The following is a 57671-nucleotide window of genomic DNA, read 5'->3' as shown; positions in this document are numbered from 1 at the left end:
GGGGCTGACAACAGTTACTGAACCCTATCAAACTCCGAATGCCATATACTTTTATTTCGGCAGTCAGACTGCGAATGATAAGATCCGTAGTCAAAAGGGAAACAGCCCAGACCATCAGCTAAGGTCCCAAAGTGTAAGTTAAGTGGAAAAGGATGTGGGATTTCTAAGACAACTAGGATGTTGGCTCAGAAGCAGCCACTCATTTAAAGAGTGCGTAATAGCTCACTAGTCAAGAGATCCTGCGCCGAAGATGTCCGGGGCTAAAACTTACCACCGAAGCTATGGGTGTACACAATTGTGTACGCGGTAGAGGAGCTTTCTGTACTGGCTGAAGTCATACCGTAAGGAGTGGTGGACGGTACAGAAGTGAGAATGTTGGCATGAGTAGCGAGAGTTAAGTGAGAATCTTAACGGTCGAAAACCTAAGGTTTCCTGAGGAAGGCTCGTCCTCTCAGGGTTAGTCGGGACCTAAGCCGAGGCCGAAAGGCGTAGGTGATGGACAATCGGTTGATATTCCGATACCACCAATGGACGTTATTAGAAATGGGATGACGCAGGAGGATAAGATGTGCACACTATTGGATGTGTGTCTAAGCATTTAGGCGGAGCAAGCAGGCAAATCCGTTTGCTCTTAACGCTGAGATGTGATGGGGAAGGGAATTTATTCCCGAAGTATCTGATTCCACGCTGCCAAGAAAAGTCTCTATCGAGGATATTGGTGCCCGTACCGCAAACCGACACAGGTAGGTGAGGAGAGAATCCTAAGACCATCGGAAGAATTGTTGTTAAGGAACTCGGCAAATTGACCCCGTAACTTCGGGAGAAGGGGTGCCTACGTAAGTAGGTCGCAGAGAATAGGCCCAAGCAACTGTTTAGCAAAAACACAGGTCTCTGCTAAAGCGAAAGCTGATGTATAGGGGCTGACGCCTGCCCGGTGCTGGAAGGTTAAGGGGATTACTTAGCGCAAGCGAAGGTATGAACTTAAGCCCCAGTAAACGGCGGCCGTAACTATAACGGTCCTAAGGTAGCGAAATTCCTTGTCGGGTAAGTTCCGACCCGCACGAATGGCGTAATGATTTGGGCACTGTCTCAACAACACATCCGGCGAAATTGTAGTGCAAGTGAAGATGCTTGCTACCCGCGATTGGACGGAAAGACCCCGTAGAGCTTTACTGTAGCTTAGCATTGAATTTCGGTATTGTCTGTACAGGATAGGTGGGAGACTGAGAAACATGGGCGTCAGCCTGTGTGGAGTCATCCTTGGGATACCACCCTGACAGTACTGAGGTTCTAACTGGAGGCCATGAATCTGGTCACAGGACATTGTTAGGTGGGCAGTTTGACTGGGGCGGTCGCCTCCAAAAAAGTAACGGAGGCGCCCAAAGGTTCCCTCAGCGCGGTTGGAAATCGCGCGAAGAGTGCAAAGGCAGAAGGGAGCCTGACTGCGACACTTACAAGTGGAGCAGGGACGAAAGTCGGGCTTAGTGATCCGGTGGTACCTCGTGGGAGGGCCATCGCTCAACGGATAAAAGCTACCTCGGGGATAACAGGCTGATCTCCCCCAAGAGTCCACATCGACGGGGAGGTTTGGCACCTCGATGTCGGCTCGTCGCATCCTGGGGCTGAAGTAGGTCCCAAGGGTTGGGCTGTTCGCCCATTAAAGCGGCACGCGAGCTGGGTTCAGAACGTCGTGAGACAGTTCGGTCCCTATCCGTCGCGGGCGTAGGAAATTTGAAGGGAGCTGTCCTTAGTACGAGAGGACCGGGATGGACAAACCTCTGGTGCACCAGTTGTCACGCCAGTGGCATCGCTGGGTAGCTATGTTTGGAAGGGATAAACGCTGAAAGCATCTAAGCGTGAAGCCCACCCTGAGATGAGATTTCCCATAACTCGCACGTAAGTGCGGTGTTAGTAAGACTCCTGGAAGACCACCAGGTTGATAGGTTAGAGGTGTAAGCATGGTAACATGTTCAGCTGACTAATACTAATAAGTCGAGGGCTTGACCTAAATAATTAGAAATAACGCGAAGCTTCGGACGTAAGGAAGAAGACTAATTCACTGTGCAATTTTCAGAGAATATTTATATTCTCAATCTGGTGATTATGGCATGAAGGTAACACCCGTTCCCATACCGAACACGAAGGTTAAGCTTCAATGCGCCGATGGTACTGCAGGGGTGACCTTGTGGAAGAGTAGGTTGTCGCCAGGTAAACATGGTTTACTAGCTCAGTTGGTAGAGCACATGACTTTTAATCATGGTGTCCGGGGTTCGATTCCCCGGTAAGCCACCAAAAAAGTACTTCTTTATGAAGTGCTTTTTTTTTATTTCCATTGTTCCGACATATTATGAAATATTTTCGATTTTTTTAATTCTCCTTGTCTACTATATACTATAGACATTAATTCATAAATCTCCGGAATACTTGGATCGGTGGATAAAACCACTTTTAAAGTATCTAATGCTTTTTCTAAGTTATTTTCATTTATTAAATATTTTATAGTAATTATTTGGTGTTCAATATTTTTATCATAGGTATCATCTTTTGTAGTCAATTCAGCAAGAATAGTTTTAATCTTATCTGTAGTAAAAGGCTTCTGTAAATAAGTAATTGCCCCAAGTTTAGTACAATCCACTGCATTTTTAACTGTGGCAAAAGCTGTCATAATTACTACTGGAGCGGTTATTCCTTTAGTTCTAATTCGTTTTAGAACTTCTGTGCCACTTATTTCGGGCATTTTAATATCTAAAAATATTAAATCTACGGGCACAGTATCAATTAATGATAAAGCTTCATGGCCATTAGTAGCCATCAAAACTTCAAAATTGTTTAGTTTAAGGTAAATGCCTAGCAACGTACGAATATTTTTTGTATCATCTACAACTAAAGCTCTTTTCATAGCAGTCCTTCTTTCCCAAGTGAAAAATTGTATTATTAAATCATCTCCTGCGGAGCTGAAACATTAACGACTTCAGAAGGAGATTTATACTCCCGCTGAAGTTTTCTATTTGTTAGAGTATGTAACTCCCACTTATAGAAGTGGGAGACTTTCCTTCTGAAATGTCGTTAAACATATAGAGCTATAATTTTAACACTTAATGGTGTAGAATTATAGCTTAATTTTAGTTGAGTAAGGATTTTAAATAAAATAATAATCCTGATAATATTCTCATCTGTATTTTTAAGTTTATATATTACTTTTATTAATTATAATCAACTACAAGTGAATACTTTAACATGTAAAATATGTGTTATATGCAAATTATAGATAAAAACACACTGTACTTCTTTTAAGTAAGTTATATACTCAATTATGGAGTTAGTACTATGAGGAAAATGAACAAAAACGAATGTAAACAAAGAATAGAATTGCTAGATTTCTTAAACCACATATAACAGGTAGGAGAATGATTTTAAGGACAGTTATGCAAAGTTGCATTACTTCCTATAATTGCTTAAAATATGCATATGGTATTTAAATTTAATAGTAAATTCATATTAACTTACTAAAAGTAGTTTTAAATTCAGCTATGGTTTTTTTTAAAGAAATTTAAGTAAGGAGAACATACTATGTATATTGTAATAATAGGTTGTGGTAGATTAGGTAGCGGACTTGCTATGGAATTGTCTAATGACGGTCATGATGTGGTAATAGTGGATAAACATGCGGAAAATCTAGAGAGACTTAGAAGTGGATTTAATGGAATTAGAATTAAAGGAGTGGAGATAGATAATGATATATTAATAGACGCGGGAATAGATAAAGCAGATATATTTTTAGCTATGACTCCAGCAGATAATATAAATATTATGGCTAGTCAAATTGCAAAAGATATATTTAAGGTGCCTAAAGTAATAGCTAGAATTTTTGATCCATCAAGGGAATTTATTTATAGAAAACTAGGACTACAAACTATAAGTCCAACTGAAGTAAGTATAAATATAATTAAAAACAAAATAATAGATAAAAAATCAGATGCATTATTGATATTAAATAATGATATATCAATAGAGGAGATTACAATAAACAGACTTAGAATTAATAACATTTTAGAAATAGAAGATAAGTTTAATTGTAGGATATGTGCAGTTTCCAAAAAGGGGGAACTTATTATACCAAATGGAAATGAACTATTGGAAAAGGGTGACAAAATAATTTGTAGCATAAATAAGGAGAATAAAGAAAAGTTAGTAAAGGCAATAATGAAGGAGAAACTTAGATGAGAGCAATAGTAGTTGGCGGTGGGAAGGTAGGATACTATCTTGTTAAAGCATTAAAAGAAAAAAAACATCAGGTAGTGTTAATAGAAAAAAACACAAAAATTTGTGAAAAGGTTGCCGAAGAACTTGAAGTAGATGTAATATGTGGGGATGGCTCAGATGTTGAAGTATTAGAAGATGCGGATATAGAGCAAGCTGAAGTTGTAGCTGCAGTAACGGGAAAAGATGAGGAAAACCTGGTAATATGTCAGATGGCTAAAGTAAACTTTAATATTAATGAAACAATAGCTAGAATCAACAATCCTAAAAATACAGCAATTTTCGAAGCGTTAGGAGTGGATAAGACTGTATGTAGCACACAAGTAATTTGCAATTTGATAGAGGGTGAATTTAATAGCGAACCACTGAAAATTATAGAAAGCATTAATAAAGGAGAAATGACATTAGTAGAAGCAAAAATAGATAAAAGAAGCGCATGGAAAGATAAATCAGTAGAGCAGTTAAATATACCTAAGGAATGTGTAATACTATCAATAATAAGAAGTGGGGAAGTAATTTTTCCAAGAGGCTGCGTAGATATAAAAGAAGGTGATAAAGTACTTATTATCACAAATACAGATAAAAAAAATGATGTAGAAAAATCTATAATTGGAGGGTAAATATATTATGACTAATAAAAAAATTGTATGCGGAGTAATTACAGAGATAGGATATACATTAACATTTTTATTTATTTTATATGGCATTAATATGATTTTGGCAAGGTGATTATATGAAAAAAATAACAAAAAACTTTGATGATTTTAAAATAATAAATTTTTATGTAGGCTATGTAATAATGGGAACTGCAAGTTTAATGTTGATACCCATATTGATCTCATTGATATTTAAGGAATGGAGCGCGCTTTTAGATTTTATTATTAGTATAAATATAGCGATTAGTTTAGGTATAGTTCTTATGTTTACAGGTAAAGACAAGGTTGATAAAGTAAGGTTGCAATGGAAGCATGGGTTAATTATTGCATCTAGTTCATGGATTATATTAACTTTGTTATGTGCGGTGCCTTATGAACTCAGTGGAAATACAACATCTTTCTTAGATGCATGTTTTGATGTTATGAGTGGATTTACAACCACAGGAGTCCTACTTATTCAAAATCTTGACCATCTTTCTCTAGGATTAAATATGTGGAGACACATTCTTACCTTTGTTGGAGGCCAAGGCATGGTGGTACTAGCTTTAAGTTTTATGGTAAACCATACTTTAGGTGCTTACAAAATGTATGTTGGTGAAGGTAAGGATGCTGAACTCGTACCTAATGTAAAAAACACAGCAAGAATTATATGGAAAATAAGTATTGTGTATTTAATTGTAGGTACTATTATGCTTTGGATTAATGGAATGTTTATAGGCATGCAGCCTGTAAGTGCTTTCTTTCATGGATTATTTATTTTTATGTCTGCGTGGAGTACTGGTGGATTTGCACCAATGTCTCAAAACATTCTGTATTATCATAGTCTTTCCTATGAGTTATTAACAATGATTTTCTTTGTCATTGGTTCTTTAAATTTTGCATTACATTATGCAGTATGGCAAGGCAACAAAAAAGAGATATTCAAGAATATTGAAACACAGAGTTTTTTTATTACAGCTTTAATTATTTCTTTTTTTACAGCGTTAAAACTAACAAATTCAGGTGTATATAGTAATGGTATATCGGTTTTCAGAAAAGGTATTTATAATGTATTATCAGCGCATACAACTACAGGGTTTGGTAATCTTTATGCCAGACAGTTTGCAACTGAATGGGGCGATTTTCCTGTGGTTATGCTTATAATAGCCATGCTTATAGGTGGATCAGCATGTTCTACGGCAGGTGGGTTTAAAGGATTAAGGGTAGGATTGGTTTTTAAAAGTATAATTGCAGAGGTAAACAAATTATTAAATTCTGATAGAAAAATAAAGGTGTTTAAATTTCATCATATAAAGGAAATTATCTTAGAGGATGCAATGGTGAAATCTGCTTACCTAATAATAATATTATATATAATATTATTTTTTATAGGTACTGCGTTGGGAACCTATTATGGATACCCAGTGCTCAGTTCAGCTTTTGAAGCAGCTTCAGTTACAGGAAATGTAGGATTATCCATTGGGATTACGGCGCCTACAATGCCTACTGCAATGAAGGTATATTATATAATTGCAATGTATTTAGGAAGATTAGAATTCATATCTGTGTTTGCGCTAATAGGAGTCACATTTGGAGGCATAAAGAAATTATGGTTAAGACTTTTAAAACAATAATAGTAGTGTGTATTTTGGCTTTTTCTTTTTCAATAACATGTATGGCAAAGGAATATAGTAATTTTAATGAATTAATCGAAAATAGCAAAAATATTGATAATAGTAAAATTACATTAAAGGGTGAAGCTATTGGTGAATGTATGAATAGAGGTAAATACTCATGGGTAAATATCAATGATGGAAGCACAGCTATGGGAATATGGATTAAATCTGAACAAGTTCAAAGTATAAAAAAATTTGGTAAGTATGGTTATAGGGGAGATATAGTTAAGATAAATGGAACTTTTAATAGGGCTTGTAAGGATCATGGGGGGGATATGGATATCCATGCAAGCTCGGTTAAAATTATAGAGCCTGGGCACAAAGTAGCAATCCCTATAAGTAACAATAAAAAAGGTATAGCAATAATATTAACAGTCATCACACTTGCTTTAATTTTTTCATATATAAAATTTACTAAAAGCACTTCAAAGTGAAATGCTTTTTTTAGAACTTTAAAACTAAAACTATTTTGTCCATACTAAGCATAGTACTAGATATCCTTTTTAAGTAATGGATTATTCAAGATTAGCATTGCTAATTAAGAGGCATTTAGGATAGTCATAGTTTAAATAAACGATATTTAGATATATTAGGAAGGTGATGTGGAGTTTGAAGAAAGGTAAATTTGATGAGAAGTTTTTCAAAATTTCTAGTGAATATGAATATAGTGATTATGAAGAAATCAAACCTAAAACAATAATGATTACCAATGTGGTTAAAACTATAGTAATTATGAGTTTAGCCACTGTAATATCTCTGATATTTAGAAAAATTGGGTTACATGAATCAAATGTAATAATAGTATTTATTTTAGGTGTATTATTCGTATCAAGAAGTACTGATGGATATGGTTATGGTATACTGGCCGCGATAATTGGAGTGCTATCATTTAACTTTTTATTTACGGTGCCATATTATACCTTTCTAGCTTATAGAGCTGATTATCCAGTAACTTTTATTATAATGCTTATAGCAGCAATTATTACAAGCACTTTAACTTCAAGAGTTAAGTCGCAAGCTAAGATATCTTATATACGTGAAAATAGAATGCAAATTTTATATAAAATTAATAAATCATTGCTTACGGCAAGAAATAAAAAACAAGTAGTTGAGTTTTGTGGCGATAATTTAGTTGATATGTTTAACAGAAATATTATGATAGCTATAGTAGATGATAAAAATAATTTGCAACAGCCAAGTGAATATATGCTTAATGGAGAATATAGTAGGGGGATTTTTAAGTCAGATATAGAGGTTGGAGCAATTGAAAAATGCTTTAAAACAGGCAAATCAGTTGGCATTGAAGCTGAAATTTCCTTAAATAGTATTGGATATTACCATCCCATTAAAGGACAAAATAGGATTCTTGGAATTATTGGCATCGCATGTTTAGAAGAAAATGTGTTATCAAAAAATGAAAAGATCCTTCTAGAGTCCGTTTCTACACAAATCGCTTTAGCTATTGAAAGAGAAGAGTTATACGAAAAGAAAAGACAGATAAATTTAGAGACTGAGTCGGAAAGGCTTAGGGGCAATATTTTAAGGTCAATTTCGCATGATTTAAGAACTCCGCTAACAGGAATATTAGGGTCAGTTTCTACTATTAGTGATAATTATGATGTACTTGATAATGATACCAAGAAAGAACTTCTTGAAATAATTTATGAAGATACAAGCTGGCTTATACATTCAGTTGAAAATATATTAAGCATGACACGGATAGATGAAGGTAAGCTTGAAATTAAGAAAGAGGTAGAGATTGTTGAAGAACTTGTTGCTGAATCTATATCGAGAGTTACAAGGTTTTCGGGAAGTCATAATATTAAGATTGAACTACCAGAAAAAATGGTTATATTATTTGTAGATGGATTATTAATAGAACAAGTGTTTATTAATTTGATTGATAATGCCATCAAGTATTCACAGAGTGATTCTATTATAGAAGTTAAAGTTACAGAAAAGGAAGATAGTGTGGTTTTTGAGGTGTCAGATAATGGAAAAGGCATACCAGAAGAAGATATACCAACTATATTTGATAGGTTTTATACCAAGGCTAAGGGTAATTCCCTAGAAAAGCGAGGGATAGGATTGGGACTTGCTATTTGTAAGTCTATAATAGAAGCACATGGTGGATATATGGAAGCTTTAAATAACTCTTCTGGTGGGGCGACTTTTAGATTTAGTTTACCTGTAATAAGGAGTGATGGCAGTGGATATGAAGCCTTTGATTTTAATAGTTGAAGATGATAAGCCTATTAAAAAATTTATGAAAATTTCGCTTGAAGCACAGGGATATAAGTGCATTGAAACTGAATTTGGGAATGCGGCTATAACACTTATTTTTTCACATAATCCAGATATAATAATTTTGGACTTAGGGTTACCAGATATTGATGGACTTAATGTTATTGAGAAAGTAAGGGAGTCTACAAAAGCTAGGATTATAGTTGTTTCAGCTCGTGGACTTGAAAGGGAAAAAGTTGAAGCCTTAGATAAAGGTGCAGATGATTATTTGACCAAGCCTTTTAGTGTAGCAGAGCTTTTAGCTAGAACTAGAGTGGCACTTAGACATTTTAATGGAGAGAATAAGTCACAAAACGATGTGCAGTCAGTATTTAAGGTGAAGGATTTAAAGATAGATTTTGAAAAACGTAAAGTTATAATTTTAGATAAAGAGATACATTTAACACCAATGGAATATAAACTAATTGAGCTAATGTCAAGATATGCAGGACGCGTGTTAACTCATAAATATATAGTTGATGAGATTTGGGGAAGTTATTTTGAGAATGATACACAGTCTCTTAGGGTATTTATGGCTAATATAAGAAGAAAAATAGAGAAGGATCCTGCTAGGCCGCAGTATATCATAACGGAGGTTGGAGTAGGTTATCGTTTAGTAGATGAATAATGTTCCAAAAATGAAGCTTTTAGCTTCATTTTTTTTTGAAAAAAAATAAGACGTAACTTAAAATATTAACATAATCTTTATACATCAGGATTTATCTTTATACTTTCTTAATATCAAGTTCATGGTGATTTTGATAAGATATAATTATAATTATAATTATAATTATAAATATAAAGTGAAAGGATAACCTGGGGTGATTATATGTTAACAAATAGTAATGAAGAAAGTTCTTTTCAAAATAATATAGAAGAAGCTATTAATGAAATAAAGTCAAATAAATATGATCTAGCACATATGTATCTATATGCAGCTATGATTCAAAATGATCATTCGGCAGAAGTGTACAATTTACTAGGAGTTATTTCAGAATATAAAGGCGATGCAGCTATGGCGTGTAAATATTATAGAGCATCATATGTGTTTGATCCAACTTATAAACCAGCAGATAGAAATTTAGAGAAATTAACTTCATTTTTTTATATATTTAATGAAAAAAATATAGATTACGGAGATAATATGGAGAAAGAAAATCAAACAGCATATTTTAATAGTTATAAGGGGGTACGTGTTGGACATTTTAAAAATAATGAGACCGGTGCAAAGTCAAGGTGCTAAATAGTGTTTACAATTCAAGGAGTATCTAAGGTGATCGATTAACCACTTCAGAGGGAGAATTTAAATCCCCTGAAGTTTTTTTATGTCTTATAGAAATATAAATAGATGTTGAATAAGGGTGTTTAATTAATAATACCTTACAGGAAAATTAACTAAACTCATCTAGAGTATAATTTTAAAGGGTTGTATATTAATAAAAGTTGTTTCTTCCTATATAATCCATTGAGAAAATAACATTATTAGCTTAAAATGATTATATATATTAACATAAGAAAAAAAGGAGTGTGTTGTTTTGTTCCAATCCATAGTTGACTTTTTTGCTAAAGACAAAATACAAGAGGTTTTTAATGATTTAACATCCTATAAATTAAAATATGTAGGAATAGCTATCGCAGTTTTCGCATTATTTGTATTGTTAAAAAAGATATTCGCAAAATATGTATTCAAAATAATATTAAAACTTGTTAATAAAACGAAATTTGAAACAGATACAAAAATAGTAGCTGCTTTCCAAAAACCTGTAACTAACTTTTTTGAGGTATTAGGATTTTATTTTGCTTTTAAAATTTTAATTATCGCAGGAGTTCCAATTGACAGTTCATTTATAGAAAAGATTTTCAGTTCTGCTGTAATAATTTTAATTTGTTGGGGACTATATGATCTTACTGGAGAATCTTCTCTGCTGTTTGAGAGAATGCATAAAGCATATGATGTAAAAGTGGATAAAATATTATTCCCATTTATATCAAAAACGTTAAGAATGATGCTAGTAGCGTTAGTTATTACCATAATTGCTGAGAAGTGGGGATATAACATTCAAGGTTTTGTTACTGGGCTTGGGTTAGGAGGATTGGCTTTTGCATTAGCAGCTAAAGATGCGGCATCCAATGTTATTGCAGGTATGTTTATAATATTAGATAAGCCTTTTACTATTGGAGATTGGATTAATAGTGACACATTAGAAGGTAGCATAGAGGATATTTCGTTTAGGACTACTAAAATAAGAACTGTTGATCAAGCATTAATAATAGTGCCTAATTCAAAATTAACTAATGAGGCTGTAACCAATTTTAGCAGAAGGGGTAAACGAAGGGTTAATTTGAATTTAGAATTAACTTATAGCTCTAGGGAGAAATTAGAGATTTGTGTGGATAAGATTAGAAATATGTTAGAGAATTATTCACAGGTTAGTAAGGAAGGCATCCTTGTTACATTTGATAAATTTAATGCAACTAGTTTAGATATTTTAATATGTTTCTTTACTGATACACCAGATTTTGATGAATATTTTAAAATAAAAGAAAATGTTAATTTTAATATACTGGACATTTTACAGCAAGAGGGAATTTCAATGGCTTTTCCAAGCACAAGCGTTTACGTTGAAAAATTACCTAGTATAGATAAAGAAAAAAAAATTGAATTAGTTAATAAACTTCAAAAAAAACTTTAGGACTTTACCCTACAGCTTTTGCAGAGAATGCTATTTTAAACAATTAATTCTATAACATAACCATCAGCTATTATCGAATTTTTTACCTTGCTTTTATCAGAATAGCTATTTGTTCACCAAAAATATACAAAACAGTAAGTGATATTTAACTGGTAATCTAGTATTTAGTGGGGAATAATGTTATAATAGTAATGATGATAGTTGCTTTATTTTAGTTTAATTATATTATATAATTTAGACTAAAATAAAGTTTTTTTTATAAATGAACAGATAAGATGTTTATTGTCTGAATTTTTGGAAATGATTAATAATAAGCTTTTTATTTTTAATAAGTAAAATTAATTATTGAAGGACTATATATTATATAGTGGTTTCTGAGGAGGAATTTATTATGGCAATTAGTTTAAAAAAGGGTCAAAAGGTAGATTTAACGAAAGCTAATCCAGGCCTTAGTAATGTTATTGTTGGACTTGGATGGGATACTAATAAGTATGATGGTGGAGCTTCCTTCGATCTAGATGCAGCGGCTTTCTTAGTTGGAGCAAATGGGAAAGTAACATCTGATAATGATTTTATTTTTTATAATAACCCAAAGGACTCAGCAGGGTCTGTAACACATTTAGGAGATAACAAAACTGGTGATGGTGATGGTGATGATGAACAAATTAGAATTGAACTGAGTAAAGTGCCATCTTCTATTGAGAAGATTAACTTTACTGTAACTATTCACGAAGCTGTTCAAAGATGCCAAAATTTTGGACAAGTATCTAATGCATTTATAAGAATTCTCAATGAAAATAATGATAATGAATTAATAAGATATGATTTAAGTGAAGATTATAGTATTGAAACCGCAGTGGTAGTAGCAGAACTATATCGTAACAACGGAGAGTGGAAGTTCAGTGCAATAGGAAGTGGTTTTGAGGGTGGATTAACTGCGCTTTGTAGTAACTTTGGAATTAGTGTAGATTAAATGGCATTGAAAATGATGATAAACAGCATTAAAAATGATGATAAACAGCATTAAAAATGATGATTAATAAGGAGGAATAATTATGACAATTAACTTAAGTAAAGGTCAAAAAATAGATTTAACTAAAACTAACCCAAGTTTAGCTAAAGCAGTTATAGGACTAGGCTGGGATACAAATAAATATTCAGGTGGAGGAGATTTTGATTTAGATGCTTCAGCCTTTTTAGTAGGTTCAAATGGAAAAACCAATAATGACCTAGACTTTATATTCTATAACAATTTAGAGCATTCAACAGGAGCTGTTATACATACCGGTGATAATAGAACTGGAGAAGGCGAGGGAGACGATGAACAATTAATCATTGAATTTTCTAAAGTACCAACAGACATTGATAAAATTGCAATTACAGTAACTATACATGATGCAATAGCTCGTGCACAAAATTTCGGCCAAATTTCTAATGCGTTTGTTAGAGTGGTAAATGAAGAAACTAATGAAGAAATCCTAAGGTACGACTTATCAGAAGATTTTTCAGTAGAAACTGCATTAGTATTTTGTGAAATATATCGTAACAATGGAGAATGGAAATTTAGTGCGACAGGAAGTGGATTTCAAGGTGGATTAGCAGCCCTTTGTAAAAATTATGGTCTTGATGCATAGAAAGCAATATGATATTTAAATTAATCAGTGGATAAATATTCACTGAATATTTAAAGGGGATGACAAAATGGGTATAAATTTACAAAAAGGTCAAAAGATAAATCTTACAAAAGATAATCCTGGGTTAAAAAAGACAATGGTCGGACTTGGATGGGATCCAGTGGAGCGAGCATCTAAGGGATTGTTTGGAGGCTTATTTGGTGGAAAGCAAGCACAAATAGATTGTGATGCTTCTGTGCTAATGCTTGATGAAAATGATAAGCTAAGAGGAAAAGAAAATATGGTTTATTTCGGGAACTTAAAAAGTAAATGTGGTAGTATTCAGCATATGGGAGACAATCTTACTGGAGATGGTGATGGAGATGATGAGCAAATTATGGTTGATCTGTCAAGCATACCTCAAAATATAACTAAGTTAGTTTTTGTGGTTAATATCTATGCGGCAGTTCAGCGTAAACAACATTTTGGTATGATACAAAATGCTTTTATACGTTTAGTAAATCTAACGGACAATAAAGAGATGCTTCGTTTTAACTTAACAGAAGAATATTCTGGTAAAACTGGGTTATTCGTTGCAGAAATTTATCGCAATAATGGAGAATGGAAATTTACAGCCGTAGGAGAAACAGATGCTTCATCTGGCTTAGGTGAAATGATAAAAAGATACCAATAGACAAACTGGGTTTAAATAGATTATAGATAAATGTAGATATATTTATATACATTTATAGATATATAGATATATAGATATACTAGTGATGTAGAAAATGAGAGGGTTATCATTTTCTACATTTTAATTTAAAAGAAATTATGTAAATTACAGAAGGGTGGATAACATGAAATATTTTAATAAGCAGATCTCAGAAGTTTTAAAAAGTCTTAAAGTTGATAGTAGTAAGGGATTATCGGGTTCTGAGATTAAAGAAAGACTAGCAAAGTATGGTGCTAACGAATTTACTAAACAAGAAAAGGGATCGATGTGGGATAGTATTAAGGAGGCAATAACTGAGCCTATGATGATAATACTTTTAGTGGCAGCGGTAATTAGTGCATTAGTAGGAGAGTTTAGTGACGCCATTGGTATAGTATGTGCTGTAGCAATAGGAATTGGCATAGGAATTTTCACAGAAGGAAAATCACAAAAAGCTGCAGATGCGCTTTCAAAAATGACAGAAAATATAGAAGTAAAAGCATTGCGTAATGGGAAAATTGTTCAAGTGAATAAAAGTGATTTGGTACCTGGTGATATAGTTTCAATTGAGACGGGTGATATGGTACCAGCGGACGGAAGACTCATAAGTAGTATAGATTTAATGGTTAGAGAGGATATGCTTACAGGAGAATCAGAAGACGTGAGCAAGGATTTCGATGTTATTATAGAAATGGAAAATATACAAGCTAAAGATAAAAATATTGTGCAAGACCCTATTCCAGCAAAACAAACGAATATGGTTTTCGGGGGAACACTTATTGCGTATGGTAGAGCTAGCTTTGTAGTTACTTCCACTGGTGATAGCTCACAAATGGGCGAAATAGCTAAAAATCTTGAAGAAAGTGATTTAGAAACACCGCTTCAAGCAAAACTTGGAGATTTGGGTGCTAAGATTTCAAAAGTATCAAGCGCAATAGCTGCGATACTATTTATAATTATGATTATAAAAATGGTTCTAGCGAATACTATATCACCAGATACTACCGGTGTATTTGCCTTTTTAGAGTCTGTTGGACCAATAAAAACTGCGTTTGTTGTATGTGTTGCTTTAATTGTTGCAGCTGTTCCAGAAGGTCTTCCAACAATGATAAATATGACACTTGCAATAACTATGCAAAAGATGGCTAAGATAAATGCGCTTGTTACTAAAAAAGAAGCCTGTGAAACAATAGGTTCTGTAAGTGTAATATGCTCAGATAAAACAGGTACACTTACTCAAAATAGAATGACTGTAGAACAAGTTTACTTAAATGGCAAGTTCAAAGCAAGAGATGAATTAAGCGATAGAAATAACTATTTTATAGATAACTGTATCGTAAATTCAACAGCAGATATTGAGAAAGCTGATAAAGAAGTAAAATATTTAGGTAGTGCAACAGAATGTGCTCTTCTTTTATACAATGATGCTTGTGATTATGTACAAGAAAGACAAAGCGCAAAAATAGCTCATCAAATTCCATTTAGTTCAAAGCGTAAGAGAATGAGTACTGTTATAGAAGAGGATAAAGGTGCCACAGTATTAACAAAGGGAGCGCCAGAAATTATTTTAGAATTATGCAAGTATGAACATATTAATTGCATGGAAGTGGAGCTCGATCAAGCAAGACGAGAAGAAATATTAGATGAAATAGAGAAACTTCAGAGAAAATCTATGCGTGTACTTGGATTTGCATATAGAAATATAAGTGAAGAGGTAGCTATGGCATCCGAGCAAGGCACTTTAGAAAATGACTTAGTGTTTACAGGATTCGTAGGAATAAGAGATCCTCTAAGACTTGACGTTAAGGAAGCCGTAGAAACTGCTAAAAAAGCAGGAGTTTCTACAAAAATGCTTACAGGGGATAACATTAATACCGCCATTGCTATAGGAAAAGAATTAGGATTACTTAGTGGTAAAAATAGGGCAGTAGAGGCTACTTATATAGATACATTATCTGATGAGGAACTTAAAGATGAAATAACAACAATCTCAATAGTAGCACGTTCAAAGCCTGATACAAAAATGAGAATAGTTGAGGCTCTTCAAAGTAATGGAGAAGTAGTTGCAGTAACTGGAGATGGAATAAATGATGCTCCAGCCCTTACAAGAGCAGATGTGGGTATAGCTATGGGTATAGCTGGTACCGAAGTTAGTAAAAATGCAGCGGATATAATTTTAACAGATGATAGTTTTGGGACTATAGTAAAAGGAATTAAATGGGGAAGAGGTATTTATGAAAACTTCCAAAGATTTATTCAATTCCAGATAACTGTAAATATAATTGCATTCTTAACAGCAATTTTATCTGTAGTGTTTGACTTTCAAATGCCATTCACTACAATACAACTTCTATGGGTAAATATTATAATGGATGGCCCACCGGCACTATCCCTGGGACTAGAACCAGTAAGAGATGCTGTTTTAAACAGAAAACCTACAAATAGAAATGCTAGTATTATAACTAAACAAATGTTAAGAAGTATGATTGCTAATGCCTTATATATAACTTGTGTTATCATGATTCAGATGAAATTTGACATATTAGGAACTGGATTCCCTAAAGATGGGATTGCAGGACCAAACGAAATGCAAACAGCATTATTTGCATTATTTGCTTTCAGTGCATTATTTAATGCTTTTAATTGTAGAGAATTTGGGTCAGATAGCATATTTCCTAGCCTTACAAAGAACACTATATTTTTAAAGATAATTATGATTACAGCAGTAACACAAATATTTGTAACTGAAGTGTTTTCAAAATTCTTTAATGCAGTGTCTTTAAGCGCTACTATGTGGTTAAAGATAATCATTTTATCTTCACTTATAATAGTAGTAAATGAAATTGTGAAATTGATTGTGAAGCCTTTTGTAAAAAAAGAACAACAACAAATAGAAGAAGAATCAGAAGAAAAGAGAGTAGCTTAGAAGAGTAGGAATATGAAAATAAATAGACTGGAATACGTACTTATTATTTATTTTCATGTGGACAAAATGATAAATCCCCTATTATTGATTTTAATCAATAATGGGGGATTTAATTTGTTCTAAATAAGGTAAACGTAATATTATTCAATATAGGAACATACTTCATTACGAGAAATATCGTTAATTTCGTGGAATTTTTGATGTACTATATTTAAAATTTCCTCACCTGCAAATATACCAGATTTTTTTGTAATATAGACATTATTATGGAGTGTTTTCTCGAAAAGGTTACTTAGTAATTCTCCGTGAGACGGAACTAATCCATAATTTGAATGTTTAATTAGGGGGTAGTCTAGCAGAGAATCACCAGCAGCAAGGAATATATTTGTATTTTCTAGTTGCATTATATAATTTATAGGATCATATTTATTTATACAATTAGGTACTATATATACCTTTTTACCTTGCTTTGATACGCTGTAATTATAGCCTTTGCAAAATGAACGTAATACTTCAAAATAATCTAATTCCACTTTCCCATTTGTTATGTTATTAGCTAGTTTGTCCTCATCCACAATAGAGTATATGAATAAATCTTCACAAGTTTTATATGATTTTATAAAATCACTTTCTAAAAAGAAACTGCATAATACTATCATATTCCTAACAGATACAACTTTTTTAAGCTTATTAGAGCTTATATCTGTCCAAGATTTAAGTTCAATACCATTCTTAAGAATGATACCTCCATTGGCTACAACGGCATATTTAGGTTTTATTATATCATAAAAATATTTCATTCGCGTGTATTGCTCTGGGGAACGAGTGGTAACAGGTATAAAAAGCATAATTTCATTTATATGTTCAAGTTTATTGTGCATGGATTTAGTAATAAAACTGCACATATTGTTATTATAAAAGTCAACAGGAAAAAGGTTTTCTTCATTAATTAAGTTACAATGTCTTGAAGAATATATAAGCGTACTATCAAGGTCCGAGGCAAATATCATAAAAACACATCCTTATAGATCTTCTTTTTCCTTAGATTTAATAATGCCACAGCAGGAATAGCACATATCGGTATATATTTCTACAGGAATATCCTTTTCCGCGGCTAACGTAAATATATGCTTTAAATTTGGATTATCAAAGGAGTCAACTAGTATTTTAAAGGGAATTCTTCTTAGAAGTACTCGTGTGGTTTCCCCAATTCCTGGCTTTATAAGATTAATATTATTGATGCCAAATTTATGTCTGATGCTTTCGATGTCGCGAAGTCCTTTGCAGTTTAAAGAATTACCATCAAACTCAATATCTGCGGCAACTTCTGTAACGTTTGGGTCATTCAACAGTTCATATAGATAATTATTATCTAGCTCATCGAAACAGTTACATATTTCATCTATATAGAAATTGGAAACATCAGCGGGCGTTAATTCTTTATAAAATTTTGTGCCGTGAAAATCATCACTGCAAATAAACTTATCATTAAGAACAGTCCTACTTACAAGACCCGAAACTGTAGAATTAAGACAAGCGCTTGGAATTAAAAAATCTTCTCTTGTACCATAAATGAGGGTACAATGAGCGGGGTCCGATAGTACGGCTAGGTCCGAATTCAAGGTTATATTAAACTCCTGCGAATATTCTTTGCAAGCTTTTGTTAATGTATGTTGAATAACCCCTTTACCTGTCCACCCATCAATGAATTGTATTTCTGAGAAGGGGTGATTCTTTAATATATACATAAGTGCATTTTTATCTATGCCTTTATCACGTATTATAGAAATACTGTAATGAGGAGCGGTTATATTATACTTAAACTGTATATATCTTTTAATTAATATGCCAATAGGTGTACCGGCTCTTGCAAGAGAGACTAAAACAATATTTTTACCTCTTTTAGCTATAATTTTCACGCTTAATATAGAAACTAGAGAAGCTAGTTTGTTTTTTGAATGCTCAAGGGTACTATAGAAAATATCCATGTATCCTTTTGAGGGAGTATATTCTATTGGTAACATTTCTGAATAGTGGATTCCACTTTGTATAGCATTTTCTCTAAATTCATTATCTTGCTCCACTATAAGGTGTGATATGTCTTTAAGAAGAAATACAACATCTTCCGTGCAGTAGCTTCCTGAAAAAATACATTTATTCATTTAAATACACCTCTTTTTTATATTATTTAAGAAACTTAAAAATTATCTGCTGTAATCAATTTAAAAGGGATTATACATTAGCATTTCCAGCATACAAATATAATGGATTTAGCATGAAAATAAGAGAAAATGCTATTTAATTCATCTTTCTTTTCTTTGGTTAAAGGCTTTTCAGAGAAGAAAAATACCTGGGTATAGAAATTATCAGGAATATTATAAAGGTAGTTAGTTATAGTGTCATCCTCAGGGCTTTGAAAAGCAATCTTATTTTTATTTCCATAAGAAGCTATATTTCTAGCATGAACGGGACTTCTTGTAGTGGAATGAAAATAGACATTATCTCCGAGCATCGAGCTTATACTACAAGGTAAATATATAAACTCCCCAGTTCCTATGCAAAGACAATTTCCAGTAGTTCTTTCTTTTATCAAAAATTTAGATATTGAATTGATTTCTTCAGAAATTTTCAAATTATCGCGAGAGGTAATTCCAAATCTACCAGTAGATTTATTATAGCCCTCAATACTTTGCGCTATTTGAAAAACACACTCTTTACTTGGAATTAGTTTAGTAGAACTTGGAGGAATAGTTATCTCGTCGCTAATAATATCTTTTGATTTACTGCACTTAATATCACCTTTTAATAAGGAACATACCCTGACATCTATGTTTTTTTCATCAATGAACATTTTATAACTATTAGCATCTCGCCAGTCTAAAATGGATATTATCCCAAAATATTTCCCGGGAAGGCATTTTATTAAATTTAATGCAGATTTACCTGTAGTAAGTTCATCGTCTATTAAAACTATATCAGAAAATTTATTAAAAAAATCACTTTCATAAGGGAAAAGCGAATGCTCTACTGCATGAGAATGTTCTTCATTAAAAAACAATGCAGGTTCTATAGAAGTTATTTTCTCACGCGAAGTATGTATATAAGCCGCATTTGAGAAGTTTTGAAATACTGATTGAGCAAGACCTGTAGCTGTCTCTGCAAAACCTATAAAAAGGGTTTTGTTTGCAAGCCTTATGGGTGTGTTTAAAATATCGTGTAAACTGTGGAGATTAACAGAGGTATCCATGTTATGAGAGACATCTAATGAAATAAGCGTATCAACTAATTCAGTAGTAGGATAAAGCACTGTGTCCTCTCTTTCATTAATCCATAAACGAGCCAAAATTCCTCCAATAATTTTTAGAGTATCTGGAATCATTGGCATATGTTTTCCTATAACCTTACTTACAAATAAAAAATCCCTCTTTTTATTTTCTCTAGCGGACATTGTAAAAAGCTTTGAAGCTGGAATGTTACATTTATTTTCTTTTATATTAAGTGATATTTGTAGGCTATTATCTATATTGTAATGAAGTGATTGATTGTAATAATTCTCTGTGTGATTTTCCATCCTCTAATACCCCCATTATTTTAGCTTTTAGTAATGTTTCTTTAGCCCACATTTCATGGGGTTTTACCTCATTCATTTTATTGGAATAATTGCTCTTTATTACACCATCAAGTGATGAACTGATAATATTAAGTGCATCTGTATAGTCTTCTTTAGAAACTACCATAAGAGAATTTACTACATTTACTTGAGTTGGATGTATAACAGTTTTACCAGTTAAGCCATTGGTTCTATCTAAAAGGGTTTCTTTAATAAGAACATTATTATGAAAATCTAAAACGTTGCTATAATATTCATAAACTACCCCGGAAATAACATAATCATCTCGTTTAAAGACATTTATTATATCACTAATACAGTCCTTTATTACGGCTAAATCGTATATGGTGAAATCTTTACCTCGACGAAGACTATATAATCCAGAAAAATCTGTTCCGCCAATTCGAATGTTTAAAACATATTCTTTATAAGAATCTAAGATATGTTTTACGCGAGTAAGTTCTTCTATTCGAGTTTCTTTATGAATTATGCAGGGGGTTTCGAGTATTGGCATCCCGTACAGGGTTCTTTTATTAGATATATTGTATTCTTTTAGTATAGAAAAGTATTTTTCTCCAAGTGTAAAATCAAATTTAGGGAAAATAAAACCACAAAGACCAATTAAAGAAGATTCATTAATCAACTTTTGAAGTTGACTAACATTTCGGACTCTGATAAAAATAAGGGGTAGACTATCGATAAAAGAAGAGTTATCTTTTAAAAGAAGGCCGATACTCTTAAATAGATTAATAATGTTAGTTTCAGCTTGTACAACTTGGTCTGAAGATACGGAATCTTCAAGACAAAGACTGATGGTGTGAGTACCCATTTTGTTACTTAAAAGAATGTCCTTAAGTAAATGTTCTCGCGTTGCTGGCATGTATAAACATGCGCCTAATGAATAGGATAACTCTTCCTTTGAGGAAAATAATCCGTAAATTGAAGGGGCTTTAAAGAAAATATCTTGTGAATTATTAATATTATTAAAATATCGCATAATTGTTCTCCATTTATTATAATAAATTAATCAGTAATTTAAAGATTATAAATAGTACTGATTGTGATACAAATTATAGCATATTTCTATACACAATTACATATTACACACAGAAATTACTGAATATAGAATAAATATAATTGATCTATTCGTTAATAAATCATTAACAACATTATGATATACTTTACACATAGAATTTTAAAAAATGGAAGTTTGCAAAAATACATAGAGTACATAGTTAGAAATTCCGCTATATTTAAATTGAGAAAGGAGTCAACATACATGTTTAATTTTAGAAATCACCAAGAGCTTACTTGCATCGCCGAGGGAGATGGACATTTTTTTGCAAAAGTTGGTGCTATGGTGGCTTACACGGGTAATTTTACTCAAGAAAAAGTATTAGTAGATACAAATAACAATCAAAGCATATTCAAATCTGTTATGAATCTAGCTGCTAGAAAGCTGACAGGTGAGAATATTCCTATTATGAAAGTAAATGGACGGGGAAGTTATTATATGGCAGACAAAGCACAACATATTAGTATAATTACACTTCAGTCAGGTCAGAGTATAGGAGTTGAAGGAGAAAATTTACTTGCTTTTACGCAGGAGTGTAAATATGGAGTTAGATTTATGGGGTCAGGTGTAATATCTCAAAAGGGTATGTTTACATCAAATTTAACAGCTACTTCTAATAATGCGCAGGTAGTTATAACTACAAATGGAAACCCGATTATTCTAGAGTCTCCTTGCGTAGTAGATCCTGATGCAGTAGTATGCTGGACAGGCGCTGACCCTCATTTTAAAACGGATGTAAATTGGAAAACTTTTCTTGGGCAAACCTCTGGAGAATCCTATATGTTAGAATTTAATTCTCAGGGCGAAACTGTAATTATCCAGCCTTGTGAAAGAACTTCAGGATTAAATGTTGCAATAGATTAGGAGGTACGTGTTTGTGGCTATAATTATTGAAAGCAGTAATAAAAAAATAATATCTCAAAAGAGACAATATGGAAAATTAATTGTTGAGACCTCAATTATTCCCGAAAAAAAGGCAACTGTAGTAATGGCGCCAAATCAGAACACGAATAAGAATAATGCTGAAGGGTTAAACAATGTACATTCTAAAATTATTTCTGAGCCTAAAGTTAATGTCCCATTAAAGGTAAATAATATGAAAAAAAGAAAACTTGTGGATGTTACTAAAAGCATTAAATTAGCGAAAGGGCAGAAGTTAAGCTTAAATCAGAACGCTAAAAATCTTTCGAAATTAATAGTAACATTAGATTATAATATAATAAAAAATAGTTATAATGAGTTTGATTTAGATGTATCGGTATTTATGGTAGATATAAATGATAAAACAGCAGAGAAAGACTTTATTTTTTATGAAAACACTAAGAGCACTTGTGGCGGAATAGTAATTAAAAAGGATCATAATACTTCTCTTAAGGAAGCTTACAATGAGTGCATACAGCTAGATTTAAATCTAATACCACTTCGCATTCAAAAATTAGCGTTTACTGTAACCGTATATGAAGCAAATGAAAGGAAGCAAAACTTTGGGCAAGTATCAGATGGATATTTTAGAATTATAGCGGGTGACAATAAACAAGAAATTCTAAACTATAAATTTAATGAAAATTTATCTGTAGAAACAGCCATCGTAGTAGCTGAGATATATAGATATAAAAATGAATGGAAAATTAATTGCATAGGTAGTGGATTTAGAGGTGGGTTAGAAGCTTTGTGTAATAATTATGGGATCGATACGGTTTAGGAATTGATTGTTAGCTTTGAAATTCCTAAATATCAACATTATATAACTTATATTTAAAATAAATAAGGGACTTTACTCAATAAGTCCCTTATTTGTTTTTTGAAGAAAATCATTTGAAATTAAAGATGTTAGAAAAGAATTTTTTTGCTTTTTCTTTGGTATATTTTTTTTCGTTTTTAAAATCAGGTAAGGATAAATTGAAATTAACTTCTTCTAATCTATGAGTATCATAAAATTTTTCCTGGATTTTTCCTTCTATGTTATTATAGCCAGTAGGAGTTAATATAGTAATGTCAAATCCAAATATGTTTAAAAAACATAATACAATGGAATCTTCATCGCTAAAAATACTTTCATTATTATCATAAATAACAAGTTTAGGTATTTTTGAAGGGTAATCATACTGCTGAATTAGCTGTAGTATATTTTTATCAAGATTTAAGATGGTCATTAAAATCTTTAATTTGAATTCTTTATCTATAGTTTTTATTAGCATATCGGTTTTCATCAAATAATTTATTTTTTGCAAAATAGTATGTTGCAGGGAAGTTTTTAAATAAGAAAATTTGTAACAGCTATGATTTAGTAGTTTTTGTTTATCAATTAACCCGATATTATCAAGTACAAAGGCTAAGGAGTATAAATCGGTTTTGGAGTAGGTTACCTTAGTAAAAGGAAGTTCAGCTATAAATAATGTATTATCTGATGATTTTAACTTGAAGAAATCATTCCAATATAAATTTAAATCGCTGTGTACACCGCTTATTTTCGCGAATAAGTTTGGCATATATATGGTGCTATTCTCTACTTTAAATCCTGTGCGCAAACTAGAAGGTTCATCCCATAAAATTTTCAGCTCATAAAAGGTAGTTTTTAACGTAGTAGGGTGAGTTTCATATTTTTCAAATTGCCAAGGCTTATAAAAGCCATCATCATCGGTATATAGTGTAGCCTCTAATTCCCTTGAGGCTTTTAGAGCAATAGTTTCGTGTCTTATGAGTAATTCTTCTTTTGGAAATTCTTTTAAATGTGATTTATATGGGAGTTCAAAGCTTTTTGAAAATAGATCACTATATTCTGTAATCTCTAAAATCATATCACAGAAGGAATTTATATATATAATATCACAGCCTAATCTAGATAAAAAAATCAAGAATAAAAGCTCATGTTTTTTAATATCACCATAATATATTACTTTAGGATTAAAAATTTCATCGGACGAAGTATTTTGAAAGTCGAAATTTTTCATAAGGTTTGGAACAAATTCATAAACCCAAGAAAGTAATTTCAAAGAAAAATTTCTAACTTTGGACAGGTTTAAATTTTTTTCTTCCTTACAGTATAAATCTAATATATAGCTAAAACTATTTGCCATAGAGCAATTTAAAGTATGATTACTCGTGGGGAAAACCTTGTGTTCTAGAAATAGAGCCGCAAGCTTCCTTGTGAGTGATACATCAAAAGGATCTATATATTGCCATATGTTTAAAGTACTGGTGATTAATTTAGGATTAGAGCGTATGGGTATAGAGTCTGTGAATTTTAAATATAAACCATCGAAGATACTAAAGTTTTTGTCTAATCTAAATAGATCATTATAATAGTCATCTTCATTTTGCTTTATTCCTATATATCTATAAAAATATACTGGGATAAAAGCAGAAGATCCACCTAAAAATCCAATTCTTTTATTGGCAGGAAGGGTTAAATCATCAAATATATTTATACTGCATTTAAGGATAATATTAATAGAATCTTTAAAGGTTATGTCTAAAGATGAATTTCTGTTTTCTACAACATATTGTTTGTTTTGATTAATAGTTTTTTGAGATTCAATAGTACCCTCTCTTTTGGCTTTAGTATTAGTAAGGTTTGTTTTAAAATTAAGATCTATTAATGGTTCAGTCTTAGGTAAAATTATGAGTTTTGAATACATATTTTCTTTATCAATTTTGACGAAATCCATATCGGATAGTGAATTAACATAAAGCACATCACAACCTAGCTTCGATAAGAATATTAAAAAATATATTTCATGTTTTTTTATCTCACCATAAAAAAGGACTTTAGGATTAATAATATCTTTTTCAATTTTAGGGTTATAATCAGAGTTTTGGAATAATTTTGGAATAAATTCTCCAATCCATCCTAAAAATTTAACAGCAAAATTCTTGATTACAGTTTCAGTAACATTAGGTTTATTTGCTAAATAAAGATCTAAGGTTTCGTCAAAACTACTTTCAATATAATCATTGAGGAAGTTGTTTTTTATGTTCGGCAGTAGTCCTTTAGTTTTAAGAATACTAATTAAAGTATTTCTTTGGAGTGGATTGGAACTAAGAAGTCCATCCCAGGGTATTTGTAATATAGAGGTAGATAAAATTGTCATTGGTATTCCTGAGGTGAATTTTAAATATGAGCTTTGAAGTGAAGTCAGCTCATCGTTTAGTTTATGTAAATTCTCATAATAGAGTTCTTTATTTTCACAAGAGCCAATATATCTATAAAAATAAATAGGTATATTAGGTGATTTCGATCTAATAAACCCAGGACGTTTATTTACAGGAACAAATATATCTTTAAATAAATTTTGTGATTCTAAAATAGATGTACTTATCTGTTTTCTAGTATTAATCAAAGTTTAACCCCCAATCTTATTTCTAGATCTATAGTACCGACTGATATAGATTTAGAAAATAAAATTAAATTTATATAAAGAAATTTAATAATAAAATGAGATTTTATTTATTAAAAATAATATACAGTTATTATAACTAGTTTATCATTTAATGTATAAAAACACTATAAAACTCTAAGGCTAATAATAGAAATACGAAAGGAAATAAAGAATACTATAAACATACTAAGACAGAGAGGATGTTATAAATTGAAAATAAATGAATCACTAGTATGCCCAAAATGTAATAGTAAAAACTTCGAAATAAAACATGAGGCAACTTATCTCTATACATATAAAATAGATACAGTAAATATAAATATAGATGATGAAGGAGCAGAAAATCTTCCGTTTTTATTTGATAATAGAGAACAGACTTGTTTCAAGGAATTTATAGAATGTAATCAGTGTGGCACCAAATATCCTTGCTGCTTTGATAAAGACAATCAAACTGTAGATTTGACTATAATGAAAAAGGCAATAAGAGCAGACAATGTAAAAAAACCTGAGTTCCTTGGGTGAAGATCCAGGGTCAACTTTTATAATTTGTATATATAGGAACATATCATGTGAAATGCGCTTCAAATAATGTATATTTTTGGGGCACACTAATATAGCTATTGAAATATACATATAATAAATATAAAATATAAACTATTTAGGAAGTGAGGGTTATGATATATTTCAATAATGTTCCAAGATATTCTTATAATATTATAAACACTTATCCACATGATGTTAATGCTTTCACCGAGGGGCTAGTATATGAAGATGGGCTTCTTTATGAAAGCACCGGAAGAATTAATGAATCCACACTACGTAAAGTAGATTTGCAAACAGGAGAGATTTTAAAGTTACACAAATTAGATAGAAATTATTTTGGCGAAGGAATTACACTTTATAATGATAAAATTTTTCAGCTAACATGGAAATCTAATGTGGGATTTATTTATGATAAAGATACTTTTAATTTAATTAATAAATTTTACTATAATACAGAGGGGTGGGGAATCACTCACAACGATGAGCATTTAATTATGAGTGATGGTACAGATGAAATATATTTTTTAAATCCCCAAAATTTTAAAAAGGTGTATAGTATTAAAGTACATGATGAATTTAAGCCTATTAAAAAACTAAATGAATTGGAGTTTATTAAAGGGGAAATTTATGCGAATGTATGGAAATGTGATAAAATTGCTAGAATTTGTCCACATAGCGGGAAAATAACTGGATGGATAGAGCTTAAAGGACTGCTAAGTCCTAAAGAATGTAAAAGAGCAGGTACACTGAATGGAATAACGTATGATAAAAAAAATAATCGCACCTTTGTAACTGGAAAGATGTGGCCTAAAATATTTGAAATAAAATTAATTTAGAAATGTGTTAATTTGTTAATATAGCTGGAGATGGGGAAATTAAAAGTTACTCAGAGATGATGAATGAAGATCAGGCTATAGCAACAAAACGTATGGCAGAATAAACTGAAGGTTTGGGTGCTGATGGTGTTATTAACATAAGATATGCAACTAGCGCAGAGGTTATTGCTTATGGAACTGCGGTAAAATGTAAATAGTAATAAATTATAAATATTACAAAAATAACTTTAGAAAAACACTGTAATAGTTAGTTACAGTGTTTTTCTAAAGTTAATCTTTTTTGAACAATATTTAGTTTTCTCTTTGTTATAGTAAAACTATATTCTCTTCTATACAATCGGTTATCATTTCATCTGGCCATATTGAGGAGTGAACTTCACCAATATGAGCCTTGTTTAGGAAATACATACACATTCTAGATTGGCCTATGCCACCACCCATAGTATATGGGAGCTTACCTTCCAGTAACATCCTATGGAATTCTAATGTACAACGTTTCTCACAACCTGATAATGCAAGTTGCTCTTTTAGCGCTATTTCATCAACTCTTATTCCCATAGAGGAAAGTTCAAAGGCTTTTTCTAGTATTGGATACCAGAATACGATATCTCCATTAAGTGACCAATCGTCATAGTCGGGAGCTCTACCATCGTGCTTTTCGCCAGATTTTAGGTCGCCACCAATTTGCATTATAAATACTGCAAGTTTTTCTTTGCATATGGCATCTTCCCTTTCTTTTGGAGTAAGAGAAGGGTACATATCCTCTAGTTCTTGTGTAGTTATAAAGAATATTTTTTCAGGTAAAAATTGGTCTATTTCAGGATATAGTTTGTGGATATGATCCTCAGTATCTTTAAAAACTGCATAAATACTAGTTACAATTTCTTTTAACTTATCTAAAGTTCTTTCTTTTTTAAGAATGACCTTTTCCCAATCCCATTGGTCCACATATATGGAGTGAAGGTTATCTAAATCTTCATCGCGTCTTATAGCATTCATATCAGTATATAGACCTTCTCCGGACTCAAAATTATATCTATATAAAGCCATTCGTTTCCATTTAGCTAAAGAATGTACGATTTCAATAGGTGTATCATGCATGGCTTTCATATCAAAGGAAACAGCACGTTCAGTACCGCTTAGGTTATCATTTAAACCGGTGCTAGACTTTACGAAAAGAGGAGCTGAGACCCTGGTAAGAGCTAACTCTTTTGATAGCCTGTTTTCAAAATAATCTTTTAATTGTTTAATAGCAATTTCCGTATGCTTTAATCCGAGAAGTGGATTGTATCCATCGGGAATTGCAAGTCCTTTTTTGTAAGTTATCATAAATAAAACCTCCTAGTAATGTTGTGATTTTTTTTGTAATGATTATAATGGTCGTGCTAAATAATTTTGAAAATTTAAACAAAAAATAAAAAACCTTCATCCTAGTTTCTAGGACGAAAGGTTAGACTTCCGTGGTACCACCTAAATTAGCTGAAAAAGCTCACTCATAATCAGTACGGAAACAAATCTTCGATACTGCCCTATAAATAACGGTTAGGCTCCGTCCATACCTAATTTCACAAGGATTTCAGTTGGAAACTCAGAGATGTTATTCAACATAGGCTTTGTATGGAACTTACACTATAATCCACTCGCTTTAACTACTTCCTACATTTACTCTTCTCGTCACAGTTTTTAGATAAATAACTTTAAATCATTTTAACTTGCAAGATGAAATTTGTCAACCTGCAAAAATAAATGTTTGGTTTTACAGGGTACTTCTCTATGTTAAAGGACTGTAACCATTACGTGCTGTTACTAAAGTCTCTAGGTAAGTTGTATAATGAAATGACCGAAGAGTAACAAAAAATAAAGACTCAAGAGAAATACTCTTGTATAATGTTAAGTGACTAAACCAACATATACGGGAGGATTTCAAATGAGTCAATTAGATTTTATCACACAGAGCAGAAAAGGTAAACACATAACATACGAGGAACGCATAAAGTTAGAAGCTTTACACAAAATGGGACTTAATTCAACTCGTATTGCGGAGCAAATAGGTGGGCGTTCAGAACGTACAATAAGGCGTGAAATTGCTAAAGGAATTGTAGAACTATTGAATAGTGACTTAACCACTCGCATGGAATATAGCGCAGAAATTGGGCAGTCAGAGCATGACAAACAAGGTACCGCTAAAGGTCCTGCATTAAAAATAGGAAAAGATCATAAATTGGTGAAGTACTTAGAAAAAGCTATTGGTATAGATGGCGAATCTCCGTATGCAGCTATTCAAAATATCACAAATAAAGATCTACAATTTGAAACAACTATTTGCTTCAAAACTGTGTATAACTATTTGGATAATAATTTGTTTTTAAATATAAGTAACAAAGATCTGCCTGTTAAAAAGAATGCTAAAAAGAGAAACTATAAAAAAATAAGATCAGCGTATAACAATACCAAAGGAACTAGCATATCGGAGAGACCTGCAGCGGTAGCTGCACGTGATGAGATAGGCCACTGGGAAATGGACACTGTAGTTGGCAAACAGGGTACAAAAACTGTCTTGATGGTGTTAAGTGAAAGAGTAACTCGTAAGGAGTTAGTCTTTAAAATACCATCTAAATCACAGGCGGCTGTCGTGAAAGAATTGGACAAATTGGAGCGTAAAATGGGAATGTTATTCTCGAAAACATTTAAAACAATCACCTGTGATAACGGCTGTGAGAACCTTGATTTCGAGGGTATTGAGAACTCAGTAAGAAATAAACGAAAGAGAACTAAAGTGTATTATGCTCACCCATATAGTTCATGGGAGCGAGGCACAAACGAAAATATCAATAAAATGATACGACGATTTATCCCAAAAGGTGTGGATATTTCAGCATTCTCTAAAAAACAAATTATGCGAATACAGCACTGGGTCAACAATTATCCAAGAAGGATTTTCAACGGTTTATCTGCCAATATGATGGAACAGAAAACCATTACAACTTAACATTATATTTTTCTTGAAAATTTCGGACATTTTATATTGCAATCTACACTAAAGTCTCTAAAGATATTGTTATTGACAAGTATATTTAATTAAATCATAATTGAAGTGTTAATAAAGGGAAGTTAGTGAAATAATTGAGGGGTGTGTATATGAAGAAAAAACATATAGATTGGATTTTGGTTATAGGGTGGATGATATTAATATTTTTGTTTTCTAGCCAAGTTGGAGAAGTATCAAGTGGAAATAATAAATTAGTTGCATCTGTATTCAACTTACTTGGATTAGATTTAAATAGCATATTTGGGACTTTGAGTGATTTTATAGTTAGAAAAGCAGCTCATTTCACTGAATATTTTATTTTATATTTTCTGTTATATAGAGCTATAAATACAAAGAAGAATCTAGACATTAAAGTTTTTATTAAGGTTATATTGATTGTGTTTTTATATGCATGCTCAGATGAGTTTCATCAAGCTTTTGTTCCGGGAAGAGGACCTGCCTTTCGAGATGTGCTAATAGATACTTGTGGAGGCCTTGCCGCATTCTTGACGATGTATATTTGTGTCACATTTAAAGAAAAATTAGCTTCTTCGAAAAAAGACCTGACTAAATTTAAATAAAATTTTGCTCCGATAGCTAATCAACTGCCCGCTTGATTAGCTATCGGAGCTTTTACATTTAAGATATTCACTTAATACCAGACAAACCAACATTAATTGATGTGTTACAAAAATTATTTCTAAGGGGTAGGGTTAAGGTTAAGGTGAGAGTAAGAAGGTCTTTATTTATAAATTAAAAGGAGATATATATTTCATGGAATATAGTAAATATAGTTTAGTAAAAGAATTATCGTCCATTATAATTACTAAATATAAATTAACCAATGAAATAAGGTTATAATAGGGGGAGATGATAAACTTTGAGTTATCCATTTGATTGCATAACCGGGTTAACAAATGAATCTAAGTAAATAATATAATCTTATAGTTATGAGAAATCACAGAGAAAACATATATTAATAGTGCATTTATAAATCCAAATTGAAATAGGGCAGGTAAATAAAATGGAATTAATAAAAGAGATATATGAAAAGGATATTGGTTACAACTATGAGGATATAGGTATTAGTTATAAGCTCAGGAAAGCATCAAGATCGATAGTATTAAATGATTCACGGAAAATAGCTTTATTATATGTATCAAAGAATAACTACCACAAATTGCCGGGCGGAGGAATTGAAGCAGGCGAAGATCGAAATATTGCTTTAAATCGCGAGGTTAAGGAAGAAGCTGGGGTTAATATTGATATTTTAGGTGAAGTAGGTACAATAATAGAATATAAAAATATGCAAAAATTACTGCAAATATCATACTGCTTCTATTCTAAAGTTAAAGGATGTATTAAACAACCATCATTTACAGATGAGGAAATAGATAATGGATTTCAATTAAAATGGGTTGCATTAGATGAAGCTATACTTATTCTTGAGAATGATACACCGGATAATTACATTGGTAAATTCATTCAAATAAGAGATTTATTGTTTCTGAAAAGGGCAGAAGGTATTTTAAAGAGCAAAAATATATAATAATTGTTAGATATTTGGTATTATCTTATTATAGTAAGGGGGTGGGTTAAAATGAAAATATATATAACAAGACATGGGGAAACAGAATGGAATAGAGAAGGCAGAATGCAGGGATGGAAGGATTCTAATTTAACTGAAATGGGAATTGATAATGCTAAAAAGCTCGGCGTAAGTTTAAAAGATATAGATTTTGATTATATTTATTGTAGCCCGCTGGGAAGGGCTGTTGATACAGCGAAGTACATTAGAGGAAATAAGGATACAGAAATAATTAAAATTGAATCTTTAAAAGAAATGGGATTTGGTATATGGGAAGGCATGGATCAAGAAAAAGTAAAAGAACTATATCCCTTGCAGCAGTTTAATTTCTGGAATAAGCCTTATTTGTATCAACCTGTAGAGGGCGAAGGCTTTGATCAATTGATTAATAGAGTAAAAAAAGTATTGTATGACATTGCGAGTAATACTATTGGTGAAAACATTTTAATAATATCACATACACTTGTAATAAAGGCGATCTATTCAATAATCAAGAATTATTCTCTTGATGGATTTTGGAATAAACCATTTATGTATGATACATGTTTAACTGTATTAGAAGTTGAAGATGAGAAAATCGAAATTATTTTAGAGGCTGATATTTCACATTTAAATTAAGGATATGAATAAGAAAACAGCATATGTAGTGATATAATTTTTAATATAAGAATATAAATTATAGTTTAAGGGAGTGAAAATTATGAAAGTGTCTCAAATAATGACTCCAGGACCCACGGAGGTAAGAGAGAACGTCAGGATGGCCAGAACTCTAGCTACTACTAATCCAGATTTAGATTTACAGTTTTATGAATTTTACAAAGAAACTTGTGAGGAAATAGGTCGGTTCTTAAAAACTAATAACGAAGTTAGAATATTAAGTGGTGAGGGGATTTTAAGTCTTGAGGCTGCATGTGCATCTCTTACTGAAAATTATGATAGGGTATTGGTAATTGATAATGGAATATTTGGAGAAGGATTTGCTGATTTTGTTAAGATGTACGGTGGAGAAGCGGTTTTTTTTAAAGGGAATAGGAAATGTAAGATAGATATAACAGAACTTGAAAAATTTCTTGAAAAAGATCATGACTTTAAATATGCTACGGTAGTACATTGTGATACGCCTTCAGGAGTTTTAAATGACATAGATAAAATATGTAATTTATTAAAGAAAAAGGGTATATTAACGGTGGTAGATAGTGTAGCGGCTATGGGTGGAGAAGATATAAGAGTAGATGAATGGAAAATAGATATAGCATTAGGTGCTTCACAGAAATGCGTTTCTGCTCCAGCAGGGCTCACTTTTTTAAGTATCAGTGAAGATGCATTTAAATTAATGCAGCAGAGAAAAAAACCAATAGCTTCTTACTATTGTAATTTACTTCTATGGAAGGATTACTACGAAAACAAATGGTTTCCATATACACCACCAATAAGTGATATCGTTGGACTAAGACAGGCTATCGATAATATACTGGATGATGAAGAGATAATTTTTAGGCATAATTCTATTGGTAAAGCTACAAGAAAAGCTGTAATGGAAGCAGGCCTTAATTTATATATTGAAGAGGGATATTCTAATACGGTAACAGTTATAGAAATACCTGAGGCTATAAATGATAAACAACTATTAAAACATATGGTTGACGAATTTAATGTATTTATAGCTGGCTCATTCGGATATCTACAGGGGAAAGTAATAAGAATAGGACATATGGGAGAAAATGCGAAAAAGGATAAAGTAGCATATACTTTACTTGCATTACAATACTCATTAAAAGCACTAGGTTTTGAGTGTGAAAAAAATATGGCTGAAGTTTTTTTAAATGAAGTATAATTAAATAATCCATTTTTAAAACAAACATAATAATAGGTATAAGATGTAGAATAAATTATAAGCCGGTGAGGAATGACGGCTGAACTAAAGTCAAACCATAAAATTCTTATATCTATATTCTAGATTTAATCTAGATCTAATGATATTCCAAAACAGGGAGTAGATATTGAAAAGGGGGGATTAGCCTATATTAATTTGAATATGAAAATGATGCTGTTGTATATGGCTTAATGGCATTAAAAGATTAAATACAATGTAATTTGAGGACGTTATAGATAAGAACAAAGTATACTAATCCTAGTGTATCAGTGTGAAAAAGATTTGATAATTAGTAGTATAATGAAGGATATTGAGTATAATTGCCATATTTAGCGAATTGGCGTGAATGTGTAATAGGTGTACATGATAGAATACTCCTTGTCGTCGCGAATGAGTAACGATAAAGGTGAAGATTGATAAATTAACATTTAACACTTTAAAAATACAATTTAAAAATGTTTAAAAAGTTGTTGACAAAACAAACAATACCTAGTATAATAGTAAAAGTCGTCAGTTGATGGCAAGCAACAAATTGGTCTTTGAAAATTAAACAGAGAAATAGGTAAAGATAGCGAAATAATATTTCGTTAAACCAGTTAATTACTTTAGTATAAAGTAAAAATTAGTCGTAAGACTAAAAAGTATGTAATGAGCTTGCGTAACAACTTAACAGTTGTCGCAGATTAATCATTTCAACTAAAAAAGTGTAAACTTTTAAATTGAGAGTTTGATCCTGGCTCAGGACGAACGCTGGCGGCGTGCCTAACACATGCAAGTCGAGCGATGAAACCTTTCGGGGTGGATTAGCGGCGGACGGGTGAGTAACACGTGGGTAACCTGCCTCAAAGAGGGGAATAGCCTCCCGAAAGGGAGATTAATACCGCATAATATGTTTTGGTCGCATGATCGAAACATCAAAGGATTTTTCTTCGGAAAATTCCACTTTGAGATGGACCCGCGGCGCATTAGCTAGTTGGTGAGGTAACGGCTCACCAAGGCGACGATGCGTAGCCGACCTGAGAGGGTGATCGGCCACATTGGAACTGAGACACGGTCCAGACTCCTACGGGAGGCAGCAGTGGGGAATATTGCGCAATGGGGGAAACCCTGACGCAGCAACGCCGCGTGAATGATGAAGGCCTTCGGGTTGTAAAGTTCTGTCTTCTGGGACGATAATGACGGTACCAGAGGAGGAAGCCACGGCTAACTACGTGCCAGCAGCCGCGGTAATACGTAGGTGGCAAGCGTTGTCCGGATTTACTGGGCGTAAAGGATGCGTAGGCGGACATTTAAGTCAGATGTGAAATACCCGAGCTTAACTTGGGTGCTGCATTTGAAACTGGGTGTCTAGAGTGCAGGAGAGGTAAGTGGAATTCCTAGTGTAGCGGTGAAATGCGTAGAGATTAGGAAGAACACCAGTGGCGAAGGCGACTTACTGGACTGTAACTGACGCTGAGGCATGAAAGCGTGGGGAGCAAACAGGATTAGATACCCTGGTAGTCCACGCCGTAAACGATGAATACTAGGTGTCGGGGGTCGAACCTCGGTGCCGCCGTTAACACATTAAGTATTCCGCCTGGGGAGTACGATCGCAAGATTAAAACTCAAAGGAATTGACGGGGGCCCGCACAAGCAGCGGAGCATGTGGTTTAATTCGAAGCAACGCGAAGAACCTTACCTAGACTTGACATCCCCTGCATAACCCAGAGATGGGCGAAGTCCTTCGGGACAGGGTGACAGGTGGTGCATGGTTGTCGTCAGCTCGTGTCGTGAGATGTTGGGTTAAGTCCCGCAACGAGCGCAACCCTTATCATTAGTTGCTACCATTAAGTTGAGCACTCTAGTGAGACTGCCCGGGTTAACCGGGAGGAAGGTGGGGATGACGTCAAATCATCATGCCCCTTATGTCTAGGGCTACACACGTGCTACAATGGTGAGTACAAAGAGATGCAAGACCGCAAGGTGGAGCCAAACTCAAAAACTCATCCCAGTTCGGATTGTAGGCTGCAACTCGCCTACATGAAGCCGGAGTTGCTAGTAATCGCGAATCAGCATGTCGCGGTGAATACGTTCCCGGGCCTTGTACACACCGCCCGTCACACCATGAGAGTTGGTAACACCCGAAGTCCGTGAGGTAACCGTAAGGAGCCAGCGGCCGAAGGTGGGATTGATGATTGGGGTGAAGTCGTAACAAGGTAGCCGTAGGAGAACCTGCGGCTGGATCACCTCCTTTCTAGGGAGTAGATGTATTGACTTCGGTCGATGCAATAGAAGAATATTAATTTGTTCTTCAAAAATATCTATTGTAATTAATCGTACCTAGTTCTCTGTTTAATTTTGAGAGACTAATTTTATCTAACTCTTAGGAGTTAGATAATGAATAGTTTTTCTTAAAATGTTCTTTGAAAATTGCACAGTGAAAAAAGTTGTTTTAAAAAAATTAAAACTACGCAAGTAGTTTATAAATTGATTTAATACAATTTCGCAAAATTAATATAACCGTCTATGTAAATAGACAGAATCAAGGTCAAGCTACAAAGGGCGCATGGCGAATGCCTTGGCACTAGGAGCCGAAGAAGGACGCGTTAAGCTGCGATAAGCTTTGGGTAGGCGCAAATAGCCTGTGATCCAAAGATTTCCGAATGGGGGAACCCACATAGTAACAACTATGTACTGCATACTGAATAAATAGGTATGCAGAGGTAGACCCGGGGAACTGAAACATCTAAGTACCCGGAGGAAGAGAAAGAAACATCGATTTCCTAAGTAGCGGCGAGCGAAAGGGAAAGAGCCCAAACCCAGGTCTTTGATCTGGGGGTTGAGGATAGATCATAAATACTGCAATTCCTTAATTGAAGATAGCTGGAAAGCTGCTCCGCAGAAGGTAATAGGCCTGTAAATGAAAAGGAAAAACAGTCAGATCTAATCCAGAGTACCACGAGACACGTGAAACCTTGTGGGAAGCTGGGAGGACCACCTCCCAAGGCTAAATACTACCTAGTGACCGATAGTGAAGAAGTACCGTGAGGGAAAGGTGAAAAGAACCCCGGAAGGGGAGTGAAATAGAACCTGAAACCGTGTGCCTACAACCGGTCGAAGCACTTTATATGTGTGACGGCGTGCTTTTTGTAGAACGAGCCAACGAGTTACGATATGTAGCAAGGTTAAGTACTTAAGGTACGGAGCCGAAGGGAAACCAAGTCTGAATAGGGCGCATAGTTGCATGTCGTAGACCCGAAACCGGGTGACCTATCCATGGCCAGGATGAAGCGGAAGTAAAATTCCGTGGAGGTCCGAACCACGTTGGTGTTGAAAAACCATGGGATGAGCTGTGGATAGCGGAGAAATTCCAATCGAACTCGGAGATAGCTGGTTCTCCTCGAAATAGCTTTAGGGCTAGCGTCGATTAATTGAGTAATGGAGGTAGAGCACTGAATGGGCTAGGGGCTGACAACAGTTACTGAACCCTATCAAACTCCGAATGCCATATACTTTTATTTCGGCAGTCAGACTGCGAATGATAAGATCCGTAGTCAAAAGGGAAACAGCCCAGACCATCAGCTAAGGTCCCAAAGTGTAAGTTAAGTGGAAAAGGATGTGGGATTTCTAAGACAACTAGGATGTTGGCTCAGAAGCAGCCACTCATTTAAAGAGTGCGTAATAGCTCACTAGTCAAGAGATCCTGCGCCGAAGATGTCCGGGGCTAAAACTTACCACCGAAGCTATGGGTGTACACAATTGTGTACGCGGTAGAGGAGCTTTCTGTACTGGCTGAAGTCATACCGTAAGGAGTGGTGGACGGTACAGAAGTGAGAATGTTGGCATGAGTAGCGAGAGTTAAGTGAGAATCTTAACGGTCGAAAACCTAAGGTTTCCTGAGGAAGGCTCGTCCTCTCAGGGTTAGTCGGGACCTAAGCCGAGGCCGAAAGGCGTAGGTGATGGACAATCGGTTGATATTCCGATACCACCAATGGACGTTATTAGAAATGGGATGACGCAGGAGGATAAGATGTGCACACTATTGGATGTGTGTCTAAGCATTTAGGCGGAGCAAGCAGGCAAATCCGTTTGCTCTTAACGCTGAGATGTGATGGGGAAGGGAATTTATTCCCGAAGTATCTGATTCCACGCTGCCAAGAAAAGTCTCTATCGAGGATATTGGTGCCCGTACCGCAAACCGACACAGGTAGGTGAGGAGAGAATCCTAAGACCATCGGAAGAATTGTTGTTAAGGAACTCGGCAAATTGACCCCGTAACTTCGGGAGAAGGGGTGCCTACGTAAGTAGGTCGCAGAGAATAGGCCCAAGCAACTGTTTAGCAAAAACACAGGTCTCTGCTAAAGCGAAAGCTGATGTATAGGGGCTGACGCCTGCCCGGTGCTGGAAGGTTAAGGGGATTACTTAGCGCAAGCGAAGGTATGAACTTAAGCCCCAGTAAACGGCGGCCGTAACTATAACGGTCCTAAGGTAGCGAAATTCCTTGTCGGGTAAGTTCCGACCCGCACGAATGGCGTAATGATTTGGGCACTGTCTCAACAACACATCCGGCGAAATTGTAGTGCAAGTGAAGATGCTTGCTACCCGCGATTGGACGGAAAGACCCCGTAGAGCTTTACTGTAGCTTAGCATTGAATTTCGGTATTGTCTGTACAGGATAGGTGGGAGACTGAGAAACATGGGCGTCAGCCTGTGTGGAGTCATCCTTGGGATACCACCCTGACAGTACTGAGGTTCTAACTGGAGGCCATGAATCTGGTCACAGGACATTGTTAGGTGGGCAGTTTGACTGGGGCGGTCGCCTCCAAAAAAGTAACGGAGGCGCCCAAAGGTTCCCTCAGCGCGGTTGGAAATCGCGCGAAGAGTGCAAAGGCAGAAGGGAGCCTGACTGCGACACTTACAAGTGGAGCAGGGACGAAAGTCGGGCTTAGTGATCCGGTGGTACCTCGTGGGAGGGCCATCGCTCAACGGATAAAAGCTACCTCGGGGATAACAGGCTGATCTCCCCCAAGAGTCCACATCGACGGGGAGGTTTGGCACCTCGATGTCGGCTCGTCGCATCCTGGGGCTGAAGTAGGTCCCAAGGGTTGGGCTGTTCGCCCATTAAAGCGGCACGCGAGCTGGGTTCAGAACGTCGTGAGACAGTTCGGTCCCTATCCGTCGCGGGCGTAGGAAATTTGAAGGGAGCTGTCCTTAGTACGAGAGGACCGGGATGGACAAACCTCTGGTGCACCAGTTGTCACGCCAGTGGCATCGCTGGGTAGCTATGTTTGGAAGGGATAAACGCTGAAAGCATCTAAGCGTGAAGCCCACCCTGAGATGAGATTTCCCATAACTCGCACGTAAGTGCGATGTTAGTAAGACTCCTGGAAGACCACCAGGTTGATAGGTTAGAGGTGTAAGCATGGTAACATGTTCAGCTGACTAATACTAATAAGTCGAGGGCTTGACCTAAATATATAATTAAAAGTAATGCGATATACTTCTTTCGTAAGAAAGAAGCGAGGCTTTGAGCGTGAGCGAAAAGACTAATTCACTGTGCAATTTTCAGAGAATATTTATATTCTCAATCTGGTGATTATGGCATGAAGGTAACACCCGTTCCCATACCGAACACGAAGGTTAAGCTTCAATGCGCCGATGGTACTGCAGGGGTGACCTTGTGGAAGAGTAGGTTGTCGCCAGGTAAGAAAAAACCGCTAAGTTATACGAGGCCGCTGAAAAAAGCACTCTTTATTTAGTAGAGTTTTCAAGCTTGAATAGAAAAAGCATGAGATATCCATATTTGGGATATCTCATGCTTTTTATTTTATAATTAAGTTTTAAAAGCCCTATTTCATGCTTTTCAACTTAATTATTCTCTTTAGATTCACAGTGAAGATTGATAATGCACCTTGCATTTGCATGCTAATTAAGCCTGACGATATTGCTACATCATAGCTATGTTGGTGCTTAAGTTCACTGTTTTTAGCCTCTATCATATAACGTTCCCTAGCTCGTTTTTTAAAATATTCACTTTTTTCGAACTCTATTTGATCTTTGTGAGTATTTGACTTTATTGAAACTGAATAAGTTTTAGATTTAGCGCCTTCTTTATAACACCCATCTTTATGAACACAATTTTTACACTTTTCTACATTAAAATAGTAGGTTAGCACTTGATTTTTACCAACATTCTTCTTTCCCTGTTTTGCTTTTTTAATAGCCATATGACCTGCCGGACATACAAATAAACCAGCATCTTTATTAAACTCAAATTCATCTTCTTTTTTTCGCATTCCTTGTGAAATTACAGGATTTAGTCTTGAAATTAATGCAATTTTATTTTCTTTTGTATATTCTAGGTTTTTCTTTTCAGAATAAGCTGTATCTCCAATTACTTCATTTACATCTATACCAGCCTCACGGCTTTTTTCTATTAAGGTTATGAGCTCCTTTCCATCACTTTTTTCGCCAGTTGTAATAACAGCTGCTGTAATTAAACGTTCTTCACTCATAGCAAGGTGTGATTTATATCCAAAAAAAGAACTATCCTCAGTTTTATGCCCCACTTTTGCATCCTCATCTTTTGATATTTTTAGATTTTCTAAGTCATCATTAATAGCTTCCATTAAGTAGTTTAATTTAGTTTTCACAGCTGGATTTGCTGCAGTTTCTGGCTTCTCGTTTATGGTATCAATTAATAATTTGCAGTACTCAAGAATATCTTCAAGTACTCCAGTTGTAACTTTATTAGGTAACTCTTCTTTAATACCAGGATGTACTCCGTACAATGTTTTTCTTAAGTTTTTTGCACGTTTCAATAATTCCTCGCTTGCTGACTTTTGGTTATAACGTGACTTGGTATGCGTAGCATCAACTATTATTGCTTTACTTTTTAAAACTCCCTCTTTTATAGCAAGTTCTACAGTCTTGTTTATTAATAAATCCAATAAATTCATGTCTTTAAGGCGAAGCTTTCTAAATTTAGTTAGTGTACTTGAGTTTATTAAATTTGTTTCTTCTGGGGCTAAATTTAGAAAATATTTAAAGGACATGTCATAAAGAGTTCTTTCAACAACATCTTCATCAGACAATTCATATATTACTTTCAAAAGTAAATATTTAAATAGCATTATGGGGTTAATAGCACCTCTACCCATAGATGAACTATAGTTAATCATCAATTCGTCATAAACAAATGAAAAGTCAACAAGGTCATTAATTTGCTTTAAAATGTTATCTTTCGGAATAATTAACGAATATAAGCTATGGTATGTATTTATTTTTATTTCCAATTGTCCTTTTAGCATAATAGTTTAGCCCCTTTTATTTTATTCTACTATACTAATTCGACATATCTTTTAAAATTCCTTTTTGTTTTTTAGTCTTTTATATAAAAAAATCGCCATCTTTAATTAGATGACGATTTTTCATATAGTTTTTCAGTGGCCTCAGTTATACTTAGCGGTTTTTATTGTGCGCCTGAAATTGGCGCTTACGTGTCGGTGAAAGTCCGATGCGGGGGAATGGTACCAACCGTTAGATTAAGACAAGGGTGTCCACCGTGAGGTGGAATCTGGAGGAAGTCGGCAGCAAAACTCTAGATAGAGAATTGTAGGGGACATATTAATGCTGGATATACATGGGCAGTAGATGTCGACATCTCTAAACACTTTGATACGATAAATCATGATAAGTTAATAAGGATGCTATCGAAAGATATTAAAGATAGTAGAGTAATGTCTCTGATACGAAAGTATCTAGAAAGTGGAGAAATGATAAATGGGATTTTTATTAATACAGAAGAGGGATCTAAATAAATTAATTACTTAGATCCCTCTCGATTGGTTAGAAATAATTAACTATTAAAATTAACACTAAAATTTTAATAGTCTAATGAAGTCGAAATGGCCTTACTTGTTTTGGTAAAGTTGGAATACTTGGAGTATTGATTGAGGAGCTATTTACTTTTATAAGTGGAATAGTTATTATGAAGAATCATGTAAATATATTAACATGACTATTAGTAGCGACGAATTTTGGTAAGCTGTACAAAGGTCTTATAATATTAAACAGAGTATCTAGAACATTAGTATAAATGATACTTACCCATGTGTATCAGGATGCGGAATATTGAATTATTTAGACTTATATGTAGAAATATGAATATAATCTAGCTAGAGTACCTATGTTGTGAAATTATGCTCTTATTTATATGATAGAATACTCCTTGTCGTCACAAACGAGTGCACGATAAACTAAGTGTTGATAACTATTTAATATGTTTTCAAATGAAAATAAGTTTTAAAAAGTTGTTGACAAAACAAGAAATACCTAGTAATATAGTAGAAGTCGTCACATGATGACAAAGCAAATTGGTCTTTGAAAATTAAACAGAGAAATAGGTAAAGATAGCGAAATAATATTTCGTTAAACCAGTTAATTACTTTAGTATAAAGTAAAATTTAGTCGTAAGACTAAAAGTATGTAATGAGCTTGCGTAACAACTTAACAGTTGTCGCAGATTAATCATTTCAACTAAAAAAGTGTAAACTTTTAAATTGAGAGTTTGATCCTGGCTCAGGACGAACGCTGGCGGCGTGCCTAACACATGCAAGTCGAGCGATGAAACCTTTCGGGGTGGATTAGCGGCGGACGGGTGAGTAACACGTGGGTAACCTGCCTCAAAGAGGGGAATAGCCTCCCGAAAGGGAGATTAATACCGCATAATATGTTTTGGTCGCATGATCGAAACATCAAAGGATTTTTCTTCGGAAAATTCCACTTTGAGATGGACCCGCGGCGCATTAGCTAGTTGGTGAGGTAACGGCTCACCAAGGCGACGATGCGTAGCCGACCTGAGAGGGTGATCGGCCACATTGGAACTGAGACACGGTCCAGACTCCTACGGGAGGCAGCAGTGGGGAATATTGCGCAATGGGGGAAACCCTGACGCAGCAACGCCGCGTGAATGATGAAGGCCTTCGGGTTGTAAAGTTCTGTCTTCTGGGACGATAATGACGGTACCAGAGGAGGAAGCCACGGCTAACTACGTGCCAGCAGCCGCGGTAATACGTAGGTGGCAAGCGTTGTCCGGATTTACTGGGCGTAAAGGATGCGTAGGCGGACATTTAAGTCAGATGTGAAATACCCGAGCTTAACTTGGGTGCTGCATTTGAAACTGGGTGTCTAGAGTGCAGGAGAGGTAAGTGGAATTCCTAGTGTAGCGGTGAAATGCGTAGAGATTAGGAAGAACACCAGTGGCGAAGGCGACTTACTGGACTGTAACTGACGCTGAGGCATGAAAGCGTGGGGAGCAAACAGGATTAGATACCCTGGTAGTCCACGCCGTAAACGATGAATACTAGGTGTCGGGGGTCGAACCTCGGTGCCGCCGTTAACACATTAAGTATTCCGCCTGGGGAGTACGATCGCAAGATTAAAACTCAAAGGAATTGACGGGGGCCCGCACAAGCAGCGGAGCATGTGGTTTAATTCGAAGCAACGCGAAGAACCTTACCTAGACTTGACATCCCCTGCATAACCCAGAGATGGGCGAAGTCCTTCGGGACAGGGTGACAGGTGGTGCATGGTTGTCGTCAGCTCGTGTCGTGAGATGTTGGGTTAAGTCCCGCAACGAGCGCAACCCTTATCATTAGTTGCTACCATTAAGTTGAGCACTCTAGTGAGACTGCCCGGGTTAACCGGGAGGAAGGTGGGGATGACGTCAAATCATCATGCCCCTTATGTCTAGGGCTACACACGTGCTACAATGGTGAGTACAAAGAGATGCAAGACCGCAAGGTGGAGCCAAACTCAAAAACTCATCCCAGTTCGGATTGTAGGCTGCAACTCGCCTACATGAAGCCGGAGTTGCTAGTAATCGCGAATCAGCATGTCGCGGTGAATACGTTCCCGGGCCTTGTACACACCGCCCGTCACACCATGAGAGTTGGTAACACCCGAAGTCCGTGAGGTAACCGTAAGGAGCCAGCGGCCGAAGGTGGGATTGATGATTGGGGTGAAGTCGTAACAAGGTAGCCGTAGGAGAACCTGCGGCTGGATCACCTCCTTTCTAGGGAGTAGATGTATTGACTTCGGTCGATGCAATAGAAGAATATTAATTTGTTCTTCAAAAATATCTATTGTAATTAATCGTACCTAGTTCTCTGTTTAATTTTGAGAGACTAATTTTATCTAACTCTTAGGAGTTAGATAATGAATAGTTTTTCTTAAAATGTTCTTTGAAAATTGCACAGTGAAAAAAGTTGTTTTAAAAAAATTAAAACTACGCAAGTAGTTTATAAATTGATTTAATACAATTTCGCAAAATTAATATAACCGTCTATGTAAATAGACAGAATCAAGGTCAAGCTACAAAGGGCGCATGGCGAATGCCTTGGCACTAGGAGCCGAAGAAGGACGCGTTAAGCTGCGATAAGCTTTGGGTAGGCGCAAATAGCCTGTGATCCAAAGATTTCCGAATGGGGGAACCCACATAGTAACAACTATGTACTGCATACTGAATAAATAGGTATGCAGAGGTAGACCCGGGGAACTGAAACATCTAAGTACCCGGAGGAAGAGAAAGAAACATCGATTTCCTAAGTAGCGGCGAGCGAAAGGGAAAGAGCCCAAACCCAGGTCTTTGATCTGGGGGTTGAGGATAGATCATAAATACTGCAATTCCTTAATTGAAGATAGCTGGAAAGCTGCTCCGCAGAAGGTAATAGGCCTGTAAATGAAAAGGAAAAACAGTCAGATCTAATCCAGAGTACCACGAGACACGTGAAACCTTGTGGGAAGCTGGGAGGACCACCTCCCAAGGCTAAATACTACCTAGTGACCGATAGTGAAGAAGTACCGTGAGGGAAAGGTGAAAAGAACCCCGGAAGGGGAGTGAAATAGAACCTGAAACCGTGTGCCTACAACCGGTCGAAGCACTTTATATGTGTGACGGCGTGCTTTTTGTAGAACGAGCCAACGAGTTACGATATGTAGCAAGGTTAAGTACTTAAGGTACGGAGCCGAAGGGAAACCAAGTCTGAATAGGGCGCATAGTTGCATGTCGTAGACCCGAAACCGGGTGACCTATCCATGGCCAGGATGAAGCGGAAGTAAAATTCCGTGGAGGTCCGAACCACGTTGGTGTTGAAAAACCATGGGATGAGCTGTGGATAGCGGAGAAATTCCAATCGAACTCGGAGATAGCTGGTTCTCCTCGAAATAGCTTTAGGGCTAGCGTCGATTAATTGAGTAATGGAGGTAGAGCACTGAATGGGCTAGGGGCTGACAACAGTTACTGAACCCTATCAAACTCCGAATGCCATATACTTTTATTTCGGCAGTCAGACTGCGAATGATAAGATCCGTAGTCAAAAGGGAAACAGCCCAGACCATCAGCTAAGGTCCCAAAGTGTAAGTTAAGTGGAAAAGGATGTGGGATTTCTAAGACAACTAGGATGTTGGCTCAGAAGCAGCCACTCATTTAAAGAGTGCGTAATAGCTCACTAGTCAAGAGATCCTGCGCCGAAGATGTCCGGGGCTAAAACTTACCACCGAAGCTATGGGTGTACACAATTGTGTACGCGGTAGAGGAGCTTTCTGTACTGGCTGAAGTCATACCGTAAGGAGTGGTGGACGGTACAGAAGTGAGAATGTTGGCATGAGTAGCGAGAGTTAAGTGAGAATCTTAACGGTCGAAAACCTAAGGTTTCCTGAGGAAGGCTCGTCCTCTCAGGGTTAGTCGGGACCTAAGCCGAGGCCGAAAGGCGTAGGTGATGGACAATCGGTTGATATTCCGATACCACCAATGGACGTTATTAGAAATGGGATGACGCAGGAGGATAAGATGTGCACACTATTGGATGTGTGTCTAAGCATTTAGGCGGAGCAAGCAGGCAAATCCGTTTGCTCTTAACGCTGAGATGTGATGGGGAAGGGAATTTATTCCCGAAGTATCTGATTCCACGCTGCCAAGAAAAGTCTCTATCGAGGATATTGGTGCCCGTACCGCAAACCGACACAGGTAGGTGAGGAGAGAATCCTAAGACCATCGGAAGAATTGTTGTTAAGGAACTCGGCAAATTGACCCCGTAACTTCGGGAGAAGGGGTGCCTACGTAAGTAGGTCGCAGAGAATAGGCCCAAGCAACTGTTTAGCAAAAACACAGGTCTCTGCTAAAGCGAAAGCTGATGTATAGGGGCTGACGCCTGCCCGGTGCTGGAAGGTTAAGGGGATTACTTAGCGCAAGCGAAGGTATGAACTTAAGCCCCAGTAAACGGCGGCCGTAACTATAACGGTCCTAAGGTAGCGAAATTCCTTGTCGGGTAAGTTCCGACCCGCACGAATGGCGTAATGATTTGGGCACTGTCTCAACAACACATCCGGCGAAATTGTAGTGCAAGTGAAGATGCTTGCTACCCGCGATTGGACGGAAAGACCCCGTAGAGCTTTACTGTAGCTTAGCATTGAATTTCGGTATTGTCTGTACAGGATAGGTGGGAGACTGAGAAACATGGGCGTCAGCCTGTGTGGAGTCATCCTTGGGATACCACCCTGACAGTACTGAGGTTCTAACTGGAGGCCATGAATCTGGTCACAGGACATTGTTAGGTGGGCAGTTTGACTGGGGCGGTCGCCTCCAAAAAAGTAACGGAGGCGCCCAAAGGTTCCCTCAGCGCGGTTGGAAATCGCGCGAAGAGTGCAAAGGCAGAAGGGAGCCTGACTGCGACACTTACAAGTGGAGCAGGGACGAAAGTCGGGCTTAGTGATCCGGTGGTACCTCGTGGGAGGGCCATCGCTCAACGGATAAAAGCTACCTCGGGGATAACAGGCTGATCTCCCCCAAGAGTCCACATCGACGGGGAGGTTTGGCACCTCGATGTCGGCTCGTCGCATCCTGGGGCTGAAGTAGGTCCCAAGGGTTGGGCTGTTCGCCCATTAAAGCGGCACGCGAGCTGGGTTCAGAACGTCGTGAGACAGTTCGGTCCCTATCCGTCGCGGGCGTAGGAAATTTGAAGGGAGCTGTCCTTAGTACGAGAGGACCGGGATGGACAAACCTCTGGTGCACCAGTTGTCACGCCAGTGGCATCGCTGGGTAGCTATGTTTGGAAGGGATAAACGCTGAAAGCATCTAAGCGTGAAGCCCACCCTGAGATGAGATTTCCCATAACTCGCACGTAAGTGCGATGTTAGTAAGACTCCTGGAAGACCACCAGGTTGATAGGTTAGAGGTGTAAGCATGGTAACATGTTCAGCTGACTAATACTAATAAGTCGAGGGCTTGACCTAAATATATAATTAAAAGTAATGCGATATACTTCTTTCGTAAGAAAGAAGCGAGGCTTTGAGCGTGAGCGAAAAGACTAATTCACTGTGCAATTTTCAGAGAATATTTATATTCTCAATCTGGTGATTATGGCATGAAGGTAACACCCGTTCCCATACCGAACACGAAGGTTAAGCTTCAATGCGCCGATGGTACTGCAGGGGTGACCTTGTGGAAGAGTAGGTTGTCGCCAGGTAAGAAAAAACCGCTAAGTTATACGAGGCCGCTGAAAAAAGCACTCTTTATTTAGTAGAGTTTTCAAGCTTGAATAGAAAAAGCATGAGATATCCATATTTGGGATATCTCATGCTTTTTATTTTATAATTAAGTTTTAAAAGCCCTATTTCATGCTTTTCAACTTAATTATTCTCTTTAGATTCACAGTGAAGATTGATAATGCACCTTGCATTTGCATGCTAATTAAGCCTGACGATATTGCTACATCATAGCTATGTTGGTGCTTAAGTTCACTGTTTTTAGCCTCTATCATATAACGTTCCCTAGCTCGTTTTTTAAAATATTCACTTTTTTCGAACTCTATTTGATCTTTGTGAGTATTTGACTTTATTGAAACTGAATAAGTTTTAGATTTAGCGCCTTCTTTATAACACCCATCTTTATGAACACAATTTTTACACTTTTCTACATTAAAATAGTAGGTTAGCACTTGATTTTTACCAACATTCTTCTTTCCCTGTTTTGCTTTTTTAATAGCCATATGACCTGCCGGACATACAAATAAACCAGCATCTTTATTAAACTCAAATTCATCTTCTTTTTTTCGCATTCCTTGTGAAATTACAGGATTTAGTCTTGAAATTAATGCAATTTTATTTTCTTTTGTATATTCTAGGTTTTTCTTTTCAGAATAAGCTGTATCTCCAATTACTTCATTTACATCTATACCAGCCTCACGGCTTTTTTCTATTAAGGTTATGAGCTCCTTTCCATCACTTTTTTCGCCAGTTGTAATAACAGCTGCTGTAATTAAACGTTCTTCACTCATAGCAAGGTGTGATTTATATCCAAAAAAAGAACTATCCTCAGTTTTATGCCCCACTTTTGCATCCTCATCTTTTGATATTTTTAGATTTTCTAAGTCATCATTAATAGCTTCCATTAAGTAGTTTAATTTAGTTTTCACAGCTGGATTTGCTGCAGTTTCTGGCTTCTCGTTTATGGTATCAATTAATAATTTGCAGTACTCAAGAATATCTTCAAGTACTCCAGTTGTAACTTTATTAGGTAACTCTTCTTTAATACCAGGATGTACTCCGTACAATGTTTTTCTTAAGTTTTTTGCACGTTTCAATAATTCCTCGCTTGCTGACTTTTGGTTATAACGTGACTTGGTATGCGTAGCATCAACTATTATTGCTTTACTTTTTAAAACTCCCTCTTTTATAGCAAGTTCTACAGTCTTGTTTATTAATAAATCCAATAAATTCATGTCTTTAAGGCGAAGCTTTCTAAATTTAGTTAGTGTACTTGAGTTTATTAAATTTGTTTCTTCTGGGGCTAAATTTAGAAAATATTTAAAGGACATGTCATAAAGAGTTCTTTCAACAACATCTTCATCAGACAATTCATATATTACTTTCAAAAGTAAATATTTAAATAGCATTATGGGGTTAATAGCACCTCTACCCATAGATGAACTATAGTTAATCATCAATTCGTCATAAACAAATGAAAAGTCAACAAGGTCATTAATTTGCTTTAAAATGTTATCTTTCGGAATAATTAACGAATATAAGCTATGGTATGTATTTATTTTTATTTCCAATTGTCCTTTTAGCATAATAGTTTAGCCCCTTTTATTTTATTCTACTATACTAATTCGACATATCTTTTAAAATTCCTTTTTGTTTTTTAGTCTTTTATATAAAAAAATCGCCATCTTTAATTAGATGACGATTTTTCATATAGTTTTTCAGTGGCCTCAGTTATACTTAGCGGTTTTTATTGTGCGCCCGGCATGGGCGCAATCTAATGGGTGAAAGTCCCTAGCACGGGTTAATAGTGCCAAGTGCATAGCTTAAGACAAGGGTGTCCATCGTGAGATGGAATCTGAAGGAAGTTGGCGGCCAAACTCCGGTCTGACGAACAGAAACTACATATAAGGCATATGCTTGTGGGTAAGTTTGCAATACAAAACGAAGCCCAAAACTATTCGAAACAAGTGGTGTAAATGTAGCAGATAGATGGAGTGAAAGATTGCGTTCTTACCCGGGGAGATCTGATAGGTAAGTTGTGGATATGAATTTAGAAATAACAACCCATACAGTGATGTATGGCTGAACTATCAGAAGTCAGCAGACGTCATAGTACCATGCAAAACGCGTTAGCGTGGGAAGGACTGAACAATAGGAGGTTTTGGAATTTTGAAGGATACGAGAAAATATGATAAAAGCAGACAACTTCATAAAGAAGGCTCTCTACGAGAGAATAGAGTGGAACTCGAAGGTAATGTAGAAGTGCATAGTATTTCCTCTATGTCAGAAGAAGGAAGAAACGATGTGAATGAATATGATAATGGTTTACTCGAGCAGATATTATCGAGAGATAATATGAATAAAGCATATAAAAGAGTAAAAGCCAATAAAGGAAGTCATGGGATTGATGGTTTGACAGTAGATGAACTTCTACATTATCTAAAAGAGCATGGACAAGAATTAAGGCAATCATTATTAGAAAGTAGATATAGACCTCTAGCCGTAAGAAGGGTAGAAATACCAAAACCTGACGGTGGAATTAGGCTACTTGGAATACCTACTGTATTAGATAGAGTTATTCAACAAGCGATATCACAAACTCTAATACCAATATATGAAAAGAAATTTTCTGATAATAGTTACGGTTTTAGACCTTTAAGAAGTGGAAAACAAGCTGTTGAAAAATGTAGGGGATATATTAATGCTGGACATACATGGACGGTGAATATAGACCTTTCTAAATACTTTGATACGATAAATCATGATAAATTAATAAGGATACTATCGGAAGATATTAAAGATAGTAGAGTAATTTCTCTGATACGAAAGTATCTACAAAGTGGAGTGATGATAAATGGGGTATTTATGAATACAGAAGAAGGAGCACCTCAAGGCGGGCCTTTGTCCCCATTATTAAGTAACGTAATGTTACATGAACTCGATGTAGAACTAACAAAACGAGGACTAAACTTTTGTAGATATGCTGATGATGCGAATATATACGTCAAAAGTGAGAAATCAGCAAATAGAGTAATGAAGAGTATTACGAGATTTATTGAGGAAAAGTTAAAGCTTAGAGTGAATAAAGAAAAGAGTACAGTAGATAGACCTTGGAAACTTAAATTTTTAGGATTTTCATTTTACCGAGCAAAAGGTGAATACAGAATGAGAGTTCCTCAAAAACCTATAATCAAATTCAAAGCAAAGCTAAAAGAATTAACTTCAAGAAGTAATGCGATGAGCATGAAATATAGGTTTATGAAACTTAAGCAAGTGATAGTTGGATGGATAAATTATTTTGCTATTGCAGACATTAAAAGTATTCTTAAAACACTTGATGAATGGTTAAGGCGAAGAATTAGAATGTGTTTTTGGAAACAATGGAAAAAGATTAAAACAAAATATGGGAACCTTGTTAAATTAGGAATACCAAACAATAAAGCTTTGCAATATGCAAATACAAGGAAAGGCTATTGGAGAACATCCAATAGCCCTATATTAAACAAAACATTGACCAATAAATACCTTAAAAATATAGGATTAGTTTCTATATCTGAGACATATTTATTAAAACATTAATTTCTATTGAACCGCCGTGTACCGAACGGTATGCACGGTGGTGTGAGAGGTCGCTAAATAAATTAATTATTTAGCTCCTACTCGATTGTGTGCCTGAAATTGGCGCTTACTTGTCGGTGAAAGTCCGATGCGGGGGAATGGTACCAACCGTTAGATTAAGACAAGGGTGTCCACCGTGAGGTGGAATCTGGAGGAAGTCGGCAGCAAAACTCTAGATAGAGAATTGTAGGGGACATATTAATGCTGGATATACATGGGCAGTAGATGTCGACATCTCTAAACACTTTGATACGATAAATCATGATAAGTTAATAAGGATGCTATCGAAAGATATTAAAGATAGTAGAGTAATGTCTCTGATACGAAAGTATCTAGAAAGTGGAGAAATGATAAATGGGATTTTTATTAATACAGAAGAGGGATCTAAATAAATTAATTACTTAGATCCCTCTCGATTGGTTAGAAATAATTAACTATTAAAATTAACACTAAAATTTTAATAGTCTAATGAAGTCGAAATGGCCTTACTTGTTTTGGTAAAGTTGGAATACTTGGAGTATTGATTGAGGAGCTATTTACTTTTATAAGTGGAATAGTTATTATGAAGAATCATGTAAATATATTAACATGACTATTAGTAGCGACGAATTTTGGTAAGCTGTACAAAGGTCTTATAATATTAAACAGAGTATCTAGAACATTAGTATAAATGATACTTACCCATGTGTATCAGGATGCGGAATATTGAATTATTTAGACTTATATGTAGAAATATGAATATAATCTAGCTAGAGTACCTATGTTGTGAAATTATGCTCTTATTTATATGATAGAATACTCCTTGTCGTCACAAACGAGTGCACGATAAACTAAGTGTTGATAACTATTTAATATGTTTTCAAATGAAAATAAGTTTTAAAAAGTTGTTGACAAAACAAGAAATACCTAGTAATATAGTAGAAGTCGTCACATGATGACAAAGTAAATTGGTCTTTGAAAATTAAACAGAGAAATAGGTAAAGATAGCGAAATAATATTTCGCTAAACCAGTTAATTACTTTAGTATAAAGTAAAATTTAGTCGTAAGACTAAAAGTATGTAATGAGCTTGCGTAACAACTTAACAGTTGTCGCAGATTAATCATTTCAACTAAAAAAGTGTAAACTTTTAAATTGAGAGTTTGATCCTGGCTCAGGACGAACGCTGGCGGCGTGCCTAACACATGCAAGTCGAGCGATGAAACCTTTCGGGGTGGATTAGCGGCGGACGGGTGAGTAACACGTGGGTAACCTGCCTCAAAGAGGGGAATAGCCTCCCGAAAGGGAGATTAATACCGCATAATATGTTTTGGTCGCATGATCGAAACATCAAAGGATTTTTCTTCGGAAAATTCCACTTTGAGATGGACCCGCGGCGCATTAGCTAGTTGGTGAGGTAACGGCTCACCAAGGCGACGATGCGTAGCCGACCTGAGAGGGTGATCGGCCACATTGGAACTGAGACACGGTCCAGACTCCTACGGGAGGCAGCAGTGGGGAATATTGCGCAATGGGGGAAACCCTGACGCAGCAACGCCGCGTGAATGATGAAGGCCTTCGGGTTGTAAAGTTCTGTCTTCTGGGACGATAATGACGGTACCAGAGGAGGAAGCCACGGCTAACTACGTGCCAGCAGCCGCGGTAATACGTAGGTGGCAAGCGTTGTCCGGATTTACTGGGCGTAAAGGATGCGTAGGCGGACATTTAAGTCAGATGTGAAATACCCGAGCTTAACTTGGGTGCTGCATTTGAAACTGGGTGTCTAGAGTGCAGGAGAGGTAAGTGGAATTCCTAGTGTAGCGGTGAAATGCGTAGAGATTAGGAAGAACACCAGTGGCGAAGGCGACTTACTGGACTGTAACTGACGCTGAGGCATGAAAGCGTGGGGAGCAAACAGGATTAGATACCCTGGTAGTCCACGCCGTAAACGATGAATACTAGGTGTCGGGGGTCGAACCTCGGTGCCGCCGTTAACACATTAAGTATTCCGCCTGGGGAGTACGATCGCAAGATTAAAACTCAAAGGAATTGACGGGGGCCCGCACAAGCAGCGGAGCATGTGGTTTAATTCGAAGCAACGCGAAGAACCTTACCTAGACTTGACATCCCCTGCATAACCCAGAGATGGGCGAAGTCCTTCGGGACAGGGTGACAGGTGGTGCATGGTTGTCGTCAGCTCGTGTCGTGAGATGTTGGGTTAAGTCCCGCAACGAGCGCAACCCTTATCATTAGTTGCTACCATTAAGTTGAGCACTCTAGTGAGACTGCCCGGGTTAACCGGGAGGAAGGTGGGGATGACGTCAAATCATCATGCCCCTTATGTCTAGGGCTACACACGTGCTACAATGGTGAGTACAAAGAGATGCAAGACCGCAAGGTGGAGCCAAACTCAAAAACTCATCCCAGTTCGGATTGTAGGCTGCAACTCGCCTACATGAAGCCGGAGTTGCTAGTAATCGCGAATCAGCATGTCGCGGTGAATACGTTCCCGGGCCTTGTACACACCGCCCGTCACACCATGAGAGTTGGTAACACCCGAAGTCCGTGAGGTAACCGTAAGGAGCCAGCGGCCGAAGGTGGGATTGATGATTGGGGTGAAGTCGTAACAAGGTAGCCGTAGGAGAACCTGCGGCTGGATCACCTCCTTTCTAGGGAGTAGATGTATTGACTTCGGTCGATGCAATAGAAGAATATTAATTTGTTCTTCAAAAATATCTATTGTAATTAATCGTACCTAGTTCTCTGTTTAATTTTGAGAGACTAATTTTATCTAACTCTTAGGAGTTAGATAATGAATAGTTTTTCTTAAAATGTTCTTTGAAAATTGCACAGTGAAAAAAGTTGTTTTAAAAAAATTAAAACTACGCAAGTAGTTTATAAATTGATTTAATACAATTTCGCAAAATTAATATAACCGTCTATGTAAATAGACAGAATCAAGGTCAAGCTACAAAGGGCGCATGGCGAATGCCTTGGCACTAGGAGCCGAAGAAGGACGCGTTAAGCTGCGATAAGCTTTGGGTAGGCGCAAATAGCCTGTGATCCAAAGATTTCCGAATGGGGGAACCCACATAGTAACAACTATGTACTGCATACTGAATAAATAGGTATGCAGAGGTAGACCCGGGGAACTGAAACATCTAAGTACCCGGAGGAAGAGAAAGAAACATCGATTTCCTAAGTAGCGGCGAGCGAAAGGGAAAGAGCCCAAACCCAGGTCTTTGATCTGGGGGTTGAGGATAGATCATAAATACTGCAATTCCTTAATTGAAGATAGCTGGAAAGCTGCTCCGCAGAAGGTAATAGGCCTGTAAATGAAAAGGAAAAACAGTCAGATCTAATCCAGAGTACCACGAGACACGTGAAACCTTGTGGGAAGCTGGGAGGACCACCTCCCAAGGCTAAATACTACCTAGTGACCGATAGTGAAGAAGTACCGTGAGGGAAAGGTGAAAAGAACCCCGGAAGGGGAGTGAAATAGAACCTGAAACCGTGTGCCTACAACCGGTCGAAGCACTTTATATGTGTGACGGCGTGCTTTTTGTAGAACGAGCCAACGAGTTACGATATGTAGCAAGGTTAAGTACTTAAGGTACGGAGCCGAAGGGAAACCAAGTCTGAATAGGGCGCATAGTTGCATGTCGTAGACCCGAAACCGGGTGACCTATCCATGGCCAGGATGAAGCGGAAGTAAAATTCCGTGGAGGTCCGAACCACGTTGGTGTTGAAAAACCATGGGATGAGCTGTGGATAGCGGAGAAATTCCAATCGAACTCGGAGATAGCTGGTTCTCCTCGAAATAGCTTTAGGGCTAGCGTCGATTAATTGAGTAATGGAGGTAGAGCACTGAATGGGCTAGGGGCTGACAACAGTTACTGAACCCTATCAAACTCCGAATGCCATATACTTTTATTTCGGCAGTCAGACTGCGAATGATAAGATCCGTAGTCAAAAGGGAAACAGCCCAGACCATCAGCTAAGGTCCCAAAGTGTAAGTTAAGTGGAAAAGGATGTGGGATTTCTAAGACAACTAGGATGTTGGCTCAGAAGCAGCCACTCATTTAAAGAGTGCGTAATAGCTCACTAGTCAAGAGATCCTGCGCCGAAGATGTCCGGGGCTAAAACTTACCACCGAAGCTATGGGTGTACACAATTGTGTACGCGGTAGAGGAGCTTTCTGTACTGGCTGAAGTCATACCGTAAGGAGTGGTGGACGGTACAGAAGTGAGAATGTTGGCATGAGTAGCGAGAGTTAAGTGAGAATCTTAACGGTCGAAAACCTAAGGTTTCCTGAGGAAGGCTCGTCCTCTCAGGGTTAGTCGGGACCTAAGCCGAGGCCGAAAGGCGTAGGTGATGGACAATCGGTTGATATTCCGATACCACCAATGGACGTTATTAGAAATGGGATGACGCAGGAGGATAAGATGTGCACACTATTGGATGTGTGTCTAAGCATTTAGGCGGAGCAAGCAGGCAAATCCGTTTGCTCTTAACGCTGAGATGTGATGGGGAAGGGAATTTATTCCCGAAGTATCTGATTCCACGCTGCCAAGAAAAGTCTCTATCGAGGATATTGGTGCCCGTACCGCAAACCGACACAGGTAGGTGAGGAGAGAATCCTAAGACCATCGGAAGAATTGTTGTTAAGGAACTCGGCAAATTGACCCCGTAACTTCGGGAGAAGGGGTGCCTACGTAAGTAGGTCGCAGAGAATAGGCCCAAGCAACTGTTTAGCAAAAACACAGGTCTCTGCTAAAGCGAAAGCTGATGTATAGGGGCTGACGCCTGCCCGGTGCTGGAAGGTTAAGGGGATTACTTAGCGCAAGCGAAGGTATGAACTTAAGCCCCAGTAAACGGCGGCCGTAACTATAACGGTCCTAAGGTAGCGAAATTCCTTGTCGGGTAAGTTCCGACCCGCACGAATGGCGTAATGATTTGGGCACTGTCTCAACAACACATCCGGCGAAATTGTAGTGCAAGTGAAGATGCTTGCTACCCGCGATTGGACGGAAAGACCCCGTAGAGCTTTACTGTAGCTTAGCATTGAATTTCGGTATTGTCTGTACAGGATAGGTGGGAGACTGAGAAACATGGGCGTCAGCCTGTGTGGAGTCATCCTTGGGATACCACCCTGACAGTACTGAGGTTCTAACTGGAGGCCATGAATCTGGTCACAGGACATTGTTAGGTGGGCAGTTTGACTGGGGCGGTCGCCTCCAAAAAAGTAACGGAGGCGCCCAAAGGTTCCCTCAGCGCGGTTGGAAATCGCGCGAAGAGTGCAAAGGCAGAAGGGAGCCTGACTGCGACACTTACAAGTGGAGCAGGGACGAAAGTCGGGCTTAGTGATCCGGTGGTACCTCGTGGGAGGGCCATCGCTCAACGGATAAAAGCTACCTCGGGGATAACAGGCTGATCTCCCCCAAGAGTCCACATCGACGGGGAGGTTTGGCACCTCGATGTCGGCTCGTCGCATCCTGGGGCTGAAGTAGGTCCCAAGGGTTGGGCTGTTCGCCCATTAAAGCGGCACGCGAGCTGGGTTCAGAACGTCGTGAGACAGTTCGGTCCCTATCCGTCGCGGGCGTAGGAAATTTGAAGGGAGCTGTCCTTAGTACGAGAGGACCGGGATGGACAAACCTCTGGTGCACCAGTTGTCACGCCAGTGGCATCGCTGGGTAGCTATGTTTGGAAGGGATAAACGCTGAAAGCATCTAAGCGTGAAGCCCACCCTGAGATGAGATTTCCCATAACTCGCACGTAAGTGCGATGTTAGTAAGACTCCTGGAAGACCACCAGGTTGATAGGTTAGAGGTGTAAGCATGGTAACATGTTCAGCTGACTAATACTAATAAGTCGAGGGCTTGACCTAAATAATTAGAAATAACGCGAAGCTTCGGACGTAAGGAAGAAGACTAATTCACTGTGCAATTTTCAGAGAATATTTATATTCTCAATCTGGTGATTATGGCATGAAGGTAACACCCGTTCCCATACCGAACACGAAGGTTAAGCTTCAATGCGCCGATGGTACTGCAGGGGTGACCTTGTGGAAGAGTAGGTTGTCGCCAGGTAAACATGGTTTACTAGCTCAGTTGGTAGAGCACATGACTTTTAATCATGGTGTCCGGGGTTCGATTCCCCGGTAAGCCACCAAAAAAGTACTTCTTTATGAAGTGCTTTTTTTATTTTTAAATAACATTTTATTGATTGTGTTTTTTCATTATTTTTATGGTATCATGATAATGAAGATATATAATTATAATAATTTTAAAGGAGAGTAATTATGGAGAATAAAGTTTTAGCTATAGTAAATGGAAGTAAAATAACTGAAAAAGATATAAAAAGATCATTATTAAGATTTCCACAGGAAACGCAAGAGCACTACAAAACAGAAGAAGGTAAAAAACAATTTTTAGATCAAATGATAAATTTTGAATTAATATATAATTATGCTCTTGATAATGATATGGAGAAAGATGCAGACTATATAGAACAAATGAAGTTGATAGAAAAAGATGTTTTAATACAAGCAGGCGTCAAAAATATAATGGCTGATTTAGATATAACAGAGGAAGAGATCCAAAAGTACTATAAAGATAACAGTCAAATGTTTAAAAGTGGCGAGACTGCATCAGCTAAACATATATTAGTAGATACCCTAGAGCAAATGCAAGAAATTAAAGTGGAAATAACTAATGGAATGTCTTTTGAGGAAGCCGCTAAAAAATATTCTAAATGTCCATCATCAGCGCAAGGTGGTAGTTTAGGTAGTTTTACTAGAGGTAGAATGGTTCCTGAATTTG

At 36.2% G+C, this 57671-nt stretch carries 32 protein-coding genes, 2 tRNA genes, 11 rRNA genes, 1 pseudogene and 1 other annotated feature (2 of these 47 only partly in view); of the genes and pseudogenes, 37 read left to right on the top strand and 9 right to left on the bottom strand.

The features are described 5' to 3' along the window. The 3 genes from ACWJKE_RS12550 to ACWJKE_RS12540 form a co-directional block, all read left to right on the top strand. Window positions 1-2008, top strand: a 23S ribosomal RNA gene (locus tag ACWJKE_RS12550) (it extends 918 nt beyond the left edge of the window). A gap of 85 nt (window positions 2009-2093) precedes the next feature. Next, window positions 2094-2210: ribosomal RNA gene (gene rrf, locus ACWJKE_RS12545) — 5S ribosomal RNA — on the top strand. 6 nt (window positions 2211-2216) lie between these two features. Beyond that, window positions 2217-2292 (top strand) — tRNA-Lys (locus tag ACWJKE_RS12540). Between the two features lie 31 nt (window positions 2293-2323). Here ACWJKE_RS12540 and ACWJKE_RS12535 read toward each other — a convergent pair. Continuing rightward, on the bottom strand, window positions 2324-2899 hold the full coding sequence (locus tag ACWJKE_RS12535; RefSeq protein ID WP_220287447.1) for a response regulator: 576 nt from the start codon (window positions 2897-2899) through the stop codon (window positions 2324-2326). A gap of 671 nt (window positions 2900-3570) precedes the next feature. On the opposite strand from ACWJKE_RS12535, the gene ACWJKE_RS12530 reads away from it, so the two are divergent. From ACWJKE_RS12530 to ACWJKE_RS12475, 12 genes are all read left to right on the top strand, one after another. Further along, window positions 3571-4224: a potassium channel family protein gene (locus ACWJKE_RS12530; RefSeq protein ID WP_220287445.1), complete on the top strand. Its 654-nt coding sequence runs from the start codon at window positions 3571-3573 to the stop codon at window positions 4222-4224. Further along, window positions 4221-4880: a potassium channel family protein gene (locus ACWJKE_RS12525; protein WP_165413760.1), complete on the top strand. Its 660-nt coding sequence runs from the start codon at window positions 4221-4223 to the stop codon at window positions 4878-4880. Before ACWJKE_RS12530 ends, ACWJKE_RS12525 begins: the two co-directional genes overlap by 4 nt. Window positions 4881-4993: 113 nt before the next feature. Continuing rightward, on the top strand, window positions 4994-6529 hold the full coding sequence (locus tag ACWJKE_RS12520) for a TrkH family potassium uptake protein (RefSeq protein WP_220287443.1): 1536 nt from the start codon (window positions 4994-4996) through the stop codon (window positions 6527-6529). Then, window positions 6505-7005 carry a hypothetical protein gene (locus ACWJKE_RS12515; RefSeq protein ID WP_216304194.1) on the top strand — a complete coding sequence of 167 codons (501 nt, stop codon included), beginning with the start codon at window positions 6505-6507 and terminating at the stop codon, window positions 7003-7005. The genes ACWJKE_RS12520 and ACWJKE_RS12515 overlap by 25 nt, the downstream gene beginning before the upstream one ends. A gap of 175 nt (window positions 7006-7180) precedes the next feature. After that, window positions 7181-8812, top strand: a complete 1632-nt coding sequence (locus ACWJKE_RS12510) for a DUF4118 domain-containing protein (RefSeq protein WP_258280597.1) — start codon at window positions 7181-7183, stop codon at window positions 8810-8812. Beyond that, window positions 8781-9482: a response regulator gene (locus ACWJKE_RS12505; RefSeq protein WP_216304196.1), complete on the top strand. Its 702-nt coding sequence runs from the start codon at window positions 8781-8783 to the stop codon at window positions 9480-9482. The genes ACWJKE_RS12510 and ACWJKE_RS12505 overlap by 32 nt, the downstream gene beginning before the upstream one ends. 201 nt (window positions 9483-9683) lie before the next feature. Beyond that, window positions 9684-10097 (top strand): tetratricopeptide repeat protein, encoded by a 414-nt coding sequence (locus tag ACWJKE_RS12500; RefSeq protein ID WP_220287439.1) that lies wholly within the window; start codon window positions 9684-9686, stop codon window positions 10095-10097. A gap of 292 nt (window positions 10098-10389) precedes the next feature. Continuing rightward, a complete protein-coding gene (locus ACWJKE_RS12495; protein ID WP_224579117.1) occupies window positions 10390-11547 on the top strand; it encodes a mechanosensitive ion channel family protein in 1158 nt (385 codons plus the stop codon). 391 nt (window positions 11548-11938) lie between these two features. Further along, window positions 11939-12520 carry a TerD family protein gene (locus tag ACWJKE_RS12490; protein ID WP_216304198.1) on the top strand — a complete coding sequence of 194 codons (582 nt, stop codon included), beginning with the start codon at window positions 11939-11941 and terminating at the stop codon, window positions 12518-12520. Window positions 12521-12602: 82 nt separating this feature from the next. Then, window positions 12603-13181: a TerD family protein gene (locus tag ACWJKE_RS12485; RefSeq protein WP_216304199.1), complete on the top strand. Its 579-nt coding sequence runs from the start codon at window positions 12603-12605 to the stop codon at window positions 13179-13181. Between the two features lie 67 nt (window positions 13182-13248). Then, window positions 13249-13854 carry a TerD family protein gene (locus ACWJKE_RS12480; RefSeq protein WP_216304200.1) on the top strand — a complete coding sequence of 202 codons (606 nt, stop codon included), beginning with the start codon at window positions 13249-13251 and terminating at the stop codon, window positions 13852-13854. A 163-nt stretch (window positions 13855-14017) separates the two neighbouring features. Next, on the top strand, window positions 14018-16798 hold the full coding sequence (locus tag ACWJKE_RS12475) for a calcium-translocating P-type ATPase, PMCA-type (RefSeq protein WP_220287436.1): 2781 nt from the start codon (window positions 14018-14020) through the stop codon (window positions 16796-16798). Between the two features lie 140 nt (window positions 16799-16938). On the opposite strand, the gene ACWJKE_RS12470 is transcribed toward ACWJKE_RS12475, so the two are convergent. The 4 genes from ACWJKE_RS12470 to ACWJKE_RS12455 all read right to left on the bottom strand — a co-directional run bounded on the left by ACWJKE_RS12470 (window position 16939) and on the right by ACWJKE_RS12455 (window position 21405). Beyond that, window positions 16939-17808, bottom strand: a complete 870-nt coding sequence (locus tag ACWJKE_RS12470) for an HAD family hydrolase (RefSeq protein ID WP_220287434.1) — start codon at window positions 17806-17808, stop codon at window positions 16939-16941. A 12-nt stretch (window positions 17809-17820) separates the two neighbouring features. Beyond that, on the bottom strand, window positions 17821-18960 hold the full coding sequence (locus tag ACWJKE_RS12465; protein WP_462958857.1) for a cysteine protease StiP family protein: 1140 nt from the start codon (window positions 18958-18960) through the stop codon (window positions 17821-17823). Window positions 18961-19037: 77 nt separating this feature from the next. Then, window positions 19038-20369 (bottom strand): phosphoribosyltransferase family protein, encoded by a 1332-nt coding sequence (locus ACWJKE_RS12460; RefSeq protein ID WP_220287429.1) that lies wholly within the window; start codon window positions 20367-20369, stop codon window positions 19038-19040. Then, the gene (locus ACWJKE_RS12455) at window positions 20314-21405 is read right to left on the bottom strand and encodes an HpcH/HpaI aldolase/citrate lyase family protein (protein WP_220287427.1); all 1092 of its coding nucleotides are present in this window, start codon (window positions 21403-21405) and stop codon (window positions 20314-20316) included. The genes ACWJKE_RS12460 and ACWJKE_RS12455 overlap by 56 nt, the downstream gene beginning before the upstream one ends. Window positions 21406-21687: 282 nt before the next feature. Between ACWJKE_RS12455 and ACWJKE_RS12450 the strand changes: the two genes are divergently transcribed. Both ACWJKE_RS12450 and ACWJKE_RS12445 read left to right on the top strand, forming a co-directional pair. Further along, on the top strand, window positions 21688-22347 hold the full coding sequence (locus ACWJKE_RS12450; RefSeq protein ID WP_220287425.1) for an AIM24 family protein: 660 nt from the start codon (window positions 21688-21690) through the stop codon (window positions 22345-22347). A 13-nt stretch (window positions 22348-22360) separates the two neighbouring features. Beyond that, on the top strand, window positions 22361-23185 hold the full coding sequence (locus ACWJKE_RS12445) for a TerD family protein (RefSeq protein ID WP_258280596.1): 825 nt from the start codon (window positions 22361-22363) through the stop codon (window positions 23183-23185). 109 nt (window positions 23186-23294) lie between these two features. Here the strand turns inward: ACWJKE_RS12445 and ACWJKE_RS12440 are convergent, their stop codons facing one another. Beyond that, entirely contained in the window at window positions 23295-25823 is a 2529-nt protein-coding gene (locus tag ACWJKE_RS12440) for a YceG family protein (RefSeq protein WP_253198282.1), read from the bottom strand. A 249-nt stretch (window positions 25824-26072) separates the two neighbouring features. Here ACWJKE_RS12440 and ACWJKE_RS12435 point away from each other — a divergent pair, with 249 nt between their 5' ends. The 3 genes and pseudogenes from ACWJKE_RS12435 to ACWJKE_RS12425 form a co-directional block, all read left to right on the top strand. Further along, window positions 26073-26384 (top strand): hypothetical protein, encoded by a 312-nt coding sequence (locus ACWJKE_RS12435; RefSeq protein WP_216304206.1) that lies wholly within the window; start codon window positions 26073-26075, stop codon window positions 26382-26384. Between the two features lie 152 nt (window positions 26385-26536). Beyond that, window positions 26537-27241 (top strand): glutaminyl-peptide cyclotransferase, encoded by a 705-nt coding sequence (locus tag ACWJKE_RS12430; protein ID WP_216304207.1) that lies wholly within the window; start codon window positions 26537-26539, stop codon window positions 27239-27241. 32 nt (window positions 27242-27273) lie between these two features. Continuing rightward, window positions 27274-27438 (top strand): annotated as a pseudogene (locus tag ACWJKE_RS12425) (heavy metal-binding domain-containing protein); the annotation flags it as partial. A 109-nt stretch (window positions 27439-27547) separates the two neighbouring features. Here ACWJKE_RS12425 and asnA read toward each other — a convergent pair. Further along, window positions 27548-28570, bottom strand: coding sequence for an aspartate--ammonia ligase (gene asnA / locus ACWJKE_RS12420; RefSeq protein WP_220287424.1), 1023 nt, complete (start codon window positions 28568-28570; stop codon window positions 27548-27550). 106 nt (window positions 28571-28676) lie between these two features. After that, window positions 28677-28928: a binding site (T-box leader), on the bottom strand. A 240-nt stretch (window positions 28929-29168) separates the two neighbouring features. Between asnA and ACWJKE_RS12415 the strand changes: the two genes are divergently transcribed. The 8 genes from ACWJKE_RS12415 to rrf (ACWJKE_RS12380) all read left to right on the top strand — a co-directional run bounded on the left by ACWJKE_RS12415 (window position 29169) and on the right by rrf (ACWJKE_RS12380) (window position 39414). Then, window positions 29169-30230: an IS30 family transposase gene (locus ACWJKE_RS12415; protein WP_462958856.1), complete on the top strand. Its 1062-nt coding sequence runs from the start codon at window positions 29169-29171 to the stop codon at window positions 30228-30230. A gap of 149 nt (window positions 30231-30379) precedes the next feature. After that, window positions 30380-30850, top strand: a complete 471-nt coding sequence (locus ACWJKE_RS12410) for a VanZ family protein (RefSeq protein ID WP_220287423.1) — start codon at window positions 30380-30382, stop codon at window positions 30848-30850. Window positions 30851-31293: 443 nt separating this feature from the next. Further along, complete coding sequence (locus tag ACWJKE_RS12405; protein ID WP_220287422.1) at window positions 31294-31818, top strand: NUDIX domain-containing protein; 525 nt, start codon at window positions 31294-31296, stop codon at window positions 31816-31818. 51 nt (window positions 31819-31869) lie between these two features. After that, window positions 31870-32475, top strand: coding sequence for a histidine phosphatase family protein (locus ACWJKE_RS12400; protein WP_216304211.1), 606 nt, complete (start codon window positions 31870-31872; stop codon window positions 32473-32475). Between the two features lie 82 nt (window positions 32476-32557). Beyond that, complete coding sequence (locus ACWJKE_RS12395) at window positions 32558-33691, top strand: pyridoxal-phosphate-dependent aminotransferase family protein (RefSeq protein WP_220287421.1); 1134 nt, start codon at window positions 32558-32560, stop codon at window positions 33689-33691. Between the two features lie 754 nt (window positions 33692-34445). Next, window positions 34446-35963 (top strand): 16S ribosomal RNA (locus ACWJKE_RS12390). Between the two features lie 292 nt (window positions 35964-36255). After that, window positions 36256-39181, top strand: a 23S ribosomal RNA gene (locus ACWJKE_RS12385). 116 nt (window positions 39182-39297) lie between these two features. After that, window positions 39298-39414: ribosomal RNA gene (gene rrf, locus ACWJKE_RS12380) — 5S ribosomal RNA — on the top strand. Together the 16S, 23S and 5S rRNA genes form the textbook arrangement of a ribosomal RNA operon. A 144-nt stretch (window positions 39415-39558) precedes the next feature. Here the strand turns inward: rrf (ACWJKE_RS12380) and ACWJKE_RS12375 are convergent. Beyond that, the gene (locus tag ACWJKE_RS12375) at window positions 39559-41019 is read right to left on the bottom strand and encodes an IS1182 family transposase (protein WP_220287894.1); all 1461 of its coding nucleotides are present in this window, start codon (window positions 41017-41019) and stop codon (window positions 39559-39561) included. A 1247-nt stretch (window positions 41020-42266) separates the two neighbouring features. Here ACWJKE_RS12375 and ACWJKE_RS12370 point away from each other — a divergent pair. The 3 genes from ACWJKE_RS12370 to rrf (ACWJKE_RS12360) all read left to right on the top strand — a co-directional run bounded on the left by ACWJKE_RS12370 (window position 42267) and on the right by rrf (ACWJKE_RS12360) (window position 47235). Next, window positions 42267-43784: ribosomal RNA gene (locus ACWJKE_RS12370) — 16S ribosomal RNA — on the top strand. A gap of 292 nt (window positions 43785-44076) precedes the next feature. Further along, window positions 44077-47002: ribosomal RNA gene (locus ACWJKE_RS12365) — 23S ribosomal RNA — on the top strand. A 116-nt stretch (window positions 47003-47118) separates the two neighbouring features. Then, window positions 47119-47235 (top strand): 5S ribosomal RNA (gene rrf / locus ACWJKE_RS12360). Window positions 47236-47379: 144 nt separating this feature from the next. Here the strand turns inward: rrf (ACWJKE_RS12360) and ACWJKE_RS12355 are convergent. Continuing rightward, window positions 47380-48840 (bottom strand): IS1182 family transposase, encoded by a 1461-nt coding sequence (locus ACWJKE_RS12355; RefSeq protein WP_220287894.1) that lies wholly within the window; start codon window positions 48838-48840, stop codon window positions 47380-47382. A 583-nt stretch (window positions 48841-49423) separates the two neighbouring features. On the opposite strand from ACWJKE_RS12355, the gene ltrA reads away from it, so the two are divergent. The 6 genes from ltrA to ACWJKE_RS12325 all read left to right on the top strand — a co-directional run. After that, window positions 49424-50833, top strand: coding sequence for a group II intron reverse transcriptase/maturase (ltrA, locus tag ACWJKE_RS12350; protein WP_462952630.1), 1410 nt, complete (start codon window positions 49424-49426; stop codon window positions 50831-50833). Between the two features lie 1168 nt (window positions 50834-52001). Further along, window positions 52002-53519: ribosomal RNA gene (locus ACWJKE_RS12345) — 16S ribosomal RNA — on the top strand. Window positions 53520-53811: 292 nt separating this feature from the next. Continuing rightward, window positions 53812-56737, top strand: a 23S ribosomal RNA gene (locus ACWJKE_RS12340). A gap of 85 nt (window positions 56738-56822) precedes the next feature. After that, window positions 56823-56939 (top strand): 5S ribosomal RNA (rrf, locus tag ACWJKE_RS12335). Window positions 56940-56945: 6 nt separating this feature from the next. Continuing rightward, window positions 56946-57021 (top strand) — tRNA-Lys (locus tag ACWJKE_RS12330). A 130-nt stretch (window positions 57022-57151) separates the two neighbouring features. Then, window positions 57152-57671: the 5' portion of a peptidylprolyl isomerase gene (locus ACWJKE_RS12325; protein WP_165415055.1), read on the top strand. The gene runs 224 nt beyond the window's last position; the window shows 520 of its 744 coding nt (coding positions 1-520); its start codon is at window positions 57152-57154; the stop codon falls past the right edge of the window.

Source organism: Clostridium sp. CM036 (assembly GCF_055081135.1).
Note: the sequence above shows the minus strand (reverse complement) of the source record. Positions and strands in the feature narration are given on the sequence as shown.

What these genes read in the sequence shown, in the direction of transcription:
- ACWJKE_RS12490 (WP_216304198.1), top strand. Translation starts at nt 11,939, where the DNA reads ATGGCAATTAGTTTAAAAAAGGGTCAAAAGGTAGATTTAACGAAAGCT.
- ACWJKE_RS12480 (WP_216304200.1), top strand. Translation starts at nt 13,249, where the DNA reads ATGGGTATAAATTTACAAAAAGGTCAAAAGATAAATCTTACAAAAGAT.
- ACWJKE_RS12460 (WP_220287429.1), bottom strand. Translation starts at nt 20,369, where the DNA reads ATGGAAAATCACACAGAGAATTATTACAATCAATCACTTCATTACAAT.
- ACWJKE_RS12530 (WP_220287445.1), top strand. Translation starts at nt 3,571, where the DNA reads ATGTATATTGTAATAATAGGTTGTGGTAGATTAGGTAGCGGACTTGCT.
- ACWJKE_RS12535 (WP_220287447.1), bottom strand. Translation starts at nt 2,899, where the DNA reads ATGAAAAGAGCTTTAGTTGTAGATGATACAAAAAATATTCGTACGTTG.
- ACWJKE_RS12430 (WP_216304207.1), top strand. Translation starts at nt 26,537, where the DNA reads ATGATATATTTCAATAATGTTCCAAGATATTCTTATAATATTATAAAC.
- ACWJKE_RS12465 (WP_462958857.1), bottom strand. Translation starts at nt 18,960, where the DNA reads ATGAATAAATGTATTTTTTCAGGAAGCTACTGCACGGAAGATGTTGTA.
- ACWJKE_RS12405 (WP_220287422.1), top strand. Translation starts at nt 31,294, where the DNA reads ATGGAATTAATAAAAGAGATATATGAAAAGGATATTGGTTACAACTAT.
- ACWJKE_RS12410 (WP_220287423.1), top strand. Translation starts at nt 30,380, where the DNA reads ATGAAGAAAAAACATATAGATTGGATTTTGGTTATAGGGTGGATGATA.
- ACWJKE_RS12485 (WP_216304199.1), top strand. Translation starts at nt 12,603, where the DNA reads ATGACAATTAACTTAAGTAAAGGTCAAAAAATAGATTTAACTAAAACT.
- ACWJKE_RS12450 (WP_220287425.1), top strand. Translation starts at nt 21,688, where the DNA reads ATGTTTAATTTTAGAAATCACCAAGAGCTTACTTGCATCGCCGAGGGA.
- ACWJKE_RS12375 (WP_220287894.1), bottom strand. Translation starts at nt 41,019, where the DNA reads ATGCTAAAAGGACAATTGGAAATAAAAATAAATACATACCATAGCTTA.
- ACWJKE_RS12470 (WP_220287434.1), bottom strand. Translation starts at nt 17,808, where the DNA reads ATGATATTTGCCTCGGACCTTGATAGTACGCTTATATATTCTTCAAGA.
- ACWJKE_RS12400 (WP_216304211.1), top strand. Translation starts at nt 31,870, where the DNA reads ATGAAAATATATATAACAAGACATGGGGAAACAGAATGGAATAGAGAA.
- ACWJKE_RS12475 (WP_220287436.1), top strand. Translation starts at nt 14,018, where the DNA reads ATGAAATATTTTAATAAGCAGATCTCAGAAGTTTTAAAAAGTCTTAAA.
- ACWJKE_RS12515 (WP_216304194.1), top strand. Translation starts at nt 6,505, where the DNA reads ATGGTTAAGACTTTTAAAACAATAATAGTAGTGTGTATTTTGGCTTTT.
- asnA (WP_220287424.1), bottom strand. Translation starts at nt 28,570, where the DNA reads ATGATAACTTACAAAAAAGGACTTGCAATTCCCGATGGATACAATCCA.
- ACWJKE_RS12415 (WP_462958856.1), top strand. Translation starts at nt 29,169, where the DNA reads ATGAGTCAATTAGATTTTATCACACAGAGCAGAAAAGGTAAACACATA.
- ACWJKE_RS12455 (WP_220287427.1), bottom strand. Translation starts at nt 21,405, where the DNA reads ATGCGATATTTTAATAATATTAATAATTCACAAGATATTTTCTTTAAA.
- ACWJKE_RS12500 (WP_220287439.1), top strand. Translation starts at nt 9,684, where the DNA reads ATGTTAACAAATAGTAATGAAGAAAGTTCTTTTCAAAATAATATAGAA.
- ACWJKE_RS12395 (WP_220287421.1), top strand. Translation starts at nt 32,558, where the DNA reads ATGAAAGTGTCTCAAATAATGACTCCAGGACCCACGGAGGTAAGAGAG.
- ACWJKE_RS12525 (WP_165413760.1), top strand. Translation starts at nt 4,221, where the DNA reads ATGAGAGCAATAGTAGTTGGCGGTGGGAAGGTAGGATACTATCTTGTT.
- ACWJKE_RS12520 (WP_220287443.1), top strand. Translation starts at nt 4,994, where the DNA reads ATGAAAAAAATAACAAAAAACTTTGATGATTTTAAAATAATAAATTTT.
- ACWJKE_RS12355 (WP_220287894.1), bottom strand. Translation starts at nt 48,840, where the DNA reads ATGCTAAAAGGACAATTGGAAATAAAAATAAATACATACCATAGCTTA.